The 45,553-nt window shown below is 61.0% G+C and carries 39 protein-coding genes, 1 tRNA gene and 1 riboswitch; of the genes, 20 read left to right on the top strand and 20 right to left on the bottom strand.

Annotated features, from left to right (window positions below; genetic code table 11):
• Positions 1-197 precede the first annotated feature (197 nt).
• From SYN60AY4M2_RS10295 to SYN60AY4M2_RS10270, 6 genes are all read left to right on the top strand, one after another.
• On the top strand, positions 198-1,391 hold the full coding sequence (locus SYN60AY4M2_RS10295) for an RNA-guided endonuclease TnpB family protein (RefSeq protein WP_099813330.1): 1,194 nt from the start codon (positions 198-200) through the stop codon (positions 1,389-1,391).
• Between the two features lie 71 nt (positions 1,392-1,462).
• The gene (locus SYN60AY4M2_RS10290) at positions 1,463-1,702 is read left to right on the top strand and encodes a DUF5340 domain-containing protein (protein ID WP_041436722.1); all 240 of its coding nucleotides are present in this window, start codon (positions 1,463-1,465) and stop codon (positions 1,700-1,702) included.
• A gap of 59 nt (positions 1,703-1,761) precedes the next feature.
• Positions 1,762-1,956: a heavy-metal-associated domain-containing protein gene (locus tag SYN60AY4M2_RS10285; protein WP_099813329.1), complete on the top strand. Its 195-nt coding sequence runs from the start codon at positions 1,762-1,764 to the stop codon at positions 1,954-1,956.
• Between the two features lie 112 nt (positions 1,957-2,068).
• Positions 2,069-4,384: a heavy metal translocating P-type ATPase gene (locus SYN60AY4M2_RS10280; protein ID WP_099812854.1), complete on the top strand. Its 2,316-nt coding sequence runs from the start codon at positions 2,069-2,071 to the stop codon at positions 4,382-4,384.
• 128 nt (positions 4,385-4,512) lie between these two features.
• Positions 4,513-4,649: riboswitch (cobalamin riboswitch) on the top strand.
• A gap of 29 nt (positions 4,650-4,678) precedes the next feature.
• The gene (locus SYN60AY4M2_RS10275; RefSeq protein WP_099812853.1) at positions 4,679-5,707 is read left to right on the top strand and encodes a sirohydrochlorin chelatase; all 1,029 of its coding nucleotides are present in this window, start codon (positions 4,679-4,681) and stop codon (positions 5,705-5,707) included.
• A gap of 111 nt (positions 5,708-5,818) precedes the next feature.
• Entirely contained in the window at positions 5,819-6,727 is a 909-nt protein-coding gene (locus tag SYN60AY4M2_RS10270) for a hypothetical protein (RefSeq protein WP_240527822.1), read from the top strand.
• On the opposite strand, the gene SYN60AY4M2_RS10265 is transcribed toward SYN60AY4M2_RS10270, so the two are convergent.
• From SYN60AY4M2_RS10265 to obgE, 4 genes are read right to left on the bottom strand one after another with little or no spacing between them, the layout of a single operon-like run.
• Positions 6,724-7,353, bottom strand: a complete 630-nt coding sequence (locus SYN60AY4M2_RS10265; protein WP_099812851.1) for a PAP/fibrillin family protein — start codon at positions 7,351-7,353, stop codon at positions 6,724-6,726. The two genes, SYN60AY4M2_RS10270 and SYN60AY4M2_RS10265, sit on opposite strands and share 4 nt — an antisense overlap.
• Positions 7,354-7,408: 55 nt before the next feature.
• Complete coding sequence (locus SYN60AY4M2_RS10260; RefSeq protein ID WP_011431175.1) at positions 7,409-8,116, bottom strand: L-threonylcarbamoyladenylate synthase; 708 nt, start codon at positions 8,114-8,116, stop codon at positions 7,409-7,411.
• Positions 8,117-8,137: 21 nt separating this feature from the next.
• Positions 8,138-8,506 carry a hypothetical protein gene (locus tag SYN60AY4M2_RS10255; RefSeq protein ID WP_228375305.1) on the bottom strand — a complete coding sequence of 123 codons (369 nt, stop codon included), beginning with the start codon at positions 8,504-8,506 and terminating at the stop codon, positions 8,138-8,140.
• On the bottom strand, positions 8,448-9,605 hold the full coding sequence (gene obgE, locus SYN60AY4M2_RS10250) for a GTPase ObgE (protein WP_011431177.1): 1,158 nt from the start codon (positions 9,603-9,605) through the stop codon (positions 8,448-8,450). The genes SYN60AY4M2_RS10255 and obgE overlap by 59 nt, the downstream gene beginning before the upstream one ends.
• Before the next feature lie 200 nt (positions 9,606-9,805).
• Here obgE and SYN60AY4M2_RS10245 point away from each other — a divergent pair, with 200 nt between their 5' ends.
• The 5 genes from SYN60AY4M2_RS10245 to SYN60AY4M2_RS10225 all read left to right on the top strand — a co-directional run bounded on the left by SYN60AY4M2_RS10245 (position 9,806) and on the right by SYN60AY4M2_RS10225 (position 15,973).
• On the top strand, positions 9,806-10,777 hold the full coding sequence (locus SYN60AY4M2_RS10245) for a 30S ribosomal protein S1 (protein WP_011431178.1): 972 nt from the start codon (positions 9,806-9,808) through the stop codon (positions 10,775-10,777).
• A 126-nt stretch (positions 10,778-10,903) separates the two neighbouring features.
• Complete coding sequence (locus tag SYN60AY4M2_RS10240) at positions 10,904-12,190, top strand: recombinase family protein (protein WP_011431180.1); 1,287 nt, start codon at positions 10,904-10,906, stop codon at positions 12,188-12,190.
• 380 nt (positions 12,191-12,570) lie between these two features.
• Positions 12,571-13,407 carry a ferredoxin:protochlorophyllide reductase (ATP-dependent) iron-sulfur ATP-binding protein gene (gene bchL / locus SYN60AY4M2_RS10235; RefSeq protein ID WP_041439195.1) on the top strand — a complete coding sequence of 279 codons (837 nt, stop codon included), beginning with the start codon at positions 12,571-12,573 and terminating at the stop codon, positions 13,405-13,407.
• Positions 13,408-13,565: 158 nt separating this feature from the next.
• Entirely contained in the window at positions 13,566-14,543 is a 978-nt protein-coding gene (locus SYN60AY4M2_RS10230; protein ID WP_011431182.1) for a protochlorophyllide reductase, read from the top strand.
• A gap of 29 nt (positions 14,544-14,572) precedes the next feature.
• Positions 14,573-15,973 (top strand): ferredoxin:protochlorophyllide reductase (ATP-dependent) subunit N, encoded by a 1,401-nt coding sequence (locus SYN60AY4M2_RS10225; RefSeq protein WP_011431183.1) that lies wholly within the window; start codon positions 14,573-14,575, stop codon positions 15,971-15,973.
• On the opposite strand, the gene SYN60AY4M2_RS10220 is transcribed toward SYN60AY4M2_RS10225, so the two are convergent.
• From SYN60AY4M2_RS10220 to SYN60AY4M2_RS10205, 4 genes are all read right to left on the bottom strand, one after another.
• Positions 15,970-16,206, bottom strand: coding sequence for a hypothetical protein (locus SYN60AY4M2_RS10220; RefSeq protein ID WP_011431184.1), 237 nt, complete (start codon positions 16,204-16,206; stop codon positions 15,970-15,972). The genes SYN60AY4M2_RS10225 and SYN60AY4M2_RS10220 overlap by 4 nt on opposite strands.
• Before the next feature lie 75 nt (positions 16,207-16,281).
• Positions 16,282-17,592, bottom strand: a complete 1,311-nt coding sequence (gene hemL / locus SYN60AY4M2_RS10215) for a glutamate-1-semialdehyde 2,1-aminomutase (RefSeq protein WP_099812850.1) — start codon at positions 17,590-17,592, stop codon at positions 16,282-16,284.
• A 78-nt stretch (positions 17,593-17,670) separates the two neighbouring features.
• Positions 17,671-18,909, bottom strand: coding sequence for a (E)-4-hydroxy-3-methylbut-2-enyl-diphosphate synthase (ispG, locus tag SYN60AY4M2_RS10210; protein WP_011431186.1), 1,239 nt, complete (start codon positions 18,907-18,909; stop codon positions 17,671-17,673).
• A gap of 725 nt (positions 18,910-19,634) precedes the next feature.
• The gene (locus SYN60AY4M2_RS10205; RefSeq protein WP_041438544.1) at positions 19,635-20,150 is read right to left on the bottom strand and encodes a bifunctional nuclease family protein; all 516 of its coding nucleotides are present in this window, start codon (positions 20,148-20,150) and stop codon (positions 19,635-19,637) included.
• 65 nt (positions 20,151-20,215) lie between these two features.
• On the opposite strand from SYN60AY4M2_RS10205, the gene SYN60AY4M2_RS10200 reads away from it, so the two are divergent.
• The gene (locus SYN60AY4M2_RS10200; RefSeq protein ID WP_240527821.1) at positions 20,216-21,046 is read left to right on the top strand and encodes a cobalt-precorrin-6A reductase; all 831 of its coding nucleotides are present in this window, start codon (positions 20,216-20,218) and stop codon (positions 21,044-21,046) included.
• Here the strand turns inward: SYN60AY4M2_RS10200 and SYN60AY4M2_RS10195 are convergent.
• Positions 21,004-21,360, bottom strand: a complete 357-nt coding sequence (locus SYN60AY4M2_RS10195; protein WP_011431189.1) for a single-stranded DNA-binding protein — start codon at positions 21,358-21,360, stop codon at positions 21,004-21,006. The genes SYN60AY4M2_RS10200 and SYN60AY4M2_RS10195 overlap by 43 nt on opposite strands.
• Positions 21,361-21,732: 372 nt before the next feature.
• Between SYN60AY4M2_RS10195 and SYN60AY4M2_RS10190 the strand changes: the two genes are divergently transcribed.
• Positions 21,733-23,883: an NAD(P)H-quinone oxidoreductase subunit 5 gene (locus SYN60AY4M2_RS10190; RefSeq protein ID WP_099812848.1), complete on the top strand. Its 2,151-nt coding sequence runs from the start codon at positions 21,733-21,735 to the stop codon at positions 23,881-23,883.
• 492 nt (positions 23,884-24,375) lie between these two features.
• Here the strand turns inward: SYN60AY4M2_RS10190 and SYN60AY4M2_RS10180 are convergent, their stop codons facing one another.
• Positions 24,376-25,155 carry a response regulator transcription factor gene (locus SYN60AY4M2_RS10180; RefSeq protein WP_099812846.1) on the bottom strand — a complete coding sequence of 260 codons (780 nt, stop codon included), beginning with the start codon at positions 25,153-25,155 and terminating at the stop codon, positions 24,376-24,378.
• Positions 25,156-25,252: 97 nt separating this feature from the next.
• Between SYN60AY4M2_RS10180 and fni the strand changes: the two genes are divergently transcribed.
• Positions 25,253-26,329 carry a type 2 isopentenyl-diphosphate Delta-isomerase gene (gene fni / locus SYN60AY4M2_RS10175; RefSeq protein WP_041438548.1) on the top strand — a complete coding sequence of 359 codons (1,077 nt, stop codon included), beginning with the start codon at positions 25,253-25,255 and terminating at the stop codon, positions 26,327-26,329.
• Between the two features lie 266 nt (positions 26,330-26,595).
• Here the strand turns inward: fni and SYN60AY4M2_RS10170 are convergent, their stop codons facing one another.
• The 3 genes from SYN60AY4M2_RS10170 to SYN60AY4M2_RS10160 form a co-directional block, all read right to left on the bottom strand.
• A complete protein-coding gene (locus SYN60AY4M2_RS10170; protein WP_228375309.1) occupies positions 26,596-28,158 on the bottom strand; it encodes a hypothetical protein in 1,563 nt (520 codons plus the stop codon).
• Between the two features lie 188 nt (positions 28,159-28,346).
• A tRNA-Thr gene (locus SYN60AY4M2_RS10165) sits at positions 28,347-28,419 on the bottom strand.
• Positions 28,420-28,581: 162 nt separating this feature from the next.
• Positions 28,582-29,277 (bottom strand): TPM domain-containing protein, encoded by a 696-nt coding sequence (locus SYN60AY4M2_RS10160; RefSeq protein WP_011431197.1) that lies wholly within the window; start codon positions 29,275-29,277, stop codon positions 28,582-28,584.
• 369 nt (positions 29,278-29,646) lie between these two features.
• On the opposite strand from SYN60AY4M2_RS10160, the gene SYN60AY4M2_RS10155 reads away from it, so the two are divergent.
• Together SYN60AY4M2_RS10155 and SYN60AY4M2_RS10150 are read left to right on the top strand one after the other, a co-directional pair.
• Positions 29,647-31,503: a S8 family serine peptidase gene (locus tag SYN60AY4M2_RS10155; protein WP_011431199.1), complete on the top strand. Its 1,857-nt coding sequence runs from the start codon at positions 29,647-29,649 to the stop codon at positions 31,501-31,503.
• On the top strand, positions 31,503-31,724 hold the full coding sequence (locus tag SYN60AY4M2_RS10150) for a hypothetical protein (protein WP_011431200.1): 222 nt from the start codon (positions 31,503-31,505) through the stop codon (positions 31,722-31,724). The genes SYN60AY4M2_RS10155 and SYN60AY4M2_RS10150 overlap by 1 nt, the downstream gene beginning before the upstream one ends.
• A gap of 101 nt (positions 31,725-31,825) precedes the next feature.
• Here SYN60AY4M2_RS10150 and SYN60AY4M2_RS10145 read toward each other — a convergent pair whose 3' ends face one another.
• Positions 31,826-32,185: a pentapeptide repeat-containing protein gene (locus SYN60AY4M2_RS10145; protein ID WP_011431201.1), complete on the bottom strand. Its 360-nt coding sequence runs from the start codon at positions 32,183-32,185 to the stop codon at positions 31,826-31,828.
• Between the two features lie 477 nt (positions 32,186-32,662).
• Between SYN60AY4M2_RS10145 and SYN60AY4M2_RS10140 the strand changes: the two genes are divergently transcribed.
• On the top strand, positions 32,663-33,775 hold the full coding sequence (locus SYN60AY4M2_RS10140; RefSeq protein ID WP_099812844.1) for an ATP-dependent 6-phosphofructokinase: 1,113 nt from the start codon (positions 32,663-32,665) through the stop codon (positions 33,773-33,775).
• 161 nt (positions 33,776-33,936) lie between these two features.
• On the opposite strand, the gene SYN60AY4M2_RS10135 is transcribed toward SYN60AY4M2_RS10140, so the two are convergent.
• Positions 33,937-34,953 carry an adenylate/guanylate cyclase domain-containing protein gene (locus SYN60AY4M2_RS10135; RefSeq protein WP_011431202.1) on the bottom strand — a complete coding sequence of 339 codons (1,017 nt, stop codon included), beginning with the start codon at positions 34,951-34,953 and terminating at the stop codon, positions 33,937-33,939.
• A 133-nt stretch (positions 34,954-35,086) separates the two neighbouring features.
• Here SYN60AY4M2_RS10135 and SYN60AY4M2_RS10130 point away from each other — a divergent pair, with 133 nt between their 5' ends.
• Complete coding sequence (locus SYN60AY4M2_RS10130) at positions 35,087-35,572, top strand: CGLD27 family protein (protein WP_099812843.1); 486 nt, start codon at positions 35,087-35,089, stop codon at positions 35,570-35,572.
• Between the two features lie 47 nt (positions 35,573-35,619).
• Positions 35,620-36,552 carry a bifunctional riboflavin kinase/FAD synthetase gene (locus SYN60AY4M2_RS10125; protein WP_099813328.1) on the top strand — a complete coding sequence of 311 codons (933 nt, stop codon included), beginning with the start codon at positions 35,620-35,622 and terminating at the stop codon, positions 36,550-36,552.
• Between the two features lie 47 nt (positions 36,553-36,599).
• Here SYN60AY4M2_RS10125 and cobS read toward each other — a convergent pair whose 3' ends face one another.
• The 3 genes from cobS to rpoD are packed head-to-tail and all read right to left on the bottom strand — an operon-like array spanning position 36,600 to position 39,031.
• On the bottom strand, positions 36,600-37,379 hold the full coding sequence (gene cobS, locus SYN60AY4M2_RS10120; RefSeq protein ID WP_099812842.1) for an adenosylcobinamide-GDP ribazoletransferase: 780 nt from the start codon (positions 37,377-37,379) through the stop codon (positions 36,600-36,602).
• A gap of 32 nt (positions 37,380-37,411) precedes the next feature.
• Complete coding sequence (locus tag SYN60AY4M2_RS10115; protein ID WP_228375312.1) at positions 37,412-37,792, bottom strand: DUF4342 domain-containing protein; 381 nt, start codon at positions 37,790-37,792, stop codon at positions 37,412-37,414.
• A gap of 24 nt (positions 37,793-37,816) precedes the next feature.
• A complete protein-coding gene (gene rpoD / locus SYN60AY4M2_RS10110; protein ID WP_011431207.1) occupies positions 37,817-39,031 on the bottom strand; it encodes an RNA polymerase sigma factor RpoD in 1,215 nt (404 codons plus the stop codon).
• Between the two features lie 651 nt (positions 39,032-39,682).
• Here rpoD and metH point away from each other — a divergent pair.
• Complete coding sequence (gene metH / locus SYN60AY4M2_RS10105) at positions 39,683-43,342, top strand: methionine synthase (protein WP_099812841.1); 3,660 nt, start codon at positions 39,683-39,685, stop codon at positions 43,340-43,342.
• Between the two features lie 4 nt (positions 43,343-43,346).
• On the opposite strand, the gene SYN60AY4M2_RS10100 is transcribed toward metH, so the two are convergent.
• Both SYN60AY4M2_RS10100 and SYN60AY4M2_RS10095 read right to left on the bottom strand, forming a co-directional pair.
• Positions 43,347-44,150 carry an ABC transporter permease gene (locus SYN60AY4M2_RS10100; RefSeq protein ID WP_206336834.1) on the bottom strand — a complete coding sequence of 268 codons (804 nt, stop codon included), beginning with the start codon at positions 44,148-44,150 and terminating at the stop codon, positions 43,347-43,349.
• A gap of 268 nt (positions 44,151-44,418) precedes the next feature.
• Positions 44,419-45,330, bottom strand: coding sequence for an alpha/beta hydrolase (locus tag SYN60AY4M2_RS10095; protein WP_228375314.1), 912 nt, complete (start codon positions 45,328-45,330; stop codon positions 44,419-44,421).
• Positions 45,331-45,553 lie beyond the last annotated feature (223 nt).

Here is a 45,553-nt window from a genome sequence, read left to right as displayed (position 1 = left end):
AGTTGCGGGCCTGGGGGGTGCGCTCTGTGCTGGTGGGGGAAGCGCTGGTGAGACAGCCGGATCCCGGCCAAGCTGTGCGCCACCTGTTGTCATCTCAGTGACCTGTTGTCATCTCAGCTAGAAATCGCAGGAGCCCCGCACTGTACCCGTAGGGTCAGTGCCGGGAGGAATGCGCTTTGATGAAGTACAATGAACTTATGAGCCAAGTCCTGACCGTCTCCTGTAAGCTCAAGGCGTCCCAGTCGCAAGCCGCCAAATTGGACGCGACGAGGGATGCCTTTGTGCAGGCACTGAACTGGGTCAACCAGAACACGCCGGAGAAGATCGTCAACGCGGTCAAACTGCAATCCCTTTGCTACTACGAGATTCGAGCCCGATTCGGCTTGTCCAGCAACTTGGCCCAACAGGTCTGCAGACGGGTGGCCGGCGCCCGCAAAGCGGCGAGACAGCGTAACCGTCCAGTTAAAGAGTTCAAGCGTAGGTTCGTTACCTACGACGCACGTATCTTTTCATTCCGCGAGAAAGACTGGACGGTGTCGCTGACCACGGTGGAAGGGAGAGAACGCTTTGAGCTAGCCATTGGTAACTACCAGAGGGGAATGCTGGCTGGCTCTAACCCCAAATCGGCCACCCTAGTCCAGCGGAAGGATGGCTCCTACTACATCCAGATTTGCGTAGAGAAAAAACCACCCAAGCAACAAGATACCGACAAGGTGATCGGGGTGGACTTTGGAAGGACAGATATTGCCCATACGTCAGAGGGGGACAACTGGAATGGACAGCAGTTGAACCGAGTCCGCGACCACTACTCCAAGCTGAGGGCGGCACTCCAACGCAAAGCCAGTAAGGGCACCCGCAGTTCGCGGCGCAGATGCAGAGAACTGTTGCAACGGCTGTCTGGCAAGGAAAGACGCTTTCAGGCGTGGGTCAATCATCGCATCTCCAAAGCTATTGTCTCTAGGGCAAAGACCACAAACAGCGCTATTGCCCTGGAAGACCTGACAGGGATCCGGGAAAGGGTCAATCAACAGCCACGCAGCAAAACCGAAAGGCGCAGGGCCAACAGTTGGGCGTTCTACCAACTACGTCAGTTTCTGGAGTACAAGGCGAGGGTTGCAGGGGTTTCTCTGATTCTTGTGCCGCCCGCCTACACGTCGCAGACCTGCCACCGGTGTTTGCACATTCATCCCGACCCTGCGCAATCCTACCGCAGTGGAAAGAAGTTTAAGTGTGGGCACTGTGGATGGGAAGGGGATGCGGACTTGAATGGTGCGAATGTGATTGCGCTTTTGGGGGCTGCTGTAAACCAGCCTAGAGGTTCGTGGTTGGCTTGCCAACTGCAGGGCTACCGAAAGCCTGCCCTGTACTGCGAAGCAGTCAGGGTCGGGTAGTTTACTGAATGAAAACCATTTATCAATGGATCTCTGCGAGAACAATGGATCTCTAAGGATTGCTTGGATCGATGAAACGTATTCCTGTGCCGGCTCATATCCACTACGAATTTCTGCTGCGGGTGTTGGAGCGGCAAACCTTTCCGGCAGTGGAAGAACAGGATTTTGGCAACCGAGGCCGCACGCAAGAGCTGATCAACTCCCTGCGCAAAGCCCTCACCCAACAGGTGCAACTGGAGGAAGAGTGGCGACAGCGGGGCTATCAGGTGGACTACCGCTGGAATATGGACGAGCCTCAGCCTCCCTCTTGACCTTCCAGCCCACTGTAAGGTTTAGCATCCTTTCAGTGGCATTGGGGGGGTTTTCCAAGATGCAGGTTGTTTTGACGGTGCCCAAGCTGGCCTGTGGGGCCTGTATAGACACCATTGCGCAAGCGGTGCGGCAACTGGATCCCCAGGCGCAGGTGGAAGGGGATCCCAAAACCAAACAGGTGCGGATTACTTCTGAGCGGCCTGTGGGCGATTTGCGGCAGGCCCTCACCCAGGTGGGATATCCCCCGGCCTAGTCAATTTTGGGTCGAGAACGGTCGGCCGTCTGTTTTGAATTTCTGTACAGATGGCTGCCTTCGCCCTGCCCAGGGTGGAGAGTAGCTGTCGTTTCATCAACAAGGTGTTGCCATGTCTGCCCATAAAGGGTCATCGGCTGCACTATCGGCCTCTGCGCCTTCTCCTGAGGGCACCTGGCAGTTGGCCCTGCAAGGGATGAGCTGTGCCTCCTGCGCCCGCAGCATCGAACAGGCCCTCGCTCAGGTGCAGGGAGTATCCTCCGGATCCGTGAATTTTGCCAGTGAGCAGGCCACCGTCAAAGGGGATCCCAGGCTGGTGGATCCGCAGGCGCTGATTCGGGCGGTGGAGCGGGCGGGGTATCGGGCGCGCCTTATCCAGGAGGATTGGCAGCTGGACGATCTGTCGGATCCAGAGCGGATCGCCCAACGGGCCGCAGAACGGGAACTGAAGCTCAAGGTGGCGATAGGGGTGGGCATCAGCACGGTGCTGGTGATCGGATCCCTGCCGATGATGCTGGGGATGGACATCCCGGGCTTTCCCATGTGGCTGCACAATCCTGGGTTGCAGTTGCTGCTGACGGCTCCGGTGCAGTTTTGGGTGGGCAAGCATTTTTATCGAGGCGCTTGGGCCGCTTGGCAACGGCGCTCGGCGGATATGAACACGCTGGTGGCCTTAGGGACGAGCGCGGCTTTCTTCTATTCCATTTTCCCAACGGTTTTCCCCGACTCTTTCCATCGGCAGGGACTGCATCCCGATGTGTATTACGAAGTGTCGGCGGTGGTCACCACCTTGATCCTGGTGGGCAAGTGGATGGAGCAACGGGCTAAGGGGCAAACCTCCGAAGCCATTCGCAAGCTGATCGGGCTGCAACCGAAAACGGCGAGGGTAATCCGCCAGGGGGTGGAGCAGGATGTCCCCATTCGGGAGGTGCAGGTGGGGGATCGGATCCGGGTGCGCCCCGGCGAGAAGGTGCCGGTGGATGGGGTAATCCTAGAGGGATCCTCCACCCTCGACGAGTCGATGGTGACCGGCGAGAGCCTGCCTGTACTCAAATCGGCGGGGGATGAGGTGATTGGGGCAACGCTGAATCGGACGGGCAGCTTTGTGATGGAAGCGCGGCGGGTGGGCAAAGACACAGTTCTGGCCCAGATCGTGCGCTTGGTGCAGGAAGCTCAGGGATCCAAAGCCCCAATTCAACAGGTGACGGATCGGGTGACTGCCTGGTTTGTGCCGGCAGTGATCGGGGTGGCAGTTCTAACTTTCGTGCTCTGGTGGGTGCTGGCGGACAACCTGACGCTGGCCTTGGTGAACACGATTGGGGTGCTGATCATCGCCTGCCCTTGTGCGCTGGGGTTGGCAACCCCCACCTCGATCCTGGTGGCCACGGGACGAGGGGCAGAATTGGGGATCCTGGTGAAAAGTGCCGACAGCCTGGAATTGGCCCACCACTTGCGCACGGTGGTCTTGGACAAAACTGGCACCCTGACCGAAGGTCGCCCTACCGTCACCGATATTTGGGCCCACGGCTCCTCTCCCCTGACGGTGTTGCGCCTGGCAGCGGCGGTGGAGCGGCACTCGGAACATCCTTTGGCCCAGGCGGTGGTGCAGAAAGCCGAAGCGGAAAAAATTGCCATCCCTCCTGCCCAGCATTTTCAGGCAAGGATAGGCAGTGGGGCAGAAGCCTGGGTGGAAGACCAGTGGATCCGCATCGGTCGGCTGAGCTGGCTACAGGAGATGGGGATCCCTTGGGATCCCTCTTGGTCAGAGCGGGTTCAGAATTGGGAAAGCCAGGGCAAAACGGTGATCGGCGTAGCGCAATCCCAGAGTCTGGTGGGGCTGTTGGCCATTGCCGATCCGCTCAAACCCACCTCTCCTGAGGCAGTGCAACAGCTGCAACAGATGGGTCTAGAGGTGATCCTGCTAACCGGGGATAACCCCACTACGGCCCAAGCGATTGCCCGGCAGGCAGGCATTCAGCGGGTAATTGCCCAAGTCCGCCCCGATCAGAAGGCAGCTTACATTCGCAGCTTCAGACAACCTCGACACCGGGTGGCGATGGTGGGAGATGGCATTAACGATGCTCCGGCTCTGGCAGAAGCCGATGTGGGGATCGCCATTGGCACAGGTACGGATGTGGCGATGGCCGCCAGCGATATTACCCTCATGTCGGGGGATCTGCGGGGAGTCGCCACAGCCATTCAACTCAGCCGGGCCACCCTCAACAACATCCGCCAGAACCTCTTCTTCGCCTTTATCTACAATACGCTGGGGATCCCGATTGCCGCTGGGGCGCTCTATCCCTTTACAGGCTGGTTGCTCAACCCTATGCTGGCGGGGGCAGCCATGGCCCTGAGTTCCGTTTCGGTGGTCGCCAATGCCCTGCGCCTGCGACACTTTCAGCCCCCCAGACCAGCGGGCCGGCGTTAGGCCCTCTCCCAGGGGCAAGGGGGATTAGCGCGGCAACAGTTTTGCTGCCCTTTGAGCATGAGTCTGCCGTACCGCTCATGCCTCAGGGCTATCTTCTGGCAGACAAGGACATCCCCCCCAGGGGGCTTGGTGAACGACAAGCGGCAAGCTAACCTAAAAGGCTCAGGCAGACTGGGGAAAGCGCGGTGCAAGTCCGCCACTGTGACGCAACTGTGATGGGATCCCTCCCTCAGCCAGAACACCCACCTGCCGTTGTCCTGTACCCCTTGCGATTCACAAGGAACGGAGTTTTTTGTGTTGAATACCCTCAGTGTTTCCCCTCCGCTTGCGGTTGGGCAGTCTCCTGTTGTCCCCCTGCCCCTGTTGCTCATCGGCCACGGATCCCGTGACCCTGAAGGGCAGCAAGCCTTTCTGGAGCTGGCCCAAGTTTATCAATCCCTCACCCCCCATCGGCCGGTGATCCCCTGCTTTTTGGAGCTAGCCCAGCCCAGTATTGCCCAGGGGGTGGAACAATGCTTGGCCCAAGGGTGGCAGGAGATCGTGGCCCTGCCGCTGCTGCTTTTTGGGGCGCGCCACAACAAGTTCGACGTGACGGTGGAGCTGGATCGTCTGCAGGCCCTCCACCCGCAGTTGCGCATCCACTACGGCGGGCCGCTGGGGATCCGGGTCGAGATCTTGCAACTGTTGCGGGAGCGATTGGCCACTCTGCTGGCTGCCCAGCCGCAGCAGATCCCAGGGGCGGAAACGGTGTTGCTGTTTGTCGGTCGCGGCTCCAGCGATCCCGAAGCCAACGCCGAAGCCTGTAAGCTGGCCCGGCTGCTTTGGGAAGGATCCGGGTTTGCTGCCGTGGAAACCTGCTTTATCGGCATCACCCATCCCCGCCTGCCGGTGGGTCTGGAGCGGGCCCTCTCTTGGCAGCCGCGCCGGGTGGTTGTGCTGCCCTATTTTCTCTTTACAGGGGTGCTGGTGAAAAAAATCGAGGCGGCGGTGCAAGAACGGCGACGCCAATACCCCGAGATCGACTGGCTGATGCTGCCGGAATTGGGCCTTGTGGACGCGGTGCTGCACAGCCTGCAGCAACTGGAGCAGGAAGCTCTCCAGGGCCAAACCCTGATGAACTGCCACCTCTGCAAGTTTCGCCTGGCGGTGAGCGCAGAGCTGGGAGCGGGGCATACTCATCACCATGACCATGACTCCCATGGGCACGGATCCCATCACCATCACTCTCACCATCACCACAACCACGGCCATACCCCCGCAGCAGCAGCGGATCCCTGGGCCGAATTGCAGAGCTACCACCAGCGGGCTTGGCAAGTGCCCTAAGCGAGAAACAGAGGCTGCCGGCGGGATAAACTGAGATGCAGGCAGGCGATCTGTGAACCTGACCTCTGGTTCTCCTGCTCCGGTGGTTCTGCTAGCGAAAAAACAGAAACGATGATGTTCTCCCGCTCCTCTTGGGTCTCAGGTGCCGCTGCCGCGGGGAGCGGGATCTTTGTCTTCGCGTTGGTGGTGGGCCTGCTGGATCAGATCCTGCCGACCCTGCCCAAGGTTTCCCTGTCCTTGGCCGGGATCCCTGGGCTCCTGGCTGCAATTGGGGCCTCCTACGGGGTTTGGCGGCTGGTTCAGATGGGTCTGCAGTCGCATTCCTGGCCTGACTTTCGAGAATCGCTGTTGGCGGCTGTGTCTCCCTTCGATCCTGCCGATCACGGTGGTAGGCCGCGGCAACCCGAAGTGGATCCGCGTCCTCTGCAAGTGGCTGAGGAGATCCGCCAAACCCAGCTTCGCCACCAAAAGATCCTCGACCGCACCAAGCAGCAGGTGAAAGCCGAAATCCAAACCTGCGAACGCCCCCAAGCGCAACTGCGCAGCGAGCAGCAGCGGTGCCGAGTTCTGCAGGCCCAAGCCCAACGGTTGCAACGGCACTTGCAAAATCTCCAAACATCACCCCCGCCCTCTTCCCCAAACTCCAAACCGGCCAAACCCACACCAGAGCGGGAACTGCGCCACAGGCTCCGCCAACTTCAATCGCAAGTTACCACCCTAAAAATAGAGCTGGAACGGCAAGGGATCCAACTGCAGCAGTCGGAAGCCGAGCGGGCCCAACTCCAGCAGCAGCAGCAAAAACTTAAGCGCCTCCTGCAGCGCACAAAATCCGAAAACCAAAAGCTGCGCTCCCAACAGGAGGAATGGGCCCGGCAACTGGAGCAATCCCAACAGGAGTTGCGGACTTTGCGGGAGTCCTACCGCGCCCTGCAGACCCTCTGGGAGATAGGCTCTACCCTAACTCCCAAGACGACTGCTTCTGAAATTGCCGCCGCCGAACTCTCTGGCACCTCCGGCTAGCCGCAGCCTCGGCTCACCCGCTGCAGGACAAACACACTCCCTTCGCTGCCACGCCCAATCCGCAGGTCCTCATCCAAATAGGTGATATCCAGCCAACCCCTTGGCTCGCGGCGGCGAACGTCGATCTGCACCGCCGGGATCCGTTTGGGATCCCGCTCGAGCAGATAGAGAAAACTCTCGATCTCGTAGCTCATCAAGGCCTGGGATCCGAGCACCAAGCGCTCGAAAATGACCCTGACCCGGCATTCCGACTCTGGGTAGAAGCGGGCCGCCACCGCCACAACTCCCCGGGGCAGCCAAGCCTGCAGCCAGCCGGATCCCTGGATCTCCGCCACGTTAAAGACCCGCCCAGCTTTGGCCCGAATGCACTGGTAGATCTCGCCGGTGGTCAGAAGGGGCAACTGGGCCAGCCGCAGCAGGTCTGTGCTGGTGGTAAATAGGGTAAGCCAGTTCCCCTCCAACTGTTCAGGAACAGAGGTTGGCCTGGGGGTGGGGTTGAGCGCCTCCAAAGCAGCAATGTGAGACAAGATCTGGGCTTTCTGGTCAGGGGAAACCTTCCGGCCTCGGTCAGCCCCCTCCAGCAGGCGCAACAGGGCCAGCTTTTGCTCAGCCAAAGACTCAGGCATGGGCACACTCCACAGGCACCGGCCCTATTCTAGAGAACACGGGATCCCTCTGCCCTCAACCCTCCGCTTCCACCGGCTTCAGATTTAGATTTATTAGATCCGCCACCTGCTCGTACCCCAAGCCGGCCCGCACCAGCAGCGGCTCCGGCCCCGTGAGATCGATCACCGTCGAGACCTGGGCCCGATAGGGAGCCTCGTCATCCAGCACCAAATCCACCTGTTTCTCCAACTGTCGCATTTCCTCGGCGGTAAAGATTCCCCCCTCTTCCCAATCCCCAGCAGAGTCAAAACCCACCTCCAAAGAGCCGACGGGATCCCCGCCCAGCTTGGCCGAGGTGGAGACGATGGGATTGCCCAGCTCGGCCAACAGCGCCTGACAGATGGCCGAATCGGGCACGCGGATGCCGGTGGTTTTCCGCTTGGGATCCATGACCAACTTGGGCACCAGCTTGGTGGCCGGCAGCAAAAACGTAAACGGGCCCGGGATCAGCCGCCGCATCAGCCGATAGGCGGGATCGCTCACTTGGGCATACTGGGCAATTTGGGAAAGCGAAGGGCACAAAAAGGTGAGGGGCTTGTCGTTGGAAAGCCGCTTGAGACGCCTTACCCGCTCCACCGCCTGCTTGTGGGTGACATCGCAGCCAATGGCATAGACCGTATCGGTGGGGTAAAGCATGACCGCCCCTTCCCGCAGAGCGGCTGCAATCCGTTGGATGGAACGGGCCTGGGGATGCTGTGGATGGAGCTTAAAATACTCGGCCATTCGGGAGAAAAAAGCAAAACCTCAAGACTCGGAGCGGCTAGGGCTTTCCACCACTTCCGCAACTCCCCCAGAACGAGGGGTAGGCGGCACCGACAGGGATCCCTGCGGCCAATCTTTTAGCCGTTGCATCAGCGCTTGAATATGCAGACGAGGCAAATAGGGCCAGTCGCCTGCTTCCTCCAAATCCTGAAGCACCCGATAGAGCTCTTGCCGGGTGTTGGGCAAAGACTCTCGGAAGGCCCCCTCCAAAATCGTGCGGTGCAGATCCTCCAACAACCGCAGGAGCATCAACAGCTCCACACAAGCTCCCGCCCTCGCCTGGGCCGCCTGCTCAATGGCCAACTTGATCTGGCGCAAATCGGGGGGCAGATCCTCCGCCGAGATATACATAGCCGCTCATCTCTGAGTTTTGGGAAGGCAGGGGCACTCCTATTCTAAGATTCTCCTGCCCCCGAACTGGCTGGATTTTGCTAGCCGCCGCGGGTCGATGGAGATCCGGATCCCGGCCCAGGCACTGCCACACCCGCTGCAACAAGGGCTCCAGCCCCTGCCTGGCAACCGCCGAGATGGCCGATACCGGGGCACCGGCAGCCATTGACAGCCGCTGGGTGCGCTCGCTCACCTCCTGGGGCTCAAGGGCATCGATCTTGTTCAAAACCACAATCTGCGGCTTGTCGCTTAGCCCGTGGCCGTAGGCGCGCAGCTCCTGCTGAATGATTTGGTAATCCCTGACGGGATCTGCTGCTGTGCCGTCCACCAGGTGGATCAACACCCGCGTGCGCTCCACATGGCGCAAAAAGTCGTGGCCCAACCCCACCCCTCGGTGTGCCCCCTCGATCAGTCCGGGAATGTCGGCAAACACCACCCCATCCCCGGCAGGATGGGGCACCACTCCCAAATTGGGCTGCAGGGTGGTGAAGGGGTAATCGGCGATCTTGGGCCGGGCGGACGAGACCACCGAGATCAGGGTGGATTTGCCCGCATTGGGCATACCGACGATCCCCACCTCGGCAATGAGCTTTAGCTCCAGGCGCAGGCGTCGCCGCTCTCCCGGTTGGCCCCTGGTAAATTGGCGGGGAGCCCGATTGTGGTTGCTGAGAAAATGGGCATTGCCCAGGCCGCCTTTCCCGCCCCGAGCCACCAGCAGCCGATCCCCGGGCTGCACCAGATCCCCCAGCAGCTCGCCGGTCTCTGTGTCGAACACCATTGTGCCGCAGGGCACCCGCACCAGCCGATCCGCACCACTGGCGCCACTGCGATGGTTGGGCCCCCCTTTGGCCCCATGTTCTGCCTTGATCACCGGCTGAAAGCGAAAATCCAACAAGGTCTGCAGGCCGGGATCTGCCACCAGGATCACCGAGCCGCCCCGTCCTCCATTGCCCCCTGAGGGCCCTCCGGCGGGCACATACTTTTCCCGGCGAAAGGCAACAATGCCATCTCCGCCGTTCCCCGCCTGCACTTCAATTTCCGCCTGGTCGATAAAGTGCAATCGCCCCTCTCCCACCTGTGGCCCTCTCTCTCTAGCTTGGCAGGATCGCGAGGAAGTTTGCCACAAAAGCTGCCCTCTTAAGCTACTATAGTATTTCCCAAGCCATTGCCTGTCCCGCCTGGGAGGGTGAGCGAGTATGGGAGCTGTTCCTTACAAGTTCAACTGCTAATTCGCATCAACTGCTCTGCTGTTACACCCCTATGAGTCGATTCACCGCTGCTGCCGATGTAGGTTTCACCACCGAGGACTTTGCCGCCCTCTTGGATAAGTACGACTATCACTTCAGCCCTGGCGAAATTGTAGCTGGCACGGTATTTTCGGTGGAGCCGGGCGGTGCGTTGATCGATATTGGGGCCAAGACGGCTGCCTTCCTGCCTTTGCAGGAGATGTCCATCAGCCGGATAGAGGATCCGCACGAGGTGCTGCAGCCGGGAGAGACGCGCGAGTTTTTTATCCTCACCGAAGAAAATGAAGAGGGGCAACTGACCCTCTCCATCCGCCGCATCGAGTACATGCGGGCCTGGGAGCGGGTGCGGCAGCTACAAAAAGAAGACGCCACGGTGCGGGCCACCATTTTTGCCACCAACCGCGGAGGCGCCCTGGTGCGTATTGAGGGACTGCGCGGCTTTATCCCCGGCTCCCACATCAGCAGCCGCAAGCCCAAGGAAGAGCTGGTGGGCGAAGAGCTGCCCCTGAAGTTTTTGGAGGTGGACGAAGACCGCAACCGACTGGTGTTGAGCCATCGCCGCGCCCTGGTGGAGCGGAAGATGAACAAGCTGGAGGTGGGCGAGGTAGTGGTCGGCACGGTGCGCGGCATCAAGCCTTACGGTGCCTTCATCGACATTGGCGGTGTCTCTGGCTTGCTGCACATTTCCGAGATCTCCCACGAGCATGTCGACACGCCTCACAGCGTCTTCAACGTCAACGACGAAGTGAAGGTGATGATCATCGACCTAGACGCAGAACGGGGTCGCATCTCGCTGTCTACCAAGCAACTGGAGCCCAATCCCGGCGACATGCTGCGAGATCCCAAGCTGGTTTACGAAAAAGCAGAAGAAATGGCGGCCAAGTACCGCGAGCAACTGCGGGCTGCCAAGCAAGGACAAGTCGAGGAGGCGCCGCTGGAGGTTTCGGAAGAGGAGCTGGAATACGCGGCTGCGGCGGTGGAGTAAAGCCATCTTGCGGAGAGCCTTCGGCGGCCAAGGCTTGCCGGTTTGTCTCTCCCTTAGCCTAGCTGGGATCCCTGGCCAAGAGGGGTGTCGGGTGCGGGTACAGCAGCGGTGAGAGTTTGCTTGTCCATGAGCGTTTGCGGCTACCTCTACACGCCCGCCCATGCCTCTTGGCCAGACCAGGAGCTGGCCTGGTTGAAAGCACACGGGGCCGATCCCATCTGGCACGACTGGGGATCCCGCATCCATCTGGAAGAGCTGTTGCAGGGCATTGCCGCCGGATCGGTGCAGCAGGTGCTGCTGGTGCGCCTGGCGGATCTGGGGGATCGAGTGGAGGAAGTCCACCAACGGCTATTGCAGATCCAACAAGCGGGGCTCCGCCTCAGCTTGGTCAACGAGTCCGGCCTGCACACCCCCAGCGCTGCTGCCGATTGGATCCCGCTGCTGGCCGAGCTCCCCCATCAATTGCAGAGCCGCCGCCTCTGCTGCAGCCAAGCCCAAAACCGTCTAGCGGGCAAGCCTCCCCCTGGGCCTGCCCCCTTTGGCTACCGCCGCGAAGGGGATCGCTACGCGCTGGATCGCCGCCAAGCCCCCATTGTTCAGGATTTTTTCCAGCACTTTCTTCTCTACGGATCCTTGCGCCAGGCGGTGCGCTTCATCGCTGAAAAACACCACAAGCGCATTTCGGTGGCCACCGGGCGCAACTGGCTGCTCAACCCGGTCTATCGTGGAGATCTGGCCTACGCCGACGGCACCGTTCTGCGCGATACCCACCCGGCTCTCCTCAGCCGCGCCGAGGCCGCCCAGATCGATCGCTGGCTCAAACGCAACCAAAAGATCCCGCGCCGCAGCGCCAGCGCCCCCCGCGCCTTGGCCGGCCTAGTCCATTGCCGCGTCTGCGGCAGCCTTCTGCGCATTGTGCAAACCACCCCTCGCAAGGCCAAGAAGAACGGCTCCTCCTACCTCTACCTGCGTTGCCAAACCTGTCGCTACAGCCTCCACTACGCCGCCGTTCTGCAGGAGGTGATCCGCCAAGTCTGCCAACAGCTCCCCCAGCGGGCCCAAAACCTGGATCGGCAGGCCCTGGATCAAACCCGCCAACAGCTCCAAGCCCAGATCCAAGCCAACAGCGAGCGGCTGCGACAACTGGAGGAGCTGCAGCAATCTGGACTAATGGACGAACCTGCCCTGGCCCAGCGCTGCTACCAGTTGCGGGCGGAAACGGCCCGCTTGGCCCAAAAGCTGGAACAGCTCCCCCCCGCCAACTTCCTCCAGATTGCCCAAACTCTCTCCATCCCGCCCTTCTGGCAAGACCTCAGCGAGAGTGAGCGCCGCGCCTACCTGCGGGAATTCCTGCGCAGGGTTGAGGTGGATTCTACAGGGGCCGTGCAGATGACCTTTGCCTTCGATCCCTAAGGGATCCCTTTTGAATTGCCGATTCCGCCGCTCCTCTGGACATTGAGACAATTCTTGAGACCCGCCCTCACACCGGGAACAGGGATCCCGCCAGCCGTCTCCATCGGGTTGACGGGAGGACGTTTGTCGTCAGCGCTCGTCAGAGGCGAGGAGAGAGGCATCATTTGCTTTTGATCTACTTTTATACAAAAACAAAAAACAAAAGCTGATAAACAGCTAAAATCTAGCTCTAAAAATCTTTTGGACGGAATTTTGTCTGTCCAGCGATTTAGGAAACTCCTTTAACCTGTTTTAGACTTCCCTTAACTCTTCTTAACACTTCTCAGGAGGTGGATGGGCTGCCGATAATGGCCTTTGCCAGGCTTGTGGAGGAACGTGCTGTGAAGTTGGCAGTTTACGGAAAGGGTGGGATCGGCAAGTCCACCACCAGTTGCAACCTCTCGGTGGCTTTGGCCAAGCGGGGCAAAAAGGTTCTGCAGATCGGCTGTGATCCCAAGCACGACAGCACCTTCACCCTGACCGGCTTTTTGATCCCCACCATCATCGACACTCTGGAGGCCAAGGGCTACCACTACGAAGACATCTACCCGGAGGACGTGATCTACCGCGGCTATGGCGGCGTAGATTGCGTCGAGGCGGGCGGTCCACCGGCGGGGGCCGGCTGTGGCGGCTATGTGGTGGGGGAGACCGTCAAACTCCTGAAGGAGCTAAATGCTTTCGATGAATACGACGTCATTCTCTTCGACGTGCTGGGGGACGTGGTGTGCGGCGGCTTTGCTGCCCCCCTCAACTACGCCGACTACTGCGTGATCGTGACCGACAACGGCTTTGACGCCCTCTTTGCCGCCAATCGCATTGCCGCCTCGGTGCGGGAGAAGGCCAAAACCCGCAAGCTGCGGCTGGCCGGGTTGATCGGCAATCGCACCAGCAAGCGGGATCTCATCGACCAATACGTCTCGGCAGTGCCCATGCCCGTGCTCGAGGTGTTGCCACTGGTCGAGGACATTCGCATCTCGCGGGTGAAGGGCAAAACCCTCTTCGAGATGGCAGAGACGGATCCCAGCCTGGAGCCCGTCTGTCAGTACTACCTGAACATCGCCGACGAGCTGCTGGCCCGCCCGGAGGGGATCGTGCCCCGGCCTGCCGAGGATCGGGAGCTGTTTGCCCTGCTTTCGGACTTTTACAAAACCCCCGTGCGGGAGCCGGCGCTGGTGTAAGGGATCCCAAGCCTGCCAGCTTGCCGGTGTGTCTAAAAGTGAAGCAATTGTTTCGAAAAACCGTCGCAAACCTTATCAATTCGTTGTCTGGCCCGCTTTCCACTCCAAGATGGATTGTGCAGGAAATCCCTCTTGAGGACATGGCAGAGGAGTTGGATATGCAAGCACAAGCGCAACCCACCGTGGTGATTACCGGAGCTTCTTCCGGCGTCGGCCTGTATGCGGCTTTGGCTTTGGCCAAGCGGGGCTGGCACGTGGTGATGGCCTGTCGGGATCTGGACAAAGGCCGGCGGATGGCCCAGCAGGTGGGGATCCCCCAGGGCAGCTACACCTTGATGCCGATCGATCTGGCCAGCCTGGCCAGTGTGCGGCAATTTGTCGAGCAATTTCGCCAGTCGGGCCGCTCTCTGGATGCCCTGGTGTGCAACGCCGCCATCTACATGCCCTTGCTCAAGCAGCCCCTGCGCAGCCCGGAGGGCTATGAGCTGACCATGGCCACCAACCACCTGGGGCACTTCTTGCTCTGCCATTTGATGCTGGAGGATCTGAAGCGCTCCACTTACCCGGATCGGCGGCTGGTGATCTTGGGCACCGTCACCCACAACCCCAAGGAGCTGGGGGGCAAGATCCCGCCCCAACCCCACCTGGGGGATCTGCGGGGTTTTGCCCAGGGTTTCAAGGAGCCGATCAGCATGGCCGATGGCGGCAAGTTCGATCCCGTCAAGGCCTACAAAGACAGCAAAGTCTGCAACATCCTCACCATGCGGGAGCTGCACCGCCGCTTCCACGAGAGCACCGGCATCACCTTCCTCTCCCTCTACCCCGGCTGCGTGGCGGAAACAGGCCTCTTCCGCCATCACTATCCCCTGTTCCAAAAGCTCTTCCCCTGGTTTCAAAAAAACATCACCGGTGGCTATGTCTCCCAGGAGCTGGCCGGCGAGCGGGTGGCCCAGGTGGTGGCGGATCCCGAGTTTCGCCAGTCAGGGTTCTACTGGAGCTGGGGCAACCGGCAACGCAAGAATGCCAAGCCCTTTAACCAAGAAGTCTCGGACGAAGCAGGGGACGAGGCCAAGGCCAAGCTGCTCTGGGATCTGAGCGAAAAATTGGTGGGCGTGCCCCAGTTGGTCGCCCTCTAGCTTGACAAACCCTTTTCTAGGAGCCGACGATGACTGCTGCTGTGGATACTTCCAATACCCTCCACTTTCAATGCGAGACCGGCAACTACCACACCTTCTGCCCGATTAGTTGCGTGGCCTGGCTCTACCCCAAAATCGAAGACAGCTTCTTTTTGGTGATCGGCACCAAAACCTGTGGCTACTTTTTGCAAAATGCCATGGGGGTGATGATCTTCGCCGAGCCGCGCTATGCCATGGCCGAGCTGGAAGAGGGAGATATCAGCGCCAAGCTCAACGACTACGAGGAGCTGAAGCGGCTGTGCCTGCAAATCCAGCGGGATCGCAACCCCAGCGTCATCGTCTGGATCGGCACCTGCACCACCGAGATCATCAAAATGGATCTGGAGGGCCTGGCACAGAAGCTAGAGGCCGAGATCGGGATCCCGATTGTGGTGGCACGGGCCAACGGCCTCGACTACGCCTTTACCCAGGGGGAAGACACGGTGTTGGCTTCCATGGCCCAGCGCTGCCCGGAGCAGGTGCAGGAAGAGGAGCGGGAGACGCGGGGCGGCCTGCAGGCCCTTTTCTACGGGCTGCGCTCCGGCAAAAAGAAAGAGGAAGAGGGCTTCCACCCCCACCCGCCGCTGGTCATCTTCGGCTCCGTGCCGGATCCGGTGGTTACCCAACTCACTCTGGAGCTGAAAAAATACGGGATCCGCGTCTCCGGCTGGCTGCCGGCCAAGCGCTACGGGGAGCTGCCGGCCATCGAGCCGGGCACCCATGTGGTGGGGGTGAATCCTTTCCTCAGCCGCACCGCCACCACGCTGGTGCGCCGCAAAAAGGCCAAGCTCATCCCTGCTCCTTTTCCCATCGGGCCAGATGGCACCCGCGCCTGGATCGAAGCCATTGCCCGCGAGCTGGGGATCCCGACTCCAGGCCTGGCAGAGCGGGAAGCGGAAGTGTGGCGCCACCCCCAAGTTCAAGAGTACCTGGGCCTGCTGCGGGGCAAGAGCGTCTTCTTCATGGGGGATAACCTGCTGGAGGTCTCCCTGGCCCGCTTCCTGGTGCGCTGCGGCATGACGGTGCAGGAAATCGGGATCCCTTACCTCGACAAGCGCTACCAAGCCGCCGAGCTGGCCCTCTTGGAGCGCACCTGCGAGGAGATGGGGGTGCCCAAGCCCACCCTGGTGGAGAAGCCGGATAACTACCACCAACTGCAGCGCATCAAAGCCCTGCAGCCGGATCTGGTGATCACGGGCATGGCCCACGCCAACCCCCTCGAGGCCCGCGGCATCACCACCAAATGGTCGGTGGAGTTTACCTTTGCCCCGATCCACGGCTTCGGCAACACCCAGGCGCTGCTGGAGTTGGTCACCCGCCCGCTGCGGCGCAACGCCGCCCTCAAAGGCTTGGGCTGGGAACAGTTGGTACGCGAAGAAGCTTCTGTCTAGCCCTCTGGCTCCTCGTTGTCGAAGAGCAAGCCGTCCAGGTGATCCGGAAGTTGCTGCCGGTCGATCCAGACCATGCCCGCCAAAATCGCCTCGGCCTCATTTTGGAAGTAGCCGTAGGCTTTGGCAGCAGGCTCCACTGAGCCATCCTGACGTAGCCGCTGGCAGCAAAAGATAAACCCCTTGTCGGTAGTTTGGGTGGTGATGCGCCAGTTGCGGTGGATGTGCTCGGCCATGGTCGGGGATCCCAATGCAGCAAGGGAGCTCCCTCACCCCCAACCCCTCTCTCAAGGGGAGAGGGGAGAAAAACCCTAGAGCGTGCGCAGCACCTCTCGCGCTGCCTCTAGGGTTCTCTCCACATCGGCCTCGGTGTGGGCCAGGGAAGTGAAGCCGGCCTCAAATTGCGAGGGCGCCAGATACACCCCCCGCTCCAGCATGCCGCGGTGGAAGCGGGCAAACTTCTGCAAATCCGAGCGCTTGGCCTCCTCGTAGTTGCGCACCGGGCCGGCGGTGAAGAAAAAGCCGAACATGCCGGGCAAATAGCCCCCGCACATCTCATGACCGCTCTCTTGTGCAATCTGCAGCAGCCCCGTCGCCAACTGCTCGGTAATCCGCTCCAGATACTCATAGGTACCGGGTCGGCGCAAGATGTCCAGAGTGTGGATCCCGGCCGTCATGGCCAGGGGATTGCCGGAGAGGGTGCCCGCCTGGTACATGGGCCCCGCCGGCGCCACCATCTCCATAATCTCCCGCCGACCGCCGTAGGCCCCCACCGGCAGGCCGCCGCCGATCACCTTGCCCAGGGTGGTCAAATCGGGGATGACGCCAAACTTGGCCTGCACGCCGCCGTAGCTGATGCGAAAGCCGGTCATCACCTCGTCAAACACCAGCAGGGCGCCATACTTTTGCGTCAGCTCCCGCAAACCCTCCAAAAAGCCCGGCTGCGGCGGAATGAAGCCGGCATTGCCCACCACCGGCTCCAGGATCACGCCGGCAATGGAGTCGGGATACTGCTCAAACAGAGCCTTGACTGCCTCTAGGTCGTTGTAGGGGGCGGTCAGCGTGGCACTGGTGGCAGCCTTGGGCACCCCCGGCGAATCTGGCAGGCCCAGCGTGGCTACCCCCGAGCCGGCCTTGACCAAAAACATGTCCGCATGGCCGTGGTAGCAGCCCTCGAACTTGATCACCTTTTCCCGCCCGGTGTAGGCCCGCATCAGGCGCAGCGCCGCCATGCAGGCTTCGGTGCCGGAGTTGACAAAGCGCACCATCTCCACGCTGGGCACCGCCTCGATCACCCGCTCGGCCAGCTCGTTTTCCAAAACGCAAGGGGCGCCAAAGCTGGTGCCTTTCTCCAGGGCCCGCCGCAACGCCTCGATCACCTCGGGGTGGGCGTGGCCGACAATCGCCGGCCCCCAACTGCCGATGTAGTCGATGTACTGGTTGCCATCCACATCCCAGGCGTAGGCGCCGGCAACGCGGTCGAAGACGACGGGATCCCCGCCCACCGACTTAAAGGCACGCACCGGAGAGCTGACGCCCCCCGGCATAAGCTGCTGCGCCCGTGCAAAGATCTGCCTGGAGCGGCTGGTGTTAAACGAGCGAGTGGGGAGAGTGCTGGTCATACTGGGAGCTGTTCAACGCATCTTCTAGGCTAGCAGGCAAGGAGACCTGCTGGTGGACTGCTGCCCTCTCTTTTGGTTTTAGTTACTTGGGCTTCCTTCTGGGGGATCCACCCACCGCCCATCGGCTTTGATGAGCTCGATCAGCGCCTGGACGCCCTCCGACTCGGGCACCTTCTTCACCTCCTCCTTTCCGCGGTAGAGGGAGATGTAGCCGGGGGTTTTCCCCACATAGCCGTAGTCGGCGTCGGCCATTTCCCCCGGCCCGTTGACGATGCAGCCCATGACGGCAATGTCGAGGCCCACCAGGTGCTGGGTTGCGGCCCGCACCTTCTGCAGTACTTCCTCCAAGTTGAAGAGGGTGCGGCCACAGGAGGGGCAGGCCACATATTCCACCATGGTTTTGCGCAGGTTGAGGGCCTGCAAGATGCCGTAGGCCACCGGGATCTCTTTTTCCGGGGCTTCGGTTAGGGAAACCCGAATGGTGTCACCGATCCCCTCGGCCAGAAGCGTCCCGATCCCCACTGCCGATTTGATGCGGCCATATTCTCCATCGCCGGCCTCGGTCACCCCCAAGTGGAAGGGGTAGTTCAGGCCCAAGGCATCGAAGCGGCGGGCCGCCAGCCGGTAGGCCGCCAACATCACCTGCGGACGGGAAGCTTTGAAGGAAAGAACTACGTTGTGGAAGTCTTGCTCGGCGCAAATCTCGGCATATTCTAGGGCCGACTCCACCATGCCCTCTGGAGTGTCTCCATACATGAAGAGCATGCGCTCGGCCAGGGATCCGTGGTTGACGCCGATGCGCAGGGCTTTGTTCTGAGCTTTGAGGGTCTGCACCAGGGGGGTGAAGGTTTCGCGGATCTTATTGCGGATGGCCTCCAGTTCGGCTTGGGTGTACTCGGTGCGACCGGGCTGCGGCTTTTCCAGGACGAACAGACCCGGGTTGATGCGCACCTTGTCCACGTATTGGGCGACCTCCAGGGCGATCTTGATGCCGTTGTGGTGGACATCGGCCACCAGCGGCACCGGCTTGTAGGTTTGGATCAGCTTGCTCCGAATCGCCTCCATCGCCTTGGCATGGGCCATGCTGGGAACGGTAACCCGCACGATCTCCGAGCCCGCCTCGTGCAGACGACGGATGGCCGCCACCGCCGCATCGATGTCGAGAGTGTCTTCGTTGATCATGGACTGCACCACCACCGGGTGCTGGCTGCCGATCAACACGTTGCCTACGGCTACGGTGCGGGTAGGACGACGGGGGTAGACCGGTTCTGGGTAGGGCTGCTGAGAGGGCGCGTTGGGCCGATCTAGAGTCTGCATGGCTTGCTAAAAAAGGGCTGCTCTAGCTTGATTGTAGGCCGAAATGCCAGCAAGACCGAGGATCTCCCCGCTTGGCCCACAGCTCCGACCCCCCGGCTTTGGCTAAAAAGCGCGGCACAGGTCTAGGGGTAGAAGGCGCAAACGAGCTGACTTCTCGGACAAATGGCGCAATAAAGAAAAGTCAAGCCAATCAACTGCCCCAGGGGAGCAGGATCACTCTCGATGAAGCCGTCCTAGCCGCACAAGCCGCACAATTTGCTAGAAACTAGGGTGTCGGTACTCCCTTTGTCAAGCTGGGCAAACTCCCCTGCCATTCTTGCCAGGGGGACGGTGGCTTTGAAGCAAGCCCGCCTGCCTTGGACGGCAACAGGGTGTCAAAGCAAAACACCCTGAGTTCCAAGATGAGCCGTATGCACCTGGGAGCTCTAGAGGGAGAGAGAGCAATCCCCGGTTAGCGGTATAACCTCGGTCTCAAAGGTTTCTAGAGAAATCCCTCCGCACGAGCAGGCAGCGTTTTGGCTAGGGCCGATAAGCAGGAATTAAAATGCTCCCCTTGGGCTGGCGCGAGGGCGTCCTTTGCGGCCAAGTCTGAGGTGGAGGCAAGCCGCCCCTGAAAACGGCACTCAAGGGCCTAGGGGAACTGTCTACAGGGAAAGAGGCAACTGCCGGCGCTGAGGGTGCTCTTGGAGCCGCTCAGCATCTGTCCTAGCGGAGAAGACAGGGCTTCAGCCATCCGATTCCGTGGGCTGATCCCTGAGGAGGTGGCTGCGAATAAAGTCTTTGGGCGTCACGCTTTCCACAAACTTATGGAAGGCCTCCCGCTCTGCCTCGTCGGCATCTTGGTTCATCGGGATCGAAGCTTCCGCAATCACCTCTTCTACGGTCCAGATGGGGGCATGGGCCCGCAAGGCAAGGGCAATGGCATCGCTGGGGCGGCAGTCGATCTCCTGCTTTTTATCGCCGCAGACTGTAACAAGCACTGCATAGAAGGTGTTGTCCAGCAGCGCGTGGATGATAACCCGCTCCAGCTTGATCCCCCAAGCTTTCCAGGAGTTCAGAATAAGGTCGTGGGTCATGGGGCGGAGGGGCTTTTGGTCGTCCAGCGCCTGCAGAATGGCGTTGGCCTCCGCTCTTCCTACCCAGATGGGTAGGGCACGCCGCTCATGGGTATCGCGCAAGATGACAATGGGAGCCTGGTTGACAGCGTCGACCGCGATCCCAGCCACATGCATCTCGATCATGAGCACTCGCCTCCAGCCTTCAGACCTCGATCGTATCCACTGGTAGCAAACTTTGGCAACACAGCATGGGCTCGGTTCGTACATCACTTGAAGTGGCCCTCATCGGTGGCACCAGCGAAAGCCGCAGCTTGGCCCACGTCCTCAGCCATGAGGGGATCCCTTGGATAGCCACCGTCACCACCGAGGGCGGAAGAAGGCTGTATCGGGATCTGCCCGGCCAGGTGGTGGTGACGCGATTTTCGCCGCCATCTTTGGCACAATTCCTACAGGAACACGGGATCCGCGTGCTGGTAGATGCTTCCCATCCCTTCGCCCAGGAGATCTCGCAACTGGCCATGCAGGTGACCGCCCAACTGGGGATCCCCTACCTGCGCTACGAGCGCCCCCCGGTGGCGTTGGATCCCTGGGTACAGGTGGCGCCGGACTGGCAGGCGGTGCTCACGGATGGCGTACTGGCGGGGCGGCGGGTGCTGCTGACGGTGGGGGTGAAGGCATTGCCCCTGTTTGGGCCCTGGCAGGATCGCTGCCAACTGTGGGCGCGGGTGCTGCCGGAGTCGGTTCCCCAAGCGGTGCAAGCCGGGATCCCTGCCGAGCGGGTGATCGGAATGCGCCTGCCCCTCAGCTTTGAGCAGGAACTGCGGCTTTGGCAGAGTCTAGATCCTCAGGTAGTCATCAGCAAGGAGTCTGGAGAAGCGGGTGGGCTGGCCGTCAAGCAGGCAGTGGCCAAAACCCTGGGGATCCCGCTGTGGGTCATCCGGCGGCCACCCTTGCGCTATCCCTGGTGCAGCCAGGATTTGACAGCGGTGGTGCAGGAGTGCAAGCGCCGACTGGCCGGAGCTCACGCTCAAACAAATCAAAACGGCTCCTCGGCGGGCAGGTCAGCCTCCCGGTCTTGACGGGATCCCAGGAGTTCGAGGCGATCTACGGCAATGACGGGTCTTTGGCGATCCTCACCGGTGGATTTGTCTTTCCAGCGATCGAACTTGAGGCTGCCGGTTACCCCAATGAGGCTGCCCTTGCGCACATATTCTCCGGCCACCTCGGCGGTGCGCCCCCACAGCTCTAGGTTGAACCAATCGGGCTTGTCTTCGCCTTTGCGGAAGCGGTTCACCGCCAAGCTAAAGGTACACACCACCCTGCCCGACTCAAAGTAGCGCACCTCCGGATCCATGCCGGCTCGCCCCACCAAGGTCACCAAGTTCAGGCTCATGGGCTTTTCTCCAGACAGTCTGCAGCTTTCAGCCTTTAGTTGTAGCGCTTGCAAGGGATCCCTGTCATCTTGGCAACGACAGTCTCAGCCGATCCCGTCAGCGGGCCGTAGGCCTTGCGGATCTGAGCTGGGGGAGAGTCTTCAGGATATCTCCCGATTCTCCTGCGGGGATCTCGGTTGATCGGGAAGAAGAATCTTTGCTCTCATGGACTGGGTGGTTGCAGGGGGGGCGCTGATCGTGTTGCAAAGATTTACAATATCAGAAGCTCCAGAGCACCTGCCGGCCTAGGCCCCTGATCCCGACAGACAGATTGCCACCGGCCAGCAAGAAGGGCTCATCACTGCAAGAGGACGCATTCAGCACCAGTTCCTATGGAATTCATCTACGCATACGCCTGGTTGATCCCCGTTTATCCGTTGGTGGCGGCTTTTTTACTCGGCTTGGGCATTTTGCTGTTCAATGCCTGGACAAGGGCCAACCGCTCTCTGGCCGCCTTCTTGAGCGTGTTCGCGACGGGAACGGCGATGGTTCACGCCTTTGCCCTCTTGGCCGGCCAAGTGCAGGGCCATGAGACCGTTCTCAAAACCCTCACCTGGGCTCAGGCGGGCTCCTTCTCCCTGGACATGGGCTTTGTGGTGGATCACTTGAGCGCCATGATGCTGGTGGTGGTAACCACGGTGGCCTTTCTGGTGCAGATCTACTCCGACGGCTACATGGCCCACGACCCTGGCTATGTGCGTTTCTACGCCTACCTGAGCCTGTTTGCCTCCTCGATGCTGGGCCTGGTGGTCAGCCCCAACCTGGTGCAAATCTATGTCTTCTGGGAGCTGGTGGGGATGTGCTCCTACCTGCTGATTGGCTTTTGGTACGAGCGGCAGGCAGCGGCGGAGGCAGCCCAGAAGGCGTTTGTCGTCAACCGGGTGGGGGACTTTGGGCTGTTGCTGGGCATTTTGGGCTTCTACTGGATTTCCGGCACGTTTGGGTTCGAGGAGCTGGCTCGCAATGTGGAGCAGATGGTGGCCAACGGCGCGGTGAGCAGCAGCTTGGTTGCCCTGTTTGCGGTGTTGGTGTTCTTGGGCCCGGTGGCCAAGTCGGCCCAGTTCCCGCTGCACGTGTGGCTGCCGGATGCCATGGAAGGCCCCACGCCCATTTCGGCCCTCATCCACGCAGCCACGATGGTGGCCGCCGGGGTGTTCCTGTTGGCGCGCATGTTCCCGCTGCTGGAAGGGATCCCACCAGTCATGGACCTCATCGCCTGGACAGGGGCGGGCACGGCCTTTTTGGGGGCCAGCATTGCCATCACCCAAAACGACATCAAAAAGGGCCTGGCCTACTCCACCATTTCCCAGCTGGGCTACATGGTCATGGCCATGGGATCCGGTGCCTATGGGGCAAGCTTGTTCCACCTGATGACCCACGCCTACTTCAAGGCGCTGCTCTTCTTGGGCTCTGGCTCTGTAATTCATGGCATGGAGGCGGTGGTGGGCCACGACCCGGTCTTGGCCCAGGACATGCGCCTGATGGGAGGGCTGCGCAAGTTCATGCCCGTTACGGCCTTCACGTTTTTGATCGGCACGCTGGCCATCTGTGGGATCCCGCCCTTTGCCGGCTTTTGGTCTAAAGATGAGATTTTGGCCGCGGTTTTTGAGCGCAACCCGGCCCTCTGGGGGGTGGGCTTCCTCACGGCGGGGATCACCGCCTTCTACATGTTCCGCATCTACTTCCTCACCTTTGAAGGGGAGTTTCGCGGCACCAACCTGAAGCTGCGGCAGGAGGTGGCCGTCAGCCAAGGCCGACCGGTGCCGGCTTTTGCCTACGCGTTTGCCGGGAAAGAGGCGGCCTATGGTCCCGGAGCCATGAACATTTACGAAAAGCCCCAGCCCAGCAGCCATCCCGAAGCTGGGGGAGAGGGACACGAAGGGCATGGCCACGCTGCCGAGCCGCATGAATCTCCGGCATCGATGACGATTCCGCTGGTGGCGCTGGCCGTTCCTTCCGTGCTGATCGGCTTGGTGGGCACTCCCTTTGCCAACTTCTTCGAGGCTTTCATCCATGCGCCTGGTGAGTCTGCAGCAGAAACTGGTTGGGCCCAGGTGGCCGCCGAGTGGCAAGCGGTGCTGGCCGGCCACTTCGATTGGGCAGAGTTTCTGATCATGGCGGGCAGCTCGGTGGGCATTGGGCTGATCGGCATTGCCCTGGCGGGTCTTATCTACTGGCAAAAACGTATTGATCCCAGCACCTTCCCCCAAAGTCTGCAACCCCTGTACTACTTCTCCCTCAACAAGTGGTACATTGACGACCTCTACGAGCGGGTCTTTGTGCGGGGCACCCGCTTTGTGGCGCGGGAGGCCTTGGAGGTGGACAGCCGCATTGTGGATGGGGTGGTCAACTTGACGGGCCTGGCGACCATGGTCGGCGGCGAAGTGATGAAATATCTGGAGAACGGCAAGGCGCAGTTTTACGCTTTGATCATCTTTGCGGCGGTGGTGGTGATGGTGGTGCTTTCTGGGGTTGGGGTCTAGCCCAGGAGCTCGGTTGCTGCTGATCAAGGTTTTGCCATCAGCAGTAAACTAACCGGCTCCGACCGCCCCCCTCAATCCCCTCGTATACGGGGGGCAGGGGGGCCGGGGGGCAAGTCTTCCAAGGCAATAGGACTGTTGGTTGCCTGCGCCCTACAAACAATCGCTTTGGAGAGGCAGTGATTCACCCAAGCCTGAGAGCGTCTCTCCCTGCCAGACAGCCGCTGAGCGACCGAAGTACACGCGCCCTTGCCATTCGACTCTCCGCACAACACCGGAGCGCACCCTGCATTGCACAGTTTCTCGGATGCCACCCCGCCACTGTCCTCAACGACCTCAAGCGAGGGCAACAGCGTTGCTGCGATGGGCTTGCGGACGGCAAAGCACTTGGCGCTCCCCCAAAAGTTACCCCTGGGGTGAAGGCTTACCTTGTCACCCTGCCTGCCGAAAACTGCATCTAGGCAGCCACGCAACTGCAAGTGCATCTCTTCACACTCACCCGACACTTGAAGCAGCTCTACGGCGCCGCTGTTGAGGCCCAGATCCTGGGGCAGTTGCGCCAGCAGCTCGACTCGGCTGCTGCAAGGGAGGAGGCGGCTCTATGCCGAAGCTGTAGCCCACCTGGCGCACAGTGTGAATGAGGCGGGGTTGGTGCGGATCGCGCTCCAGTTTCTTGCGCAGGGAGAGGATGTGGGTATCGATGGTGCGGGGGTTGGCGGTGGAATCGGGCCAAGCCCGCTCCAGCAGCTCCTGCCGCGAGAGAGGATCCCCATCGGCCTGGATCAGCACCATCAGCAAGCTAAACTCCTGCGGGGTGAGGTCGATGCCTTGGCCGGCCAGGGTGACGCGCCGCTGCACCAGGTCGATTTTCAGATCCCCATACTGCAGGAAGGTGGGGGGAAGGCTGCGCCGCAGCCGACGGGTCAGGGCCTGAATGTGAGCATCCAGAAGGGGCAGACTAAGGGGCTTGGTGAGGTAGTCGTCTGCGCCTGCCTTCAGCCAAGCGATGATGTCGGCTTCCGCTCCCTGTTGGGAGAGGAGCAAGATCAACACATCGCAATGGCGATGCGCCCACCGGCATAGTTGGAGTCCGGCACGGCTGGACAGCTCCGCATCCAAAATTAAGAGGTGGACAGGCTGCTGTTGCAGCAGGGTTTTGGCTTGGCGAATGGTCTCCGCTTCCCAAACCCGGTGCCGTGCCTGTTGCAGATGCCAACCCAGCAAGCTGCGCAGATGAGGGTTGCCTTCTGCCAGCAAGATGTGCAAAGGTTGCATGGCTACTAGGTTGGATCCCGCCCTCATCATAGACAGCGGGCCACCTTCGGACAATGTTGTTCGCCCGCTACCGGTTGGACAGCCCTCTATCCAGACCATGGCCGATTCTCCATCCCCTATCTCCGAACGTAAGCAGGATCACCTGGACATTGTTTTGCGGCAGGACGTAAACGCCAGAGGGATCCGCACCGGATTTGAGCGGTTTTTCTTCGAGCACGTGGCGCTGCCGGAGCTGCTGCTGCCCGAGATCGATCTCAGTTGCCAGTTTCTGGGAAAACGCCTGCAGGCCCCTCTGCTGATTAGCAGCATGACCGGGGGGACAGACACTGCCCGGGAGCTAAACCTGTACCTGGCGGCTGCCGCTCAAGAGCTGGGCATTGCCATGGGGGTGGGATCCCAGCGGGCAGCTTTAGAACACCCGGAGCTGGCCCAGACTTACCAGGTGCGCCCAGTGGCTCCGGATATTCTGCTTTTGGCCAACCTGGGCGCTGTGCAGCTCAACTACGGCTATGGCCTGGAGCAGGCGCGACGGGCAGTGGAGATGATCGAGGCAGATGCGCTGATTTTGCACCTCAACCCGCTGCAGGAGGCGGTTCAGCCCCAGGGGGATCCCGACTGGCGCAACCTCTATCGCCGCATCGAGCAGTTGGTGAACCAGTTGCCGGTGCCGGTGCTGGTCAAGGAAGTGGGCAATGGCCTCAGCGCCCAAGTAGCCCGGCGGCTGGCCGAGTGTGGCGTGGCCGCCCTAGATGTGGCTGGGGCAGGGGGGACGAGCTGGAGCGAGGTGGAAGCCCATCGCCAGACCGATCCCCTCCAGAAACGCATTGCCCACAGCTTCCGGGACTGGGGGATCCCAACCGCCTTGGCCCTGCTGGAAATCCGCCGCTTCCTGCCCAACCTGCCCCTGGTGGCCAGCGGCGGCATCCGCACCGGCATCGATGCAGCCAAAGCCATCCGCTTAGGGGCCGATGTGGTCGGCATGGCCGCTCCCGCTCTCCACGCCGTCTCCCGAGGGCGGGCCCAGGCGGTGGTGGACAGCTTCCGAGCCGTGATCGAGGAGCTGAGGATCGCCGCTTTTTGCACCGGATCGGCCAACTTGGCGCAGCTACGGCAAGCGGCTTTGCGCTGGCAAGATACCTGGGATCCGCTGCCTCCTATCATGGAAAGGGGTTGAAATCAAATTCCCAACACCTGCCACAGGCTCACCTCCAACCCCAGGACGGCCGCCCCTGCCGCACTTGCTTGCAGCTCACAGGCTACGGCGTCGGGCCTCGGGGCGATAGTTCTCCGCAAGGAGACCCCCTCTTTCTCTTTCCCTGGCAAAAAAGTGCCTCTGGAAAGGCTTGGCAAAGGATATCTCCAGCCTCAGGCTTTGAAACGCCGTCTGCGAGGCCTGGGCGGTCTTGGGATCCCTTAGCTGGGGGCTGCCCCAGGAAGCCTTTAGGGAAAGTGCAACTGTCGGCTAATGCGCACCATAGGCCCCAGGCCCAATCGGGTCGGGTTGAGCGCCTGCATCTCAAACAGGGCCAGAATGTGGCGTACCTGCAGCTCTGGCCGGTTGGAATTTACCCCCATCGCCACCACCAGGCCACAATAGCCGCCCGTCTCGCGGCAACGCCGCTCCCAGCGCCTGCGAGCTTTGGCGTGCACGGGATCGTCCTCGGGAAACTCTGCAAACAGGTGCAGGTCGCGGTTGCCCGTTTGGACAATTTCCAAGTCGTAGCGGCTGCCGGCAAAGGGATCCACCCCTGTGTTAAAACAAACACCCTGGGGCCCCCCTTCGCCGCGCAGGTTTTCGATCAATTGCTTGGCCTTGGGGCGGGAGGTGCGCACGATCACCACCGGCAGCCCTTCACCCCTTGGCACCAGCTTACTCTGGGGGAGAGGATGCCATTGCCCTGTGCGGCGCAGCGCCTCTACGGTGGCCCAGGGCAGCACGCCCAGGCTAAGCTGCGCACCCTCAGGCACCAGATCATCTCGCAGCAGGGTTTGGGTGTGCTCTTCTTCGTCTCCTTCTAGCTCCAGAAGTTCTACAGCCAAGTCGGGCAAGGTGCGCACTTGCACCGAGAGGGTTTCCCCTGGGGCCTGGGGGTTGGGAATGCGATACCGCCCCTGACAGGGTTGGAAATCCTCTTCCAGCTTGCGGCGGTACTGCTTCAAAAAACGATGCAAGGCCTCCAAAGCCACCGCCACAGCCGCCGCCTCATCTTCCTGCAAAACAACGCGCAGGCCCTCGAGAGGGTGGATGGTGCCGAAGTTCGGCTCGATTTCTTCGGGATCCAGATCGGCCAAGTCCAGGTCTGATAGCTCGTTGAGTTCGGGATTGCGAGCTTGAAAGGTGAGATAGAGACAATCTTGCCTGAGGAAGGCTTCCTCCATCTCCTCGGAAGTCTCTGGTTGGCCCGCGTCCTGGCGAAACCGTTTGAGGGAGTGCAGCGAGCGATAAAAAAGAACCCCGTACTCCATCCCCAGCCGCCCCATGACCGAGACGTAGAGGGTTTCAATATCCCAGCGATTTAGCTCGATCGCCAAGATTTGGTGATCCTCTAGATAGTCCCAGGGGGCATCTTGCCAGAGGGTGAGGGCTTTGCCGGCCAGCAGCTTCGCGTAGTTCTCCGGCAGCGGCGGCGGGATCCCCTCACTGGCCTCTGCAAAGCTCTGCAGGATCTCGTCGATTAGCGGCAATTCCGGCTGGCATTCCACTTTGATGTCCAGCTCGTGCAAAATGCCGCGCAGGAAAAACTGCACCTCCCGATCCCGCACGACGACCTTTTGCGGACGAGCCGGCAAGGCAGCATTGGGCCGCTCCATAGCCATGATCAAGGTTCGCACCATCGGCTCCAAGCCGGAGCCAGCAGGCACCACCTCCATGGCCCGCACCACGCCCTGAACGCCATCCACCCATAAAATGCACTCCCCCTCAGCCAAGCCGGCGGAGATCTGGGATCCCAGGGCTAGCGAACCTGGTAGGCGGTGGCAATCCCCTTCCCATACCGAGGACACCTGGGGCAGCTTTTGCAATCGACGAACTGTAGCGGCTGGCAGACCCGACATAGACATCTAGAGCAAACAAAGGAACAAATTGGCAGATACCCTGCGCGGGGATCTGAGGGGGTGAGGATGAAGGATCCCCCTGAAGTCAATCTAACCAAACTGCCAGAGTCAAAGCTGAGTGACTGAGCCGCCTGCCAAGCTGATGGTCAGACTCGAACTGACGACCGCTCGATTACAAGTCGAGTGCTCTACCAACTGAGCTACATCAGCAATTTAGCTCTACCGATTCTAGCATTCTCTCTTGGGAAGTTGTCCCCCAGCCGCTGGCTTGCTTCGGGGGGCAAGAGGCGGGGGATGCTTTCTTGACCCAGAGGCCCACCCCCCTCCCAGAGGGAGAGGGGAAGGGAGCTTAGCCTCAACTTGGCAGGACGGCTACTGCTGCTCCGCTGCCGGTTGGGCAATGGGGGCCAAGTAGATCACCAAGGCTCCTGCGAGAAAGCCCAGGATGTTGCGCACCAGCGGGAGCCAATCCTGGGTGCGGGTGATCACCGGGCCGATGCCGAAGGCCCCAAACAAAATGAACCACAAGGGAGAGATAAGCAAAGCCCAACGCCAGTTAAACAGCTCCTCCGCGTGGCGGGGTTTGCCGGCAAACCCGAAGACGATCCCGCCCAAGATAGAGGTGAGCAGCGTCAGGATCCACTGCTCCTGCGGCAGTCCGGGCACCACACGGCAGCCCCCTTGGTGAAAACAGCGATCCAAAACGTCAACGGTTTCCAAAATGGCGCGCTGAGTGCCGTGCTCTCGCACGTAGAACTGGTTGCCGAAGCGAGATTGCAGCTCAATCCAAAAGGTACGCGGCAGGATCTCCCGCACCGCGTCTCCCACGTTAAAGGCCAGCAAGTTGCCTCCCCTGGGATCGGCCACCATCAAAACGCTGCGCTCGTTCAGGCCCCAGTACTCTTTCACTTGGCGGCCTGGGGTTTGGTCAAACTGGGTCAGCACCCGCAGCTTCCAGCCCGTTTCTTCCTCCAACCGGTTCAGATGCTCGGCCAGTTGTGCTTCCTGATTGCTGGTCAACTGATCCGCCAAATCCAAAACCGGCACCGGCGGCTGCGGCAACTCCATCTCCACCACTGGCAAAGCAGGCTGGGCCCAGAGCGGGGATCCCCCACCTAGCCAAATCCACAGCCCCAGGCAAAAGCTTGCCCCGACGCGCAGTATCCGTTGCCATCCGATGCTCATGCTGGTTCCTCTCTTGGCTGTGATGACGAGATACTGAGAACTGGTGTTAAGAAGTATTTCAAGTTCTTACAGATCCATCATGCATCGGGACAAATCGTTTGGCCAGAGGGATCCCTTTTTCTGGGTTTTCTGAGTGGCCCCCGAAAAAGTTGGCAACAGGAACAGGCTCGTGACGCAGCGTGCTGATTTTCTGGTCAATTGCCCATCCAGAGGGCATACTGGTGGCAACAATTTTGGATCCCGAGGGCGTGCATGATGAACTTCAGACGCTGGTTGGGTCTCTGCTGCGCTGGCCTGATGGCACTGCTGCTGACGGCCTGCGGCAAGGGATCCACCCCCTACGACAGCATCGTGGTCAACTTTGTCAACACGGCCACTCCCACTGAGATCGCTGCTCTTGCCAAAGCCTACAATTTGCCGCTGCGACCCAGCAGCAACAGCGCTTTTGCCCGCCAGGAGGCTATCTACCTGTTCGATGTGGATGCGGAACATCCAGGAGCCACACGGCGGCTCATCAAACGGCTCTCGCGGGAAGCCCTGGTCGAGTATGCCCACCCCAATTACCAATTTCAGGCGGCTTTTGTGCCCGACGATCCCCTCTATCCCCAGCAATGGAACCTGCGAGCCATCCGCATGCCGGAAGCCTGGGACATTTCCCAGGGAGAAGGGGTGACGGTAGCCGTGGTGGACACCGGGGTGACGCGGGTGCCGGATCTGGCCCAAACGCAATTTGTGCAGGGCTACGACTTCGTGGACGACGATGAGGATCCCACCGACCTCAACGGCCATGGCACTCATGTGGCCGGCACCATCGCCCAATCCACCAACAACACCCTAGGCGTGGCCGGGGTTGCCTTCAAGGCCAAGATCATGCCGGTGCGGGTGCTGGATGCCAATGGTTTTGGATCCCTGTCAGACGTGGTGGAAGGGATCCGCTATGCTGCCGACCACGGCGCCACGATCATCAACCTCAGCCTGGGTAGCCGCGCTTCGGCCCGACTGATGGAGGAGGCCGTAGCCTATGCCCACAGCAAAGGGGTGACGATCATCGCCGCCGCCGGCAACGAAAACTCAAGCCAGGTGAGCTACCCGGCCCGCTACCCGCATGTCATCGCCGTCTCGGCCACCGGGCCCGATGGCAGCAAAGCCCCCTACTCCAACTATGGGGTTGGGGTAGATATCGCCGCTCCCGGCGGGGCCAAGACTCCCGAGCATCCTGAGCACGGCATTCTGCAGCAGACCATCAACCGACGCAACCCCAACGAGCCGGTCTTTGCCTACTTCCAAGGCACCAGCATGGCCACTCCCCACGTGGCCGGCGTAGCAGCGCTGATCCAGGCTCAGGGCATCAAAGATCCGGACAAGGTGGAAGAGGTGCTGAAGATGTCGGCCACCCCGGTGCCCGGCGACAAGCAGAACTTCTACGGCGCCGGTCGTCTGGATGCTGCCAAGGCGCTGGCCAGGGCCACCGGTCAGCAAGAGGAGAACCCCCTGCTGCTGTGGCTGAAGGACTTCCTGCAATACCTGAACAACAACGGCTACCTCAACCCTCGCTTCTGGTTTGACGGCGGCCCGATTGCCCTGGTGCCCAAGCTGCTGATGGTGGTGGGCGGCTACATCATCCTGGTGCTGATCCGCTGGTGGCTGGCTCCCAAGCCCATGCTGGCAACGGCGCCCCTCCTGGGAGGGATCCTGCTGGGCAGCGCCGGCCTCTTCCCGCTGCAGGGCCTGGCCATTGTGGGTGCCCCTCGCTGGCCCTTCCAATTGGCGGGGAGCTCCCTGCCGGAGCTGGGCACGGCCTTAGCCCAGACCAATGCCTTGAACCCCTTGTTTGCCAGCGTGTTGATCCCAGGGCTGTTGATGGTGCTGCTCCTGGGACATCGGCGCTGGCGTTGGGCGGTTGTCGGCCTCTCCATCGGCATGGCCTCCCATCTGCTTCTAGCTGGATCCCTGTTCTATGAGGGGGTACTATGGCTTGGATCCTCTGCTTGGCTGGGGCGCTCCTTCTTGCTTCTCAATGGTTTGCTCTGCCTGGGCCTGGCCTATTTGGGGGCGCAAGCCATCCTGGATTCCCAGCCCAGCAGCACCGGTTTAGCGCTGAGGAAGTGATGCAAGAATACAGCGGTACCATCGAGTTCCTGGATATCGAAGGGGGGGTGTGGGTGCTGACGCTCCCTTCCGGCCAGCACTACGCCCTCTTCCGCGCCCCCAAAGAGCTCTTACAAGAGGGGTTGGAAGTCACCATCCAGGGACAGCTCAAAGAAGATATGGTGACGGTGGCTCAGGTGGGGCCGGTCTTGGAGGTGAAGAGCTTCCGGACGCAGCCCTAGCTAACCCGATAAACAGCCTGGGATCCCCGCCTGGGGATCCCGATTTTTTTAGAGAGCTTGCTGCGGCTGCAAGGCAGCACCCGCCTTGATTGAAAGCTTGACTAAAACTCGAACCGTTGCATCCCTGCCGTTACCGGATCGAAACCGGCGGGGAAGCAGGTGTTGTGGTTGTACTGGGCTCCGCTTAAATTGGCTCCCTCCAAACAGGCTCCCTCCAGGTCGGCATAGCGCAGATCGGCACAGCGCAAGTCGGCATTGGCCAGATTGCTGCCGCGCAGGTTGGCATAGCGCAGGTTGGCCCCATGCAAGTCAGACCCGCGCAGGTCGGCCCGGCGCAGATCGACCCCCCGCAAGAAGGCGTACTCCAGACAAGATTGGGGAAAGTGACGCTCTCCTTGCCGGTAACGGCTGAGCAGCTCTGAGGCCCCCCGCAGCCCACATTGGGCAATGGTTTGAGTCATAATGCTTCTCCCAACTCAGACCCGATCCTTATATCTCCATCATCTCTACCCTTATTGGCCTGAATGGGTTTTGATCAAAGTTGCTTAACAAATAATTTTGGTTTTTTGGCAAGTTGTTCCCCCCAAGTCTTGCCTACAAGATCTATCCTCAGAGATAGCGGAAACTGCTCCAAACTTAGCTTTGCCAAGCAATATTTCTTAATTCTTTGTTGTGAAGGATGCTGAACAATTGGTCTTGTCTGCGGAGCCGCTCGCCCACTGCAAACTCTGCTAGGCATCTTGGTCCCAAGGGCTGGACATAATCAATCCAGCCGTCGCCTTCCCTTCTCTGCGGTTGGTCAAGCGCCCCATGGCTACAGCTTGCTAGGGCCCAGGGCCCGCTGTAAGCCACTTGCAGGAGTAGAGTCTAGTCGGCTCGAAACTGCGGAGCGAAGAAGTTCTTAATTTTTTTGTTCAAACTGTTCATCCTAGAGCACCATGCCGAAACGGAAGCGAATTGGGATCCTCACCAGCGGTGGCGATTGTGGCGGCCTCAACGCCGTCATCCGGGCGGTGGTGCGGCGGGCCCGCGACTATGACATGGAGGTTTACGGCATCAAAAACGCGACCGCAGGTCTGATGGCGCGACCGGTGGAAGCGGAGCTGCTGGACGTGAAGCGGGTTTCGGGCATTTTGCGCTATGGCGGCACCATTCTGGGTACGGTGAACAGGGGCAACCCCTTCGCCTATCCCATGCCCGATGGCAGCTTGGTGGATCGCTCGGCAGAGGTGATCACGGGTTACCACCGGCTGGGGTTGGATGCGCTCATTGGGGTGGGGGGAGATGGCAGCCTGGCCATTCTCCGGCAGCTAGCTTTGCAGGGGGATTGGAACTTTGTCGGGATCCCTAAGACCATCGACAACGATGTCGGCGCCACCGAGTATTCCGTGGGATTCAATACGGCTCTGAGCGTGGCGGTGCAGGCTCTGGATCAGCTCACCTACACGGCCATCAGCCACAGCCGCGTCATGGTCATGGAGGTGATGGGGCGGGATGCCGGTCACATTGCCCTCAGCGCTGGCATCGCCGGGGGGGCGCATGTGATCCTGATCCCGGAGATCCCCTACAAGCTGGAAAACGTCTGCAAAAGAATCCTCGACCGCAAAGAGCGGGGCAACAATTTCAGCATTGTGGTGGTGGCGGAGGCTGTTCGCACCGAGTCGGGAGAGCCGGTGACCTACACCAACAGCCTGGGGCAGTCTCTCTACGGCGGTATTGGCTATTACATCGGCAACGAGATCGCGCTGCGCACCGGCATCGAGACGCGGGTGATGGTTTTGGGCCATCTGCAGCGGGGAGGCACCCCTTCTCCTTTGGATCGTCTGCTGGGGGCAGCTTTTGGGGTGGCGGCTGTGGACTTGATCGCCCAGGGCAAGTACGACCGCATGGTGGCCTGGCAAAATCGGCGCGTGGTGGATGTGCCCCTGGCAGAGGCCATCGCCCAGTACCGGCGGGTGGAGGTGGATGGGGCTTTGATCGCCACGGCTATCGGGCTGAATACCTATGTGGGCGAGGTGGATCCGCAGCTTTTGCGCAGGTTTTCCCCCTGATCAAGCTCTGCCACCACCGATTCACCCCAGTCAGGAGTCGGGCTCTTGTGCGGTCGAAAGGGCCTTGCCCTCCCATCGGCCGACAGAGCGGCAGAAGGTTCTGGAAGAACAGCGGGATCCCATGGCCCGGCGAGCCGTCCCCAGCTATCGGGATGCGGGGTCTAGGTGCCGAGAACGGCCTGCAGAGCCCCCACATCGCAGTAGTACACCTGGTGCGGGTGGGTATATCCCTTGAGCTGAACCGCCTGCTGCGCAAAGCAGGTAGCTGCCTGTCCCAGTTGTTGCGCCAAGCAGGTATAGGTGTCGTGGCTGATGGCCAAGTCGGCGTTGAGGGTGCGGGTAACACTCTCGATGCGAAAGGCCAAATTGACCGTATCGCCCAGGGCGGTGTATTCCTGGCGGGTGTTGTTGCCCACCTGGCGCACAATGGCCGAGCCGGTGTTGACGCCCGCCCCCAGGCGCAGGGGAGAAGGCAGCGGAAACTCGCCGTTCAGTTGCTCGGTCATCTGAAACAGCTTCACCATGGCCCGCAAAACCGACTTCACGTCGAGCTCGATCCCCACTTGTTCAGCTTGTAAGGGATCCTCATTGGCCTGGGGCGCATGAAACCAGACGGCCATGATCGCGTCGCCGATGTACTTATCGACAGTGCCGCCGTACTGCTGAATGATATCTCCGCCGCGCCGGAACCAATCGCCCATCACCTGGGAGAGGAGGCGCTCGTCCAGTTGCTGGGTCAGTTGTCCGTAGCCGCGCACATCCACCACGGCCACCGAGATCAGCCAGCGGGTTTGCAAAACCAGGGTGTCCGACAGTTTGGCCGCAGGACTGGGTTCTGGGCTGGCCAGGGATCCGCTGTGGAACTCGAGCTGGGATTGTCCGAGGGTGAGGTGATCTCCATCTTGCAGCAGGGTGGGAATGCTGACGCGGCGATTGTTGACGAACGAGCCGTTGCGGCTGCCCAGATCGATGAGATAGATGCTGTTGTTGTCCAGGTATTGCAGCAGGGCATGTTGGCGGGAAACGCTGGGATCGGTCAGGACGATGGCGTTGTCTTCATCGCGGCCCAGCGTCCAAGCGGTCGCTCCGGCGAGAATGTACTTCCTCTGGCTGCCGTCCGGCTCTCTCAGGATCACATAGGGGGCGGTGGTGGCGGCAGGTTCGCCTGGGACGCTCATGGTAGAACGAGAGGTAGATGCGACCACACTCTAATACGATACTCCTCTTCTCCTCGGTTGAACTGCGGCTGGGCTGGGCTTGGCGGGGGGCTGGGCCTGCCAGTATCATTTTGTGTAGATACATTAAGGCCATATGGTGGATCCCTCCCATCCCATTCCTGCTGAGCAACAGCCGCTGCGGCAGTATGCAGAGCTGAGGGAGTCTTTTCCTTTTTCCTGGCCCGCTTTGGAGTGGATCCCCTATCTCAAGCGAATCTTCGCTGTTTGGGGGGTGGTCGTGCTGGCGGTTTCGCCGCTGGTCTGGGGCAGCTTTGCCGGGGATTGGGGCCACTTCGTCTCTGGGTCTGTGCTGGGGGCCAATGCCTTGCTCAGCCTGGTGTTGCTCCACCTCTACTTGGGATGGGCCTATGTGCGGCGGCGCTTGGTGCAGGCGCGGATCCCCTATGAAGAAAGTGGCTGGTACGATGGGGCGATCTACGCGAAATCGGACGAGGAGCTGGCGCAGCATCGGCTGATCGTCCACTATCAAATCGACCCTGTGTTGCAGCGCCTGCGACGTAGCTTGTGGGCTGTGGCCGGCCTGAGCGGGCTGATGGCTTTGCTTTGGCCCCTCTGGTAGAGATTGTCGGGCGGTGGTTAATCAGCTGTTGTTCGGGATCCCAAGCGGTGCACGTAACTTCTGACCTGGCTCAAACCTTGCGACCCACCGCCGTTGCCATCGGGAACTTCGATGGCTTGCACCTGGGCCATCAGAAAGTGCTGCAGCCCATTCGCGACTCCCTGCAGGGGGTGCGCACGGTTCTCACCTTTCATCCTCACCCCCAAGAAGTATTGACGGGGCGCAGGCAACTGTTGCTCACTCCCCCTGCCGAAAAGCTGGCTCTGCTGGCGCAGATGGGTTTTGAGCAGGTGGTGTTGCTCCCCTTCACTCCTGCCTTTGCCCGCCAGCCGCCCCAAGAGTTTATCCAAACAGTACTGGAACAGGGCTTGCGCGTTCGCCATCTCAGCGTCGGCTGGGATTTCTGCTTTGGCCACCGTCGCTCGGGCAATGCCCAAACTCTCCAGGCTTGGGGATCCGAGCGCTGCATTCCGGTGGAGGTGATCCCGGAGGCGCAACTGAAGGGGGAGCGGGTGAGCAGCTCTCGCATTCGCGCTGCCCTGGCTACGGGGGAGGTGGCGGCGGCAACGGAGCTCTTGGGCCGTCCCTACCGGCTGATCGGAGAGGTGGTGCCAGGGGATCGGCGAGGCCGAGAGCTGGGTTTTCCCACCGCCAATCTGCGCCTGCCGCCGGAGAAGTTTTTGCCCCGCGACGGGGTGTACAGCGTTTGGGTGAATGTGCCTGCTGAGGCGGCAGCCCTGCCTGGGGTGATGAACATTGGCCATCGGCCCACGTTTGCCGGGCTGCAGCACACCGTTGAGGTGCATCTGCTGGATTGGACAGGCGATCTCTACGGGCAAGAGGTGCAGGTGGCGCTGCAAGGCTTTATCCGCCCAGAGCGGCGGTTTCCCAGTGTGGCAGACTTAATCCAGCAGATCCGGCAGGATTGCCAAACGGCCCGCCAACAATTGGGCTTGGCCAAGCAAGTTGGCCTAGTCTAGAGGCCCTCCCCCTCGGCCCCTCTCCCAATCCCAAAAGGAGAGGGGGGCTAGGACGGGCCAAGCAGGGATCCCCACAACAAGGCTATCGCTTCCGACCATTCCACCGTAGCTCCGTAGGTGTCCCCTGTGTGCCCTCCCAACTGGCGGTAGAGCCAATAGCCCACGGCCAGGGCTCCCAGGGCGGATCCCAGCGTCCAAAGCAGCAAAGGCCGCCAAGCCAGGAGCCCGGCCCAGCCCACCCCCCCGCTGATGGCCAGCAACAGCAGCGTGCCCGGCCACAGGGATCCCGGCAGGGAAGTGGAGTCTTTGAGGAAGCGGGCGGATCCCTGGTTGCGCAGATAGGGGTATAGGACAATGGCGAGCAACTGGCCCCAGCGCCCCCAGGCCGGCACCAAGAGCAAGAGAGGCCAGACCTGCAGGCTGCTCAGGGCAGCAAATTTCAGCAGCAACACCAGCACCAAGGCGAGCACCCCATAGGCCCCGGTGTGGCTGTCCCTCATCACCTGCAGGCGGCGGGATAGCCCGTTGACGGCTGGCCGTTCCGCGTCGGCAAAGCTTTTGGGGACGTTGACCGCCAACCCATCGGCAGTGTCAGCCACCCCATCCAGGTGCAGCCCGCCGGTTAACAGCACCCACAGAGCCACGAGCAAAGCTGCTCGCACCGGCGGCGGGAAAATCTGCAGCAAAAGCGCCGCCAGGGTGAGGATCCCGCCCAACAGCAGGCCCACCGCCGGCAGCCAGGCGGCAATGCCCTCAAACTGTAGCCCGCCCGCCCGCCCCAAAGGCAAGGCAGTGTAGAAGGTCAGGGCTGCCCAGAAGCGCCGCAATTGTTCAGGACGCTCAAAACAACGTTGATCAGCTAAGAATCATCCCGAAGGGTTCGCTCCACCACAATGGTCAGCTTGGCCACCAGAGCCCCGATCGCTCCCACAGCCGCCAACACCGGGAACAGAGCCGCCCCCAACACCCCTGCCGCCACGCCTACGCCCAGAGGGATCTCGATCAGCGTCTGCCCTTCGGCATTTTTGATCAGAATGCGGCGAACATTGGCCTCCTCGATCAGCTCGCGAATTTTGGCCAACAGCTCGTCCCCGCTGATCTTAAACTCCTCCACGTGGTACTCCACCTGGGCCGGAGGTACATCCTTGGCCTCTATGTCGGCCTTCTCAGGAAAGTTGGGATCCGGCGTCTCATTGGGGTTCATGCTGAAGAGGCTCCACACGTCGGTTGGCAGCGGCAACTGAGTCCATCCTAAGACCGGATCCTAGCGGATGTACTCTTTCAACACACTGTTGCGATTGGGGTGGCGCAGCTTGCGCAGCGCCTTGGCCTCGATCTGCCGGATCCGCTCGCGGGTCACATTGAAGATCTGGCCGATCTCCTCCAGGGTTTTCATGCGGCCATCGTCTAGGCCGTAGCGCAGCTTCAACACATCCCGCTCGCGGGGGGTAAGAGTTTCCAGCACGCTTTCCAGATCCTCTCGGAGCAAAACCTTGGCCACCCGCTCCTCGGGGGTTTCCCCTTCCGACTCGATGAAGTCGCCCAGCCGCGAATCCTCTTCTTTACCGATGGGAGTCTCCAGAGAGATGGGAAGCTGAGCCGACTTGGCGATGAAGCGCAACTTCTCGATGGTAATCTCCATGCGGGTGGCGATCTCCTCTTCGGTCGGCCTGCGGCCCAGCTCCTGAGAAAGCTGCTTGGTGACCTTCTTGATGCGGGAGATGGTCTCGTAAAGGTGAACCGGCAGGCGAATGGTGCGCGATTGGTCGGCAATGGCGCGGGTGATGGCCTGGCGAATCCACCAAGTGGCATAGGTGGAAAACTTGTAGCCCTTCTCGTGGTCAAACTTTTCCGCTGCCCGGATCAGACCTAGGGATCCCTCTTGGATGAGATCCTGAAACGACAGGCCCCGGTTCATGTATTTCTTGGCAATGGAGACCACCAGCCGCAGATTGGACTGCACCATCTTTTCTTTGGCCCGTCGCCCCCGATGCAAGCGCCGCCGGAATTCGGGCAGGGACATCTTCACTTCTTCTGCCCACAGCGTCTCCGGTACCTCCTCTGGGTCGGACCAGAGGCCCATACGCTGGAAAACGGCCTCGCGAGCCCGCTCTAGCTCCAGCAGGTCGGCAATTTTGCGGGCTAGCTCAATTTCTTCATCTGCCCGCAACAGGCGGATACGCCCGATTTCCTGCAAATAGACGCGGATGGAGTCATCGGTGTAGGGTTTTTTCTTGCTGGCCGCTTTGCGCTTGGAACGGCCCTTGGCAGCGGCGGCAGCAGCATCGGCATCCTCCTCGAGGGACTCTTCGTCGTCCTCATCATCCTCATCAAAAGCATCAGTGTCACTGGCATCCAGTTCCGTCTCGAGGGGATCCACCTCATTGTCCGCATCCAGAGGGATGGAGGATGAACTTTCCAGATCCGGTTCGAGAAGAGCCGTATGACCAGACTGCACCAATTCCTTTGCTTGAGCCATGCTGAGTTCCTCGTAACTTTAATCACAGACAACTGGAGGAGACTAAGGGGTTCTAGGCCCTGAAATGAGGGAAGCAGGTTCCAACTTTGCTGCGGCCCCTGACGCCAGATGGAGGGAGTCAAGTTCCGCAGACCCAAACCCCACTTGCGCCGGGCAAGCTCGCCCGCTTCTAGGCAACCGATCGCTCAGGCCAATCTCGAAGCAGATATCGCTCATAGGGTTTAACCGAACTGGCGCAAAACCCGTTTTGATGGGTAAAACCTCCTGAGATCTCGAAAGGCAAGTCTTTGGCTTTGCCTATCCCCTGGCACAATCCAGGCCACTTACTGAGAGGGCAGGATATTCAGCACCTCAATCACCCCAACCTATAAGGAGAAGAGCGCATTGCAGCCGCCAGCAAGCGACCTTGAGGAAGATCCCTGCAGGCAACTGTAGCCGTTCACACCAAAATGTCTTCCCTAAATTAGCCCGCCCTTGGGGAAACAGCAACGGGGCAGACGAAGAAAATCTTAACTTCACCCCACCCCGTCCCGGCTCTGAGATCCTGGTCTAGGGGATCCCTGGGTTGGCCTAGTCCGGGGAAGTGGCTCAATGCTACCTTAAATCAGACTACCTTAAAAGGAAAGGATCCCTGCCAGCGCCGCACCGCCTATGACCCATCCCTTCCTGCAGCATCTCCAGGAACGTGTGATCGTCTTCGACGGGGCAATGGGATCCTCTCTGCAAGCCCAGAACCTGACGGCAGCGGATTTTGGCGGGCCGGAGCTAGAAGGCTGCAACGAGATCCTGGTGCTGAGCAAGCCGGAGGCGGTGGAGCGGGTACACCGGGGCTTTCTGGAGGTGGGGGCCGATGTCATCGAGACCGATACTTTTGGCGCCACCTCGATCGTCTTGGCCGAGTACGGGATCGCGGAAAAAGCCTACGAGCTGAACGTGGCGGCAGCGCGCCTGGCCAAGCGGCTGGCGGCGGAGTTTTCGACGCCGGAAAAGCCTCGCTTTGTGGCCGGCTCCATCGGCCCCACCACCAAGCTGCCCACCCTAGGGCACATCGGTTTTGACGAGATGCGGGCCAGCTACGCCGAGCAGGTGCGGGGCCTGATCGACGGGGGGGTGGATCTCCTCATCATCGAGACCTGTCAAGATATCCTGCAGACCAAGGCGGCGCTGGTGGCCGTGCAGCAGGAGTTTGCCCGGCGCGGGATCCGCCTGCCGCTGGTGGTGTCTCTGACCTTTGAGGTGCAGGGGACGATGCTGGTGGGCACGGAGATCGGGGCGGCGCTGGCCATCCTGGAGCCCTACCCCATCGATGTGCTGGGCCTCAACTGCGCCACCGGGCCGGACAAGATGGCTGAGCACATCCGCTACCTCTCCCGCCATTCTCCCTTTCCCATCTCCTGCATCCCCAACGCCGGCCTGCCGGAAAACATCGGCGGCAAGGCCCACTACAAGCTCACGCCGGAGCAGTTGCGCTTCCACCTGGAGCACTTTGTGCGGGATCTGGGGGTGGCGGTGGTGGGGGGCTGCTGCGGCACCCGCCCGGATCACATCGCCGCTTTGGTGGAGGCTGTGCGGGGGCTGCGGCCCAAACGCCGCTCCGTCGAGCGCATCCAGGCTGCCGCTTCCATCTATGCCCCTCAGCCCTACCTGCAGGAGAACTCTTTTTTGATCATCGGCGAGCGGCTCAACGCCAGCGGCTCCAAGAAGATGCGGGAGCTGCTGAATGCCGAAGATTGGGACGGCCTGGTGGCCCTGGCGCGGGAGCAGGTGCGGGAGGGATCCCACATCTTGGATGTCAACGTGGACTATGTGGGCCGGGACGGGGTGCGGGATATGCGGGAGCTGGTCTCGCGGCTGGTGACCCAGATACCCATTCCCCTGATGCTGGATTCCACCGACTGGCAGAAGATGGAGGCCGGCCTCAAGGTGGCCGGGGGCAAGTGCCTGCTCAACTCCACCAACTACGAGGATGGGGAAGAGCGCTTCTTCAAGGTGCTGGAGCTGGCCAAGACCTACGGCGCGGGGGTGGTCATCGGCACCATCGACGAGGAGGGCATGGCCCGCACCGCCGAGAAGAAGTTCCAGATTGCCGAGCGGGCCTATCGCCAGGCCGTTGAGTACGGGATCCCGCCCTACGAGATTTTCTTTGACCCGCTGGCTTTGCCCATCTCCACCGGCATCGAGGAAGACCGGGCCAACGGGGCGGCTACCCTGGAGGCCATCCGCCGCATCCGCCAGGCTTTTCCTGAGGCCCACATTCTCTTGGGCATCTCCAACATCTCCTTTGGGCTCTCGCCGGCAGCCCGCGTGGTCTTGAACTCGGTGTTTTTGCACGAGTGCCGCCAGGCCGGCCTGGATGCCGCCATCGTCAGCGCCGCCAAGATCCTGCCCCTGAGCAAGATCCCGGAAGAACAGCAGCAGGTGTGCCGGGATCTGATCTGGGATCGGCGCCAGTTCAACGCTGAGGGCATCTGCACCTACGATCCCCTGGCGCGGCTGACGGAGCTGTTTGCGGGGGTTTCCGGGCAGGAGCTGCGGGCGACCGGATCCCTGGCCAAACTGCCCTTGGAGGAGCGGCTGCGGCGGCACATCATCGACGGCGAGCGCATCGGCCTGGAGGAGACCCTGGCAGAGGCGCTGCAGAAATACCCCCCCCTGGAGATCATCAACACCTTTTTGCTAGACGGCATGAAGGAGGTGGGGGAGCTTTTTGGCGCCGGCAAAATGCAACTGCCGTTTGTGCTGCAGTCGGCAGAAACCATGAAGGCGGCGGTGAAATACCTGGAGCCCTTCATGGAAAAAGTAGGCGGGGAGGTGTGCAAAGGCACCTTCTTGATCGCCACCGTCAAGGGGGATGTCCACGACATCGGCAAAAACCTGGTGGACATCATCCTCACCAACAACGGCTACAAGGTCATCAATTTGGGCATCAAGCAGCCGGTGGAAAACATCATCGAGGCCTACGAAAAGTACAAGCCCGACTGCATTGCCATGAGCGGCCTGTTGGTGAAATCCACCGCCTTTATGAAAGAGAATCTGGAGGTGTTTAACGAGCGGGGCATTACCGTGCCGGTGATCTTGGGAGGGGCGGCCCTCACCCGCCGCTTTGTGGAAGAAGACTGCCGCCAGACCTACAAGGGCCAAGTCATCTACGGCCGCGACGCCTTTGCCGACCTGCACTTTATGGATCGGCTGATGCAGGCCAAGGCGGCCGGGCGCTGGGATGACCGGCTGGGTTTTCTGGATAACTTCGAGCTGGGATCCCGCTCTGACAACCGCCAGAGGAGAGCTGCGGCAGCCGTGGAGGAAAGGGATCCCACCTTGCCGGCTCCAGAGGTGACCGTGGGCGCCGCTCCTGCCCCTGCTGTCTCGGCTGGCGACGGCGGGGCAGACACCCGTCGTTCCGAGGCGGTTACCCTCGATACCGAGCGGCCCATCCCCCCCTTCTGGGGATCCCAAGTTCTCGAGCCGGATCAGATCCCCTGGCCGGAGGTCTTCTTCTACATCGACAAGCAGGCCCTGGTGGCCGGCCAGTGGCAGATCCGCAAGCCGCGCGACCAGTCGGCGGAGGAGTTTGCCCAGTTTCTCGCCACCCAGGTGGAGCCGGTGATCGAGCGCTGGAAGGAGCGGATTGTTACCGAGGACTTGCTGCGCCCGCAGGTGGTTTATGGCTACTTCCCGGCGCAGGCGGAAGGGAATACGGTGATCCTCTTCGACCCGGCCAGCTTCCCCGAGCTGTTTGCTCTAGAGCCCGGCTCCACCACCTATTTGCAATTGCCCACCGTCGATCGCCCTCGGCTTTCTCCCCAGGTGCGGGAGCTGGCCCGCTTCACCTTCCCCCGCCAGAAGAGCGGCCAGCGCCTCTGCATTGCCGACTTCTTCGCCGACCGCTCCACCGGCCTGGTGGACGTCTTCCCCATGCAGGCAGTTACAGTGGGGCCAGAGGCCACGGCCTACGCCCAGCACCTCTTTGCCGAGGGCCAGTACACCGACTATCTCTATTTCCACGGCCTGGCCGTCACCCTGGCAGAGGCCTTGGCGGAGTGGTGCCATGCCCGCATCCGGCGGGAGCTGGGCTTTGGCGGCGAGGACAGCCCCGACATCCGCCAGATCCTGCACCAGGGCTACCGCGGCTCCCGCTACAGCTTCGGCTATCCCGCCTGCCCCAACATCGCCGATCAGCGAGTTTTGTTGGAGCTGCTCCAGACGGAGCGCATCGGCCTGAGGATGGACGAAAGCGACCAGTTGGATCCTGAGCAGTCCACCACCGCCATCGTCGCCTACCACCCGGCGGCCCGCTATTTCAATACTTGATCCCTCACCCCCGGCCCCTCTCCCTAGAGGAGCGGCTGAGCAGGGGAAAGCCCATCACGGCAACCAAGGTTATCGCGACGATCACGGTGGAGAGGGCGTTGATCTCCGGCGTCACCCCTCGCCGCGCCGTGCTGTAGATCAAAATGGGCAGGGTCTGGCTTTCGGGCCCGCTGGTGAAAAAGGAGATCACAAAATCGTCGATGGAGAGGGTAAAGGCCAGCAGCGCCGCGGCCAGGATCCCTGGCATGGCCAGCGGCAGTGTGACGTAGCGCAGCTTCTGCCAGGTGTTGGCGTAGAGGTCGTAGGCGGCTTCCTCCAAAGCCGGATCCAAAAGCTGCAGGCGGCTGCGCACCACGATGGCCACAAAGGCAATCTGAAAGGTGATGTGGGCAATCACCATCGTCCCCAGGCCCAGCTCAAACCAGCCGGTGTAGGCGCGCACCAACTGGTAAAACAACAGCAGGGTAATGGCCATCACAATGTCGGGGACGACCACCGGCAACAGCAGCAGTCCCTGCACAGCCTTCTGGCCGGGGAAGCGGTAGCGGTACAGCCCATAGCCCAAAAGGGATCCCAGCAGCGTGCTCACCAGGGTGCTGACTCCAGCCAAGACAAGGGTATTTTGCGTGGCCTGCCAGATCGCAGCATTGCGAAAGAGAGCCCAGTACCAATCGAAGGTAAAGCCTGTCCACACCAACCCAAAGCGGGCGCGGTTAAAGGAATAGACAGCAATGAGCAAAATCGGCAGGTAGAGAAAGCCATAGATGGCATAGCTCACTCCCCGCAGCCAGATGGGTATCTTCGCCACTCCCCTTCCTGCCCTCCCAGGGATCTGCCGGAAAAAGCGGCCGCGCTGCCAGCCTACCTCCCTCCAAGTCTATAGCTCGCTGCCTATGGCAAGATGTAGCAAAACTGTATGCTGCCTGCCGCTCCCCTCTCCCTTTGGCGGGGGGGCCGAGGCAGCCGAAATGCCGAGGGGGTTCTCTGTCTGCCGGCCTAAGAAGCTCGGCATGAGGGCGGTTTCTTAGTCTAAATCCGGGAAAGCCACCTTGCCTAAAGGGAGGAGTCGGCGTCCCTTAGTCCAGCTTTGGGCTCAAGCTCTCCAGAAACTCTCGAATCAAGGGCAGCACCTGCTCCGCATGCAGGGCGGGGATGGCGTGTCCAGCACCGGGCAGGATCTTGAGCTGGGCTCCAGGGATCCCCTCCGCATAGGCTTGGCAATGCCAGAGGGGAATGGTGTCGTCCCGCTCAGCGGCAACTACTAGGGTGGGAACCTGAATGGCATGAAGCTGACGTTCGACCGTATCGACGGCAGCTTGGGGGCGCAGGCGCTGGCGGAGAAATTGGCGGGCCACCGGCTGTTGGCGCAGGGATCCCCGCAGCCACAGCAGCCAAGCCAGTCGCTCCTCCCAACGTCCCCAACGGGCCAGGGGGATGGCGGCTCGCAGCAGCCTATCAACCCACGCGCCTTCCCGGAGCAAAAGCCGCATGTGCCGGTAGCGTTTGACAAAGCTGTCGTCGCGGATCCCGGCAGGCGCCAGTAAGACCAACCCCCGCAGGGGGTAACGAATGGCGTAGGCCGCCGCCACCCAGCCGCCAAAAGAGTGGCCCACCAACACCGGCTCAGGCAGGCGCAGCGCCTCGACAAACCCGCGCACAAACTCTACCTCCACGGCGATGTCGTAGCGCAGAGCCGGTTGGCTGGACTGACCAAACCCCAGCAAATCCAGGGCGATGCAGCGGTATCGGTCGCCCAACCCTTGCATCAGCGGCCACCAATTGGCGTGAGTGGCCATGAAGCCGTGCAAAAACAGCAGCGGCATCTCGCCTTGCCCCAGCTCCCGATAGGCGGCCCAGCAGGACTCTGCTCCCGCCAGATTTAATCCCTCCAACTGCACCCTATGCAGCGGGATCTCTTGAATGCGGGCCCTCAACTCCGCCAGACGCTGCGCCAAGGGCAGTCGTTCCAGTAGCTCTTGCTCCCTCATCAGCTCCCTAGTCGACGAATACAGCTTTTTCCACTTCTAAGGGATCCCCTCCGCTCTCTCCGAGCTGGTCGGAAAAAGCTGCCATCAGAACCTCTGGGGTACTCCCGCCACAGCGCAGCTTGGCGGGATGGGGGATAGGCGGTGAGACGAAGGGGTTCAATGCCCCTGAGTCTCACAATCTGGGCGTTGCCTGCTGCTCGACATACTTCTTCAACTCCTCAAC

Source organism: Synechococcus sp. 60AY4M2 (assembly GCF_002760375.1).
In the GTDB taxonomy this organism is placed as follows: Bacteria; Cyanobacteriota; Cyanobacteriia; order Thermostichales; family Thermostichaceae; genus Thermostichus.
This window is presented reverse-complemented; position numbering and strand designations above follow the sequence as displayed.

What these genes read in the sequence shown, in the direction of transcription:
- SYN60AY4M2_RS10225 (WP_011431183.1), top strand. Translation starts at nt 14,573, where the DNA reads ATGACTGCTGCTGTGGATACTTCCAATACCCTCCACTTTCAATGCGAG.
- SYN60AY4M2_RS10135 (WP_011431202.1), bottom strand. Translation starts at nt 34,953, where the DNA reads ATGAGCGTCCCAGGCGAACCTGCCGCCACCACCGCCCCCTATGTGATC.
- metH (WP_099812841.1), top strand. Translation starts at nt 39,683, where the DNA reads ATGACCCATCCCTTCCTGCAGCATCTCCAGGAACGTGTGATCGTCTTC.
- SYN60AY4M2_RS10145 (WP_011431201.1), bottom strand. Translation starts at nt 32,185, where the DNA reads ATGACTCAAACCATTGCCCAATGTGGGCTGCGGGGGGCCTCAGAGCTG.
- SYN60AY4M2_RS10265 (WP_099812851.1), bottom strand. Translation starts at nt 7,353, where the DNA reads ATGCCTGAGTCTTTGGCTGAGCAAAAGCTGGCCCTGTTGCGCCTGCTG.
- SYN60AY4M2_RS10180 (WP_099812846.1), bottom strand. Translation starts at nt 25,155, where the DNA reads ATGCAACCTTTGCACATCTTGCTGGCAGAAGGCAACCCTCATCTGCGC.
- SYN60AY4M2_RS10255 (WP_228375305.1), bottom strand. Translation starts at nt 8,506, where the DNA reads ATGTATATCTCGGCGGAGGATCTGCCCCCCGATTTGCGCCAGATCAAG.
- SYN60AY4M2_RS10270 (WP_240527822.1), top strand. Translation starts at nt 5,819, where the DNA reads ATGATGTTCTCCCGCTCCTCTTGGGTCTCAGGTGCCGCTGCCGCGGGG.
- SYN60AY4M2_RS10285 (WP_099813329.1), top strand. Translation starts at nt 1,762, where the DNA reads ATGCAGGTTGTTTTGACGGTGCCCAAGCTGGCCTGTGGGGCCTGTATA.
- SYN60AY4M2_RS10290 (WP_041436722.1), top strand. Translation starts at nt 1,463, where the DNA reads ATGAAACGTATTCCTGTGCCGGCTCATATCCACTACGAATTTCTGCTG.
- SYN60AY4M2_RS10230 (WP_011431182.1), top strand. Translation starts at nt 13,566, where the DNA reads ATGCAAGCACAAGCGCAACCCACCGTGGTGATTACCGGAGCTTCTTCC.
- SYN60AY4M2_RS10205 (WP_041438544.1), bottom strand. Translation starts at nt 20,150, where the DNA reads ATGATCGAGATGCATGTGGCTGGGATCGCGGTCGACGCTGTCAACCAG.
- SYN60AY4M2_RS10195 (WP_011431189.1), bottom strand. Translation starts at nt 21,360, where the DNA reads ATGAGCCTGAACTTGGTGACCTTGGTGGGGCGAGCCGGCATGGATCCG.
- SYN60AY4M2_RS10240 (WP_011431180.1), top strand. Translation starts at nt 10,904, where the DNA reads ATGAGCGTTTGCGGCTACCTCTACACGCCCGCCCATGCCTCTTGGCCA.
- SYN60AY4M2_RS10280 (WP_099812854.1), top strand. Translation starts at nt 2,069, where the DNA reads ATGTCTGCCCATAAAGGGTCATCGGCTGCACTATCGGCCTCTGCGCCT.
- SYN60AY4M2_RS10155 (WP_011431199.1), top strand. Translation starts at nt 29,647, where the DNA reads ATGATGAACTTCAGACGCTGGTTGGGTCTCTGCTGCGCTGGCCTGATG.
- SYN60AY4M2_RS10220 (WP_011431184.1), bottom strand. Translation starts at nt 16,206, where the DNA reads ATGGCCGAGCACATCCACCGCAACTGGCGCATCACCACCCAAACTACC.
- ispG (WP_011431186.1), bottom strand. Translation starts at nt 18,909, where the DNA reads ATGCAGACTCTAGATCGGCCCAACGCGCCCTCTCAGCAGCCCTACCCA.
- SYN60AY4M2_RS10190 (WP_099812848.1), top strand. Translation starts at nt 21,733, where the DNA reads ATGGAATTCATCTACGCATACGCCTGGTTGATCCCCGTTTATCCGTTG.
- rpoD (WP_011431207.1), bottom strand. Translation starts at nt 39,031, where the DNA reads ATGGCTCAAGCAAAGGAATTGGTGCAGTCTGGTCATACGGCTCTTCTC.
- SYN60AY4M2_RS10245 (WP_011431178.1), top strand. Translation starts at nt 9,806, where the DNA reads ATGAGTCGATTCACCGCTGCTGCCGATGTAGGTTTCACCACCGAGGAC.
- fni (WP_041438548.1), top strand. Translation starts at nt 25,253, where the DNA reads ATGGCCGATTCTCCATCCCCTATCTCCGAACGTAAGCAGGATCACCTG.
- hemL (WP_099812850.1), bottom strand. Translation starts at nt 17,592, where the DNA reads ATGACCAGCACTCTCCCCACTCGCTCGTTTAACACCAGCCGCTCCAGG.
- SYN60AY4M2_RS10200 (WP_240527821.1), top strand. Translation starts at nt 20,216, where the DNA reads ATGGGCTCGGTTCGTACATCACTTGAAGTGGCCCTCATCGGTGGCACC.
- SYN60AY4M2_RS10160 (WP_011431197.1), bottom strand. Translation starts at nt 29,277, where the DNA reads ATGGAGTTGCCGCAGCCGCCGGTGCCGGTTTTGGATTTGGCGGATCAG.
- SYN60AY4M2_RS10140 (WP_099812844.1), top strand. Translation starts at nt 32,663, where the DNA reads ATGCCGAAACGGAAGCGAATTGGGATCCTCACCAGCGGTGGCGATTGT.
- SYN60AY4M2_RS10260 (WP_011431175.1), bottom strand. Translation starts at nt 8,116, where the DNA reads ATGGCCGAGTATTTTAAGCTCCATCCACAGCATCCCCAGGCCCGTTCC.
- SYN60AY4M2_RS10150 (WP_011431200.1), top strand. Translation starts at nt 31,503, where the DNA reads ATGCAAGAATACAGCGGTACCATCGAGTTCCTGGATATCGAAGGGGGG.
- SYN60AY4M2_RS10295 (WP_099813330.1), top strand. Translation starts at nt 198, where the DNA reads ATGAGCCAAGTCCTGACCGTCTCCTGTAAGCTCAAGGCGTCCCAGTCG.
- SYN60AY4M2_RS10095 (WP_228375314.1), bottom strand. Translation starts at nt 45,330, where the DNA reads ATGAGGGAGCAAGAGCTACTGGAACGACTGCCCTTGGCGCAGCGTCTG.
- SYN60AY4M2_RS10130 (WP_099812843.1), top strand. Translation starts at nt 35,087, where the DNA reads ATGGTGGATCCCTCCCATCCCATTCCTGCTGAGCAACAGCCGCTGCGG.